Below are 57,671 nucleotides of genomic sequence, written 5' to 3' on the forward strand. Positions count from 1 at the left end.
TGATTCGTGACCCCGTGTCTTCATCTCGGACTTCTGACCATCTTAATTTATCTATATCGCTCCATCGTAAACCTGGAAGACAACTGAAAATAAAAGCGTTTTTTAACATAGGGTACTTACACTCTGCTTGTGTCAATCCCTGTAGTTCGGAATAGGTAAGGTACTCTCGCGTAGATTCACCTTGCTCAAAACCTTTAACTGACCGTAGTACATTTTCTCCTAAAAAGTTTTCGGTATAGGCTTCCCTTATGGCTGCTTTAAATTTATTGAAATAGGTATATTTAGAATTTTGGGATAGGGGAGTGTCACTCTTTGTTTTTGCCTTATTGTTTAACTATGTCTTAAAACCCTTTACGAATTCGATATCAATATTTTTCAATGTGTTTTTGAGCGGCATCCCAATTTCCATAATTGGCCTTGGTTTCAAAACGTTCCTCTTTTAGCCTTTTGTAATAATCCATAAAAGTAATCATACCCTTTTTATCATTTCTCAATTTGAATTTTCCTTGGTAGAATTCTGCTTTTCGAATAGAAAGGATTTTTTAGGCTAGTTCATAGGTTTCTTTGTTTTTTCTTTTTTCATCTGACGTACTCGGATCTTGTAAGGGATAGAGCTTCAAATATTCAAAATCACGGTCATATTTATTTATACCGTTTTTGTCAATGTAATGTCCTTTGTAGAATTCTAAAAAGAGACTAAGTTTTCCGTTTTTAATCTTTTTACTCTTGAGGCTTATTTTCATAACTGAGGTGAAATTTTTTCACCTCAAGGACTAAAATATCATCCGAGGTGAAAATTAGGTGAAATAAATGTATAAAAATAGGAGATTATGAGAAAGAGAAAATAAAGATACTTTTCAACAACTTATTGATTTACAGTCATATGAAACCAAATGAAACCAAATGAAACCAAATGAAACCAAATGAAACCAAATGAAACCAAATGAAACCATTTAAGACCAAAGGAAAAACTTATTTATTTTCCGATACAAAAATTGGCAAATATATTTCCTAGCAATTCATCATTGGTCACTTGCCCTGTAATTTCTCCTAAATGATATAAAGCTTCACGAACATCAATGGCCATAAGGTCGCTTGATAGATCTTCTTTCATGCCAAATTGTACTTTCTCTATTTCTTCCAAAGCTTTAAGCAAAGAATTGTAGTGCCGCGTATTAGTAACAATAGTTTCGTTGTTGCGTAAGGCACCTGTATTTACAAATTCCAAAAGGCTATTTTTTAATGCTTCAACTCCTTCGCCAGTTTTGGCAGAGAGGTAGTTAATGTTGTTCAAATACTGACCTATAAATTCTTTATCTGCTTCTGAAAGAGTGTCGGCTTTGTTTATTAGTAGAACTAATGGTTTTTGAGGGTTTTGATTCTTGATTTTTTCGTAATCAATTACAATATTTTTAAGTTTTTGGTCGTTTGCTAAAAGTTTTGAACCATCAACTAATAATAAGATAACTTGGGCTTGCTCTATTTTTTCAAATGTTCTTTTAATACCCATGCCTTCTATAACATCTTCTGTTTCACGTATTCCTGCAGTATCTATAAATCTAAAACCAATTCCTCCAATTGCTATTTCATCTTCAATGGTATCACGAGTGGTGCCAGCAATGTCTGATACTAAAGCTCGTTCTTCATTCAGAAATGCATTAAGTAGCGTAGATTTACCTACATTAGGTTCACCTACTATAGCAACCGGAATTCCGTTTTTTATCACATTTCCTACAGCGAACGAATCAATAAGGCTTTTCAAAACTTTTTGAATACGTGTAAGTAATTCTTTAAATTGTGTACGATCTGCAAATTCTACATCTTCTTCAGAAAAATCGAGTTCAAGTTCAATGAGAGAGGCAAAGTTGAGTAGTTCTGCTCGTAAGTTTTTAATTTCATTACTAAATCCGCCACGCATTTGTTGCACGGCAATCTGGTGGCTTGCTGCATTATCACTAGAAATAAGATCGGCAACGGCTTCGGCCTGACTTAAATCCATTTTACCGTTCAAAAACGCTCTTAAAGTGAACTCACCAGCATCTGCAGTTCTGCAACCATTTCTGAGAAATAATTGAATAATCTGCTGTTGAATATAAGGGGATCCATGACACGAAATTTCAATGATATCTTCACCTGTATACGAATGTGGATTTTTGAAGATAGAAATCAGTACTTGGTCTAAAACAGCAGAGCTATCTTTTATATAACCTAAATGTATGGTATGACTTTTTTGTTTCCCAAGTACTTTACCTGAAATAGATTCAAAATGTTGTGATGCAATTGAAATTGCATTTGGGCCAGAAAGTCTAATAATGGCAATAGCTCCAGAACCTGAAGGAGTTGCTAACGCTATTATCGTATCTGCTTTAATCATGTTGCAAAAATAATCATTTAATAACTGGTGTTATAGTCTTATTATGAATCCAAATTGATTGCAGTATTCAATTAAATGGTAATTTTATATGTTATAAATTTAAAAATAAGATGAAGAAAATTATTATGTTACTAGTGTTTGCTTTTGCTTATTCTTTTGGGTATACCCAAAACGATTCTAATGATTCAACTATGAGTACTTCTGTTGAATATCAAAAGGAAATGGAACAGGTAAAAAGGAAGGTAGAAAAATCTGATGAGAAAGCTAAGAAGGAAAAAAAAGAAGCGAAAGATTTAAAAAATAAAGAGAAGATAGAAAAGCAAGTTAATTCGACATCTAAGGCCATTGATAAACAAGAAAATCAAATAGAAAGATTGCAAAACCAACTTGAAAAAGGAAAATTAAAAGGTACTTTATCACCTGTAGATATTCAGAAAATGGATGATAAAATCGTTAAGATTCAAATGAAAGTTATGAAGGGGCAAGAGAAACTTAAAAAGCTTAAACGAAAAATGTAGTAGTACACAATTTGTAACAAATTTGACTTTTACGCGTCTTATTTATAGTATTCATCTAAAATCAATCAAAAATGGAACTAGTAAATAATAGTGTAACGTTACGTGAAGATCGTAATCTTTTAGTCATGACACATCTCTCACAATACTTAGATTTTATTACAGGGTTTGGCGGTTTGTTAGTGCCTTTGGTAATCTGGTTAACCACTAAAGATTCTGTTGTTGGTATGGAGGAGCATGGTAAGTCTGTCATTAACTTTCAATTAACTTTAATCTTATATTTAATAATAGGTATTCCTGGTATATTGTTTTTCGGACTTGGTATCTTGTTATTAATTTTAGCTGGAGTCTTATCGATAGTAATGCCAGTTGTAAATGCGGTAAAAGCAAGTAATGGTGAGTCACCAAGTTATTTTGGTACCATAAGATTTATCTCATAATAGTTCAAGAAGTAATATAAAAAAAGGTGCAGTTGAATATTCAACTGCACCTTTTTTTATTTCTTTAAATTTTATAATTAGTTATTTAGCATAACTGGCATTACCAACATAGTAACATATTCACCTTCATCTAAACCATCCGATGGTGTAAGAATACCAGCGCGATTTGGTAAGCTCATTTCTAAAGAAACTTCATCAGAATTCAAATTATTTAACATCTCGGTCAGGAACCTTGAGTTAAAGCCAATTTGCATATCATCACCTTGGTATGAACAAGTTAATCTTTCCTCAGCCTTATTAGAGTAGTCAATGTCTTCTGCAGATATATTTAATTCTGCGCCAGCTATTTTTAAACGAATTTGATGGGTTGTTTTATTAGAGAAAATAGAAACCCTTTTTACCGAACTTAAAAATTGATTTCTAGCAATCGTAAGTTTATTTGGGTTCTCTTTTGGTATTACCGCTTCGTAATTTGGATATTTACCATCAATTAATCTACAGATTAATTCTGTTTCTTCGAAACTGAATTTTGCATTACTATCATTATATTCAATCAATACATCAGATTCGCTACCCGCCAATATTCCTTTTAGTAAGGTTAATGGTTTTTTAGGCATAATAAATTCTGCTACTTGGGTTGCAGTTACATCAGTACGTTGATATTTTACCAATTTATGTGCGTCAGTAGCAACAAAAGTTAGATTTTCAGTAGAAAATTGAAAAAACACACCGCTCATTACAGGTCTTAAATCATCATTACCTGCTGCGAAAATTGTTTTGTTTATGGCAGTTGCCAATATGTCTCCTAGTAGGGTTGTTGAACTTGGGCTTGATAATTCTACCGCTTTTGGAAATTCAGCTCCATCAGCATATGCTAAAGCATATTTACCGTGATTAGAACTAATTTCTACAGTATTATTATCTTCAACCACAAAAGTAAGTGGTTGCTCAGGGAAAGTTTTCAACATTTCTAGAAGGAGTCTTGCAGGTACGGCAATAGTGCCTTCATTATCTGAGTCAACTTTAATAATTGAACTCATAGTTGTTTCTAGGTCAGAAGCAGAAACAGTTAGTTTGTCCTTTTTTAAATCAAACAAAAAATTATCTAAGATGGGTAACGTATTACTGTTGTTGATTACGCCTCCTAAAATTTGAAGTTGCTTTAGCAAATAGGTACTTGAAACAATAAATTTCATTCTTTAATTTTTATTGGTATTATTCCTAAAGTAATTTAAAACAGTAGGGTTAAACTCCTTAGTATTGTTGGTTTTATATACCAACAAAGATATTTTAATTGGTCTTTTTAAGGAAACAAACTTATTAACACTTTATATCACTTAAGGTTGAACTGTATCACTTGTTATTGCTAGAAAAAGCCTGTTAATTCAAGATATGTAAAATAGTTATTAACTTTTGAATTGGTCGAAGATTAGATTAAATAGATTCAATTGTGTTTTAATTCTTCCTTGAAATTTTATTCAAAATCTACTATTATTGTGTCTCTGTATTCAAGGCCTAATAGGGTAGAGGCGCCTCCAACGGTTGTAAGGTTGCTTTTGTAAATAGCTAATTCGATATAATCAGAAGAATTGAAAATTGCCAGTAAATCACCAGCGCTCTTTCTTTGGTTTTTATCAATGCTATAATCTATAAAATCATTGTAAGCTTTGTGAATTTTACTGATTTTATGATTTCGCACCAAAAGTTTATAGTCTCTGCCGTTACGATAGGCGTCGAATAGATTTTTGCGAATATTGGTAATTACGTTACCATAGTTGTCAATATAGATAACACTTCCAATAATTTTTTTTCCATCCTCAACAATTCTTGGAGAGAATTCTCTAAGGTCGTTTAATTCGGTAAAAGGTTTACCCACAATTTCAAGGGTTCCACCACGGGCAATATGGCAAGCAACTTGAATGAAAACATTTAGAACAGGAAATGAATTAGCGATAGAATCCGGTAAATTAATTTCAACTACTTTTTCTGGAGTCATTTCAGAAGTAATGAGACCAATGACACCGGTATTTGCACTTATAAAATAATGGCCATTGACCAAGGCAACGACATGTTTGTTGTCTGGAGTCTCTTCAGAGTCTACCCCAACAATATGAATAGTGCCTTTTGGAAAACTTTTATATGAATTTGAAAGGATATATGCACATTCTTGAATGTTAAATGGCATGATGTCATGTGAAATATCAACAATTTTAGCATCGGGTAGTTCACTATAAATCGAGCCCTTCAATACGGCTACGAAGTGATCTTTTAGTCCAAAATCTGTAGTTAGGGTGATGATTGCCATACAGCAATGTTGATATGTTTTTGGTTAGTCAAACTTAAAATTTGCTTAAATTTGATTAACAAAATTAAACAAAAAATCAGCGATTAGAAACTAATCTTCGCTATCTATAAATCTTATTAAAACTGACTGGTTGAACGAAATTATTCTAGAACTTACCGAAATAAGCCCAAGAGAGTTTTTTGGGCAGCAAAATGAACACATAGATTTATTGAAAAAGTATTTTCCGAAGCTTAAGATTGTTGCTCGAGGCAATAAAATTAAGGTTTTCGGTGATGAAGAACTTCTAGAAGAATTTGAAAAACGCTTTGATATGCTCACCCAGCATTTTGTTAAATATAATAAGTTGGATGAAAATAGTATAGAAAGAATTCTAACTAGTTCTGAGGATGATCAAATCAGATCTTCAAAGATTAGTGGGGAGACTCTGGTTCATGGTGTAAGTGGGCGCTTAATTAAAGCTCAAACCGCCAATCAAAGAAGATTGGTCGACGCCTCGAAAAAGAATGATATGGTTTTTGCCATTGGGCCGGCAGGTACAGGTAAAACCTATACAGGTGTTGCTATTGCGGTCAAAGCTTTAAAAGAAAAGCAGGTAAGAAAAATAATCTTAACTAGACCTGCTGTTGAAGCTGGTGAGAATTTAGGGTTTTTGCCTGGCGATTTAAAGGAAAAGCTTGATCCATATATGCAGCCATTGTATGATGCGCTTAGAGATATGATACCTGCAGAGAAATTGGTGCATTATATTGAAAATGGAACTATACAGATTGCCCCAATGGCTTTTATGCGTGGTAGAACACTAGATAATGCATTTGTGATTTTAGACGAAGCACAGAATACCACCCATGCACAAATGAAAATGTTTCTTACCCGAATGGGTAGAAATGCCAAATTTTTAATTACAGGAGATCCAGGACAAATAGATTTACCAAGAAGAACAATTTCAGGACTTAAAGAGGCCCTTTTGATTTTACAGAATGTAGAGGGTATAGAGGTAATTTATTTAGATGATAAAGATGTAATTCGTCATAAGCTTGTTAAGGAAGTTATTGCTGCTTATAAAACTATTGAACACCACAATTAAAATAACACATGTCAAATAATACTATTTACGAAACCAATTTCCATTTTCCATGTCAAAAGAAAGTCTACAAGGGCAAGGTAAGATCTGTATACACCCTTGAAAACGATTTGTTGGTAATGGTCGCAACTGATAGGTTGTCTGCATTTGATGTGGTAATGCCAAAAGGAATTCCTTATAAGGGGCAGATTTTAAATCAGATTGCGACCCAAATGATGATGGCAACTAAAGATATTGTGCCTAATTGGTTAAGAGCAACTCCTGACCCTAATGTGGCAGTGGGTGTAGCTTGTGAGCCTTTTAAAATTGAAATGGTTATACGAGGATACTTATCAGGTCACGCTGCCAGAGAATACAAAGCTGGTAAAAGAAAACTCTGTGGAGTTGATATGCCTGAAGGGATGAAGGAGAATGATAAATTCCCCACCCCGATTATAACCCCTGCTACAAAAGCTGAAATGGGTGATCATGATGAGGATATTTCGAAAGAAGATATTCTTAGCAAAGGGATAGTATCATCAGCTGATTATGCACTACTTGAAAAGTATACGTACGCTCTTTTTGAAAGAGGTACTGAAATTGCTGCAGAACGAGGATTGATATTAGTGGATACCAAATATGAATTTGGAAAGACTAAAGAGGGTGAAATAGTTTTAATTGATGAAATTCATACACCTGATTCTTCAAGATATTTTTATTCGGAAGGATACCAGGAAAGACAGGACAATAATGAACCTCAAAAGCAACTTTCTAAAGAATTTGTGCGTCAATGGTTGATTGCCAATAACTTTCAAGGTTTAGAGGGTCAAACTGTTCCTGAAATGACCGATGAATATATTGAATCAGTATCTGACCGATATATTGAGCTATATGAGCATATAACCGGAGAACCTTTTGTGAAGGCCGATACAACTCATATTCATGACCGTATTAATAGAAATGTTCTGAATTATCTAGAAAGTCTTTAGGCCTAATTAATTAGCATTTTAAGCGAGAAATTTTTCTTTTCCTTTAATCGAGAAATAATTTTTAAAAACGCCAATGCAGTTATGTATGCATCACCAAGTGCTGTGTGCCTATCCTTTTTTGAGATTGAAAATTTTTCAGCTAGCTCATCAAGGGTATAGTTTGTTTTTGGTTGTACCAAGTACGATTTTATTAGGGTTTTTCTGTAAATAACACCTGTGTCTATAACTGCATTTTTTAATTTAGGCAACCCATTTCGTCGCAAGGCGTTATTTAACATGCCTAAATCAAATCCTGCATGATGTGCCACGATTATTGAATTTTCAACATAATCTAAGAACTTTTCTAATGCTGAAATTTCACTTATACAAACCCGTCGGCCATGCTTTAAAAGTCCGTGCACATTTACACTGTCTTTATTAAACTTTTCCTGTTCTAGGTAGATTTCAAAAACCTCTTGTACCGAAATGGTCTCCTTTTTTATTTTTACTGCACCAATTGATAAGATACGGTCTTCATCAAAACTGAATCCTGTTGTTTCTGTGTCTAAAACAACAAAGGTTAATTCATCAAAATTTTTCGAAGTCGGTTTCTTAAATTGACTTTCGTAAATCTTCCAAAATTCTGGTAAGTTAGTATTTGATTTTTTGAATAGTCCCATTATCCCAAAATATTAGTAACCTTAAACCGTAACGTAATCAATTCTTGAATTTCTTTAATTACCTTGAATGTGCGTTTTAATTTCATTTTTTCCTGCTTGGTCAATTGCTCTAATTCAATAAACCTACCAGAATCATGGTGCAACAAACCTTGTCGTGTTCTAAATTTTAAAAGGGCTTTTGTTGCATAGGAGCAAGCTAAATACAGCTCGTTGTTATTGGGTTCTAATTCAGCCAATTTTTCATAGCGCTCCCAAGTATTGCTAATGCCTTTTACTGAATGTGATAAAATTAGAACTCTAGCAGCATCAATTAAGGGTCTCAGCGCCCTACTCTTAAGGTCGAAAAAGTCTTTATGTTGACCGTCTTGTTCCACCACAAATTGTCTAAAAAAACCTGTTGGGGAAGGACTTTGTAATGCACCATTGGCTAAGTGGACTAAAAATATAGGGTATTTTTCTACAGTTCTAAATATATGCTCCGACATATTATCTAACAAGCTACGTTCGCCAAATGCTAAACTATAGTCAAAAAAAATAGATGACATCAGTACTTCGTTCGGACCAGGATTACCGATCCAATACGATAATTTATTTTTCCACTCCTGTAAACTTAAGCACCATTTAGGGTTCGAAGCCATCATATCTGCAGGGCAGTACTCATAGCCTATTGTATTTAAACCCTTGGTGATTTTTTTAGAGAGATTTAGAAAGTACGTGGTTGTCTTCGGTAAATCTTCTTCAGGCACATCCTCGAAAACTAATGCATTATCTTGATCGGTGTGTAATAATTGTTCACTTCTACCTTGACTACCTAACGCAAGCCAGGCAAATTTAACTGGCGGCGGACTCTTCATTTTTGCTAATGAAATTTCAACAACTTGTTTAATGCATGTGTCATTAAGTTCAGAGATTATTTTAGCAATTAAGCCTAAGGGAATATTTTGTTCTAAATATCCATTTAAAAGTACCGTAACACTTTTTCTGAGCTGCTTTATCTTTTTAATTTTTTGCGTACGCTTTATCGCTTTGACCAAGACAGCAGGGTTGTCACCTAAGGAGACCATAACATCATGCTTAGATAAAATCCCGAGTGGTTTTGTATTGGTTGTGCCGTCTTCTGTAATGACCAAGTGGCTTATATTGCTTTTCATCATGGCCATTTGGGCTTGTGTAATTGTCAGCTTTTTAGGGTAGGTAATTACTGGCGTAGTCATTATAGATTTAACCGTAGCCGTTATGGGTTGTTTGCCTGATATTACCTTGTTTCGTAAATCTTTATCGGTAATGATTCCTACAGCTAAACCCTTACTGATTGCAAGAATGGAACCTATGTGCTTTTCAGTCATTAATTCGGCTGCCTTCTGTATTGTTGTTCTCGGGGAACAGGTAATTAGCTTTTTGGAATAACTTGCCAATTGTAAATCCGGAATTTTTATTTCCTTTTTTAAATCGTCTTCACCTTCAATGCCATAAAGTTGTCCTTTTTGATTTTTTGAATATGGATTTCTTGTATTCGAAGCAAAACTTTCCATAAGAAAAACAGAAACTTCTTCGTTCTGTTTAGCCATAGGTCTAAAAACATCAATAGGTATTCCATAAAGAATACTTTCTTCGTGGGCTCTAGCTTCTAATTTATAGTTTTCGTTTGCAATAAGCGGTCTAAGCCCGAATACATCCCCTTCGTCACAATAGTCAATAATAGTATTGGTGGTAGGATTATTAAGCGTTACAGCACCTTTATGAACCAAATAAAAGTATGAATGTGGATTTTCATCAACCGTAAAAATGATTTTATTCTTTTCTTTATACACAATAAGTACCTGTTCTGCCAGTAGATAAAGTGACTTGGTATCTAGAATATTAAAAGGTGGGAAATTTTTAATAAAATCAGCGACTCTTTCTGAAATTAGATTTTTCATAAATTAAAGTTAGTAGAATTAATTTTGTCTAGCAGCAAAAAAAAATCCATCCATTCAAATAAGAATTTGATATAAAATGTAGAACAATTATTAGCAATCACTAAGGAATACCCCTACTGCTAAACCCCCTTCTGATGTTTCTTTATATTTTGAACTCATATCTTTAGCAGTTTCCCACATGGTCTGTACTACTTTATCTAATGGTACTTTTGCGGTAGAAGGGTCTGAGCCTAAAGCAAGTTCTGCTGCGTTAATAGCTTTTATAGCTCCCATCGAGTTTCGTTCAATGCACGGTATTTGAACCAAGCCGCCAATTGGATCACAGGTAAGACCTAAATGATGTTCCATAGCTATTTCTGCTGCCATTAACACTTGTTCAGGGCTGCCTCCTAATAATTCAGTAAGTGCACCTGCGGCCATTGCCGAAGAAACTCCGATTTCTGCTTGACAACCACCCATTGCTGCAGATATAGTTGCTCCTTTTTTGAAAATGCTTCCAATTTCTCCTGCAACTAAAAGAAACTGTTTAATATGTTCGTAATTACCTGCGTGGTTTTCAATAATCATATAATACATTAATACAGATGGTATTACACCAGCGCTACCATTCGTAGGTGCTGTAACCACTCGACCTAGAGAAGCATTGACCTCATTTACGCTAAGTGCGAAGCAACTAACCCATTGTAATATCTGTCTAAATTTCACTTCAGTTTGGCGTAGGGTTTGCATCCATTCTTCAGGAGTAGTGTAGGGTAGGTCGCTTTTGAGTTTTTCATGCATCTCAAAGGCTCTTCGTTTAACATTTAAGCCACCAGGCAAAATTCCTTCTGTATGACATCCAATATACATACACTCTAACATGGTATCCCAAATTCGATGTAATTGTTGGTCAATTTCTTCATCGTTGCGCAACGAACGCTCGTTTTCTAGAACAAGTTCTGAAATTTTTAAACCTTCATTTTTGCAAAATTCAAGTAGTTCTGTCCCTTTTTGAACTGGAAATGGGAATTTGTTGAACATGTCAACCTTCAGTTTGGCATTTTTTCTCTCTTCGCTAATAACAAAGCCTCCACCAATTGAATAATATGTTTTAGATATTATCTTTCCCGAGGTTAGGGTTGCCACGAATTTTAATCCATTAGCATGAAAGGGTAGAAATTTTTTGTTGAATATTATATCTTGTTTTGGGTCGAATGGAATTTTTTGAATACCATTAAGTAGTAATACATTTTCCTTTTTAATACCTTCTATTAAAAGGTGAATATCTTCAATAGGTATAGTTTCGGGATCTTTGCCAAGTAAACCTAGCATTACAGCATAGTCAGTGGCATGGCCCTTTCCTGTTAATGACAGTGAGCCGTATAGATGAACTTCAACTTCTATAACTTTTTCAATATTGCCTCTTGAATCAAGACGGGCCAACCATCGTTCGGCTGCACGCCAAGGCCCAAGTGTATGGGAGCTAGACGGACCAACCCCAATTTTTAACATGTCAAAAACACTTATACTTTCTATTTCCAAAACGCACTTATTATATAGGCTAAGGTACAATGTTTCCTAAACCTTTTAGGTATACAAAAATGGCATAATTATTATTTGGTAAATTGTATTAATGACATCATGTCAGTTTTTCTTGCTTGGCATATTGTTTGTCCTTTAGTAAACGATTGTAAAATATAGCACTTAATTTAAAACATATAAAATGAGTAAGATTATAGGAATAGATTTGGGTACTACCAACTCCTGTGTATCCGTAATGGAAGGAAATGAAGCAGTAGTAATACCGAATGCAGAAGGAAAAAGAACAACACCATCTGTTATCGCTTTTGTGGAAGGTGGTGAAATTAAAGTTGGTGATCCGGCTAAAAGACAGGCAGTAACCAACCCTAACAAAACCATTTATTCTATTAAAAGGTTTATGGGTAATAAATTTTCAGAATCTAGTAAAGAAGCTGGAAGAGTACCTTATAAAGTTGTAAAAGGTGATAATGATACACCAAGAGTTGATATAGACGGACGTTTATATTCTCCACAAGAATTATCTGCTATGATTCTTCAAAAAATGAAGAAAACAGCAGAAGACTATTTGGGTCAAGAAGTAACACGTGCGGTAATTACTGTGCCTGCATACTTTAATGATGCGCAAAGACAAGCTACGAAAGAAGCTGGTGAAATTGCAGGTTTAACTGTAGAACGTATTATCAACGAACCAACAGCTGCATCTTTGGCTTACGGTATGGATAAAAAAGATGTAGACCAGAAAATAGTTGTTTTTGACTTTGGTGGTGGTACACATGATGTTTCTATATTAGAATTGGGTGATGGAGTATTTGAAGTACTAGCTACAGATGGTGATACTCACTTAGGTGGCGATGATGTAGATCAAAAAATTATTGATTGGTTAGCTGAGGAGTTCAAGTCTGAAGAAGATATGGACTTAAGAAAAGATTCTATGGCTTTGCAACGTTTACGTGAAGCAGCTGAAAAAGCTAAGATAGAGTTGTCTTCTTCTGCTCAAACAGAGATTAATTTACCTTATGTTACAGCAACAGCTTCAGGACCAAAGCACTTGGTTAGAACTTTGACAAGATCAAAATTCGAGCAATTGATTGCTGACTTAGTAAAAAGAACAATTGAGCCATGCGAAACTGCAATGAAAGCAGCAGGACTTTCTAAGAGCGATATCGATGAGATTATCTTAGTAGGTGGTTCTACTAGAATACCAGCAGTACAAGAAGCGGTTGAAAAATTCTTCGGTAAAAAACCTTCTAAAGGCGTAAACCCAGATGAGGTTGTTGCAATTGGTGCAGCTATTCAAGGGGGTGTTTTAACAGGTGATGTAAAAGATGTATTGTTATTAGATGTTACTCCACTTTCTTTAGGTATAGAAACTATGGGTAGTGTAATGACTAAATTGATTGAGTCTAATACAACGATACCAACTAAAAAGTCTCAAGTATTCTCGACTGCAGCTGATAATCAACCTTCTGTTGAAATTCACGTATTGCAAGGGGAAAGACCAATGGCAAATGATAACAAGACAATAGGTAGGTTCCATTTAGACGGTATTCCACCATCTAAAAGAGGTACACCTCAAATTGAAGTTACTTTTGATATCGATGCAAATGGTATTATCAAAGTATCTGCAACAGATAAGGCTACAAATAAAACTCAGGATATTCGTATTGAAGCTTCTTCAGGATTAACAGAAGAGGAAATCAAGAAGATGAAAGCAGAAGCAGAAGCCAATGCAGAGTCTGATAAAAAGGCCAAAGAAACTGCAGACAAGTTGAATGAAGCAGATGGAATGATTTTCCAAACTGAATCTCAATTAACTGAATTTGGAGATAAGTTATCTGATGATAAGAAGCAACCAATTCAAGATGCTTTGACAGAGTTGAAGGCTGCTTATGAAACTAAAGATATAGCATTAATTACACCTGCTTTAGCTAAGATCAACGAAGCTTGGAAAGTAGCGTCTGAAGAAATGTACAAAGCACAGGCTGATGCACAAGGTGGTGGTGCTCCTCAAGGAGAACCAACTGCTAGCGATGCAGGTTCAGAAGGTGATAACGTTGAAGACGTAGATTTCGAAGAAGTTAAGTAATATAACTTTAAGTTATTATAAGAAAGGGGACGGTTATTACCGTCCCCTTTTACTTTTGTACTTTATTTTTTTGTACCAATTATTAATAAAGTAATTTTGTAGTATGATGAATAGATATTTCCAAACTCTTATTCTTGTTTTATACACTTTCATGTGCACTGCACAAGGGCAAGAAATTCAAATTTTCACACTTGCAGATTTTGATTTAAAAGAGAATGTGAAATTTTGTTTGGTAAGTACCGATTATGGTAAAGAAGAATATGATTTCAATAAAAAAGGTTTTTTAACCAAAGCTGTAACTAGATACAATGACAACGATTACGACGTTGTTTATTACAAATATAAGGCTGGTGAATTAACTGAGAAGCGTTCAGAATCTTACCGTAATAATGAGTTTGACCCTAGTACGTCAATTGCTCATTTCTATCAAATAGATTCTACCGATAACATTAAAATACAAGAACGTATTTTTTCATATGACAAAGAATTCTTAGACGAATATGTTTACGAATATGATGAATCTGGGGATTTATCTAGTATTAGAAGAACGAACAATGACGGTACAGACGTAACTCAAGTAGAACATAAAAAGTTTAAAGGAGAATATACGGTAACGTATTTACTGAATGACGTTCCATTGAAAACTGTACGTACTTCAACCCAGAAATCTAAAAATAGGCCCGAACAAAAAATCGTTTTAACTAAAGAGTTTATTAAAGGGGAGGCTGATTATGCATTTGAGGAAGTTTTTAGTTTAGATGGTCATCTAATGGCGCAGCAAGAATTTGAGTATAATATAACTGCTAAAAAATTTGAACCAACAGTTAGAACAACATACACTTATGATGAAAATGGTATGTTGATTACCGAAGTTGCTAAATCGGGAGCAGAAACTGCTAAAAAGGAATATATATATCAATATGATAAAGAAGATAAGGGTAATTGGATAAAACAAATCGTAACACCTGATAATACATACACCACTAGAAAAATAACGTATTATGCTCCTGAAACAAAGATTGAAGAGTAGCTAGACGTAGTGCAATTTTCTCTCGAGCCATTCTTGGCGAAGTAGTCCATAACAACAGGTATTTCTCTTAAACCCATCGAGTAGGTATACATCTTTTCTTAAAATACCTTCTAAGGTGCATCCTAATTTTTCGACAGCTTTTCTTGATTTAATGTTTCGTTCGTCTACACGAAACTCAATTTTTTCAAAATCCATTTTTATAAAGGCATGTTCTAACATTAAAGACTTCATATGGTCATTTAATCCGCTGCCATGAAATTCTTTACCAATCCACGTAGAACCTATATGTAGAACTTTGTTTTTGAAATTTATGTTCATATACCTGGTACTACCGGCATATGCTTTTTTCTTTTTATCATAGATTATAAATGGAATACTGGTGCCATTATTAAACTGTTTTATGGCTGTTTCTACGTAATCTTTTAATGAAGCACGAGTTGAAATATTTGAAGGGGAATATTGAATCAAGTTATTTTGTGAAGCAATTGAAATAAGTTCTTCAAAATTATCAAGTGTTAGAGGCTGTAATAGCACTTTATCATTTTCTAAAATTAATGACTCATTCATTTTGCTAAGTTATTAATGATTTCTTTTTTGACTTCATGTCCGCCATTAAAATTTATGTAGCAAACGTTTTTACCAAATAATTCTACCAATTTATTCTTTTCTTCAAGGTGTCTTTCTGGAGTTAAATATTCATCACTGTTGCCTAATATGGATATGATTTCGGTGTTGATTAAATATTTGAAATCTTCTTTTTTAAGTTCAATAGGAATTCCGCCAGCATACAAAACCAATTTGTCGCACTGTAATTTTGAGTGTGTCAAGTACCGCATAGCAATTGAAACTCCTTGGGAAAATCCGAACATAATTAGTTCACAACGTTTAGGAATAACTTCATTGGCCAAAACAGCATCTAAATAATTGAAAAGATTAGTTATTTCTTGCTCCGTATTTTCCTTCGTCAACCAACTTGCACCAACATGCTTATATTCTCCATTTAAATAATATTTTGAGGGTGCTTGAGGAGCTATTATGTAATTCTCATTTTCAGGAAGTTCTTTAAAATATTTTAGAAAAAATCGGCTCAAAAAACCGATTCCGTGAAAAACTATCCAAACCCTTTTCGTGTCTTTATTCAAAACATTTAATGTTTCATAAGTATTAGACGATTTATAGGTAATATTTTTTATCTGATTATTCATATGATATCCAATTCTTTTGAGCTTTTCAGTTGGTAATGTAATGCTTAATTTTACAAAAAAAAGGAATGAACGACCACAAAGAAAAAATTCTGAAAATTTGTAACGAGACCTCTAAGAACACCTTAATGGAAACCTTAGATATTGAATACATAGATGTAGGTGAAGATTTTTTGTTGGCTAAAATGCCTGTTACGTCAAAAGTTCATCAACCTGACGGTGTACTTCATGGTGGAGCAACTGTAGCATTAGCTGAAAGTGTGGGTAGTGCAGCATCTTATATATTTTTAGATGGTAATAAATACTTTGTTAGAGGTATAGAAATTTCAGCAAACCATGTAAAAAGTATAAAGGAAGGCTTTGTTTATGCAAGGGCTATAATTTTGCATAAGGGAAGAACAACTCAGTTATGGGAAATTAAGATTACTAACGAAGCTGATCAGCTGATTTCGCTTTGTAAATTAACTACAATCGCTTTACCTAGAAGCTAGTATGGTTCAAGAACTTTTTGATAGAGCTTCTGCTAATTTAAATAATGAATTGCCTTTTGTTCTATATAGAAAACCAAATGAGGCGGTATTAAATGGAGTTTTTCAAAAGGATAATCAAATATATTCGGTGGTTGATTTCTCAGAAACCGGATTTGTTTTTGCTCCATTCGATTTAGGTTCTCAACCTATATTATTGAAAACTGATGAGATTATTAAAGCCCCTATAGAGTATAAGGGTATCTCGTTACCGATTGTCGATGAAATTTCTTTATTGAATGAATCAGAGAAGGCAGATTATATTAAGTTAATAACAAAAGCCTTAAAAGTAATTAAGGACGGAGAATTAGATAAGGTAGTTTTATCTAGAAAAATTGAAATTAATGATGAGGTTTCACCAATAAACCTGTTTAAAAACCTTTTAGATATTTATCCAAAAGCATTTTGTTATCTATGGTACCACCCAAAAGTAGGTACTTGGATAGGGGCAACACCTGAAATATTAGTAAAAAGTAGAGGAAGACAGTTTACTACAATGTCCTTAGCGGGAACGCAAAGTTCAAAAGAATTTTTAAAACCAAAATGGACTAAGAAGGAATTAAATGAACAACAGGTAGTTACCAATTACATACTTGAAACCCTAAAAGACAAGGTGGTTTCATTAAAAGCTTCTGACGTAGCCTCTGTTGAAGCAGGTCAACTTTGGCATTTACGAACAGAAATTAAAGGAGTATTTAAACCTGGTAAATTTGGTGAAGTATTAAGAGCATTACATCCAACACCAGCAGTATGTGGAACACCTTTGGCAAATGCTAAAAGATTCATTGCTGAAAATGAAAATTATGACCGGTCTTTTTATACTGGTTTTTTAGGAGAGTTGAACTTTTCTACTGAGTTGGCTAGAAATAAGAATAGGCGAAATCAAGAAAATAGTGCCTATAGAAGTGTAGTTAAAAATTCTGAACTTTTTGTGAATTTAAGGTGTATGCAAATAAGTAAAATCGCTATAAGCATTTATGTTGGTGGCGGTATTACTAATGATTCAATACCTGAAAGTGAATGGAATGAAACTGTATTGAAAAGCAATACCATGTTTCGTGTTCTGAATCATAAATTGCGTTAAGACATTTGGGTAATAAGCTGCTTAGGTTGTATTTTTGAAGTACATGAATTACTCTCTCATACCTACTGCACAAACTATCGTTCAGCATTGTCAGGAAAACGATATTAATACTATTGTAATTTCCCCTGGTTCTAGAAATGCGCCTCTAACAATTTCCTTTGCAGAGAATCCTTTTTTTTCTTGTTTTAGTATAGTCGATGAGCGCTGTGCAGCTTTTTTTGCATTGGGTATGGCGCAGCAATTACAGAAACCGGTAGTAGTTATCTGTACATCGGGTAGTGCACTTTTAAATTATTATCCTGCAGTAGCAGAGGCTTATTATAGTAATACTCCATTGATAGTTATTTCTGCGGATAGACCGATTTATAAAGTTGGCATAGGTGATGGGCAAACTATTAATCAGAAAAACGTATTTGAAAATCAAATAGGATATTCGGCTAATCTCAGGCAAGATGTGAGTCATGCTACCGATAAAATTCTGCATTACAAGAAAGAATGGATTAAGGGTGAAAATGTAGATAAGATTCAAAATGAAGTTCAAGCATATAACGATGCCGAATTAAATACAGCATTTAAAATAGCCTTTACTTATCAGAGCCCTGTTCATATAAATGTACCTTTTGAAGAGCCCTTGTATGAAACAACAAAAGACTCTACTATAATAGCCCAAATAGAATCGATTTCTAAGCAAGAAACGAATCAATCTTCATTACAAAGAGAAAAGGATATTTGGAATACATCAAAACGTAAAATAGTTTTGGTTGGGGTAAACAAACCACATAGTGTTGATGACAAAGTACTTCAGAGTTTAGCCAATGACCCTAGTGTGTTGGTTTTGACTGAAACTACTTCAAACTTAAACCATCCTAGTTTTTTCAATAGCATAGATTCAATAATTGCGCCTATTGAAATGAGTAATGAAAAGGATTCCTTATTTGAAAATTTGCAGCCAGAAGTATTAGTTACTTTTGGCGGACTTATTGTCTCAAAAAAAATAAAAGCTTTTCTAAGAACTTTTTCACCTAAACATCATTGGCATATTGGTGGCGTAAAAGCAAATGACACCTTTTTTTGTTTAGAAAAACATATTAAAGTCCCTGTCGATACATTTTTTCAAGAAATGTACTTAGATTCTAAAACTATTAAAAGTGACTATTTTAGTTTTTGGCATCAAGTAAAAACAGAATATGTTTTAAAAAGGTCTGCTTATTTAGCTAAAATACCTTTTTCAGATTTCTCAGTCTTTAGTCAACTAATGCTATCGATACCAAATAATTATCTTTTACAACTTGCTAATAGTTCTACAATAAGATATACGCAATTGTTCGACATGAACCCAACGCTAAGAGTGTATTGCAATAGAGGAACTAGTGGAATAGATGGCAGTACTTCGACAGCTATCGGTGCTTCTGTAGTTAGTGAAACTCCTACTTTGTTCATCACAGGAGATCTTAGTTTTTTCTATGATAGTAATGCCTTGTGGAATAATTCAATTAAAAATGATTTTAGAATCATTATAATCAATAATAAAGGCGGTGGTATATTTAGAATTCTACCTGGTAAGGAAAATACGGATGTTTTTAAAACCTATTTTGAGACGCGTCATAATTTAAGTGCTGAACACCTTTGCAAAATGTATGGTTTTGAATACAGGACTGCCAATTCATCAGAGGCTCTTGAAGAAGTATTAAGTGACTTTTATAGTACATCGGGTTGTCCCAGATTATTGGAGATTAATACCCCTACATTAATAAACGATAAAATTTTGATTGATTATTTTCGTTTTATATCTTAGAGGTGTATTAACCATTAATTATAACACATTTCAGATGAGTAAAAGAGACGATTTAATTGAAAAGTATGCTGCAGACATCAAAGATAAATTTGGTGAAAGTGCAGATATGGATTTACTTAAAAAAGTAACTGTTGGTTTAGGGCCTTCTATTTACAATATCGATGCTTCAAAAGTATCAGGTACTGATCAGAAAGAATTGGATACTGTTAAGAACAATTACCTGATCAAAAAATTAGGTCTTGCAGATGATTCTAAATTAGACGATGCTATTAAAACTGTAATGGACAAGTATGGTTCATCTAACAGAAATAAGTATAGAGCTGTAATCTATTATAAGCTTTGTCAACATTTCAAGAAAGCATCCGTTTATAATAAATAAACATTTTCGAGCTTATAATATAGACCGCTGCCGAATTGGTAACGGTCTTTTTTTTACCCTCATTTTCTAAATTTTAAATGTAATTTTGTAGCATGATAGAATTAGGACGTATAAACAATTTAGAAATTTTAAGAGATACCAGTGTTGGGCTATTTTTGGGCGATGACGAAGGCAATGACGTGTTATTACCTAATAAATATGTGCCTGCCAATTATGAAATTGGAGAGAGTATAAAGGTGTTTTGTTATTTAGATTATGATGAGCGACCTGTGGCAACTACCTTAGAGCCAGACATCATGTTAGGAGAGTTTAGATTATTGCAGGTAGCTGAAGTAAATGAATTTGGGGCGTTTATGCAATGGGGTCTTGAAAAACACCTATTAGTTCCATTTAGGGAACAACGTGACAAAATGAAAGAAGGCCAATGGTATGTGGTACATTGCTATTTAGATGAGCGTTCTGGTAGATTGGTCGCTTCGAATAAGATCGATAAGTTTTTAAGTAATGATAGTGTAGATCTTAAGGAATGGGAGCAAGTCCAATTAGTAGTTACGAGGCAAACCGATTTGGGATGGGAAGTTATTGTGAATGAAAGACATAAAGGCCTTGTATATTTTAATGAAGTTTTTAAGCCAATAAATATTGGTGATGTGATACCTGGTTGTATTAAAACAATAAGAAAGGACAACAAACTTGATATTTCTCTTCAACCGTTAGGAGCGAAAGTGCTGGAACCAGCTGCTAAAAAGATTTATGAAGTGCTAAAGAAAAATGGCGGATTTTTAGGACTGCATGATAAATCTGCACCTGAAGAAATTAGAGATGTTTTTCAAATGAGCAAGAAAACGTTCAAAAAAGGATTAGGGACATTATACAAAGAGAGAAAAATAAAAATTGAAACAGACGGAATCACTTTAATAGAAGAATAAGGCGGTAATGTCAGAAAATTCTTAAAATATTGATTTGCAGAATTATATCTCAATTTAAGAGGCGTATTTTTGGAGCCCTACTCAATTAATTCTATTTTTGTGTGAAATAAAAAAATATTAATATTTTTTAACTTACATTTAGATTTTAAGCATCATAATTATTTTTAAGTATGCCTTTTATAGAAGAGAGTGATTTATTAGAATTACATAAAGATGTAGATAAAGCCCAGATTATTAATGAGCGCCTTCTGGATCAGATAAAATATAAAAACAAGGAATTAAAAAAAAGTAAGATTCAGCGAAACATATTTGCTGGTATAACAACCCTATTTTTAATAGGTGGTTTAGCTTTTACTTCTTTTACGGCAGGTTTATCAAGTTCAGGTGGATTCAATAGAAAGGCATCAAATGATTTAGTCTTGACTTCTATTGATAGTGTAGATGCTATAAGAACCCGATTAGAAAGTTTAAAAGAACAGAATGAAGAACTAAGTCTTGTAAAAGAGTTTTACTTAGCCAAAGAGTTCTTACAGAAAGAGAAGATTTATTCCGTTCAGGTAAAGTCGTTCGTAGATAATAATGTAACCTTGGCTTCTGAAGCACTTACCAACACACTTTTTGTTAAAACAAATCCATTTTACTCATATTCTCTAGGTAATTTTGAGACCTTGCAAGAAGCACAGTCTTTTAGAAAGCAATTGGTAGATATCGGTTTTGGAGATGCTTTCGTCGCATCTTACCAAGATGGTAAAAGAATTCAAATAGAAGATCCTTATTAGTGACTAAAGTTAATGCATGGCTAAATGCAGCAAGGCTTAGAACTCTTCCTCTATCTATATCCGGTATACTTGTAGGTACAGCAATTGCGTCCTTTTATGGAGTAACAAATACACTAATTTTTATATTTGCGTTATGTACTACCGTAGGGCTTCAAATTACTTCTAATTTTGCCAATGATTATGGTGATGGTGTAAAAGGAACGGATAATGATTCAAGATTAGGCCCGAAAAGAGCTTTACAAAGCGGACTTCTAACCGCAAAAGAGTTAAAGCGGGGAATCTATATTAGCATTGGTATTAATAGCATTCTAATAGTAGTATTAATCATAATCTCCTTTGGATTAAAAGAAATTCTATTTCCAGTAATATTTCTAATTTTGGGAACCTTCGCTATTTGGGCAGCTATTAAATATACCGTAGGTAAATCAGCTTATGGGTATAATGGGCTGGGTGATATTTTCGTTTTTATTTTCTTCGGATTGGTTAGTGTTCTTGGTTCAATGTTTTTGTATCTGAAGGCTATATATTTTATTGCTTTTCTACCGGCTATAGCAATTGGGTTGTTAAGTGTTGGCGTTCTTAACCTGAATAATATGCGAGATATTAAATCAGATAAATCGGTAGGTAAAAATACTTTGGTCGTTAAATTAGGACTACAAAAAGCTAAGATGTATCATTACACCTTACTATCAATTTCATTTCTGTGCTTGTTTTATTACTTGTCCACAACAAATGGATCACTAATTCGTTATGTAAGTCTTATGGGGTTCGTGCCTGTTTTTATTCATATGCGTAAAGTGGCAGTGACGATCAATGAGGCAGAACTTGATCCAGAGCTAAAAAAATTGGCCTTAAGTACCTTTTTTACCGCTCTTGTGTTTTTTATTAGTTATTATTATTTTTTGTAATTTTGAGTGTAACCTTCTAAACCATTTTAGATCTTGGAACAACCCATTAAAATTCTTATTGTAGAGGACAACGTGATTATCGCTGATGACATGCAGTCTATGTTAGAGGAAATAGGATATGAAATTGTTGATAATGTTATTGTCTATGAACAGGCAGTTGAAGTGCTAAAAACACAACAAGTTGATTTAGTTCTTATCGATATTATTTTAGCGTCTGACAAGACCGGAATAGATTTAGGGAAGCACATAAGGGAGAATTACGATATTCCTTTCATTTTTGTTACTTCCAACTCGGATCGTGCAACTGTTGAAAATGCAAAAACGGTAAAGCCAAACGGTTATTTGGTTAAGCCATTTGAACAACAAGATTTATACACATCTATAGAAATTGCACTTTCAAATTTCATTTATGGTAAGCAAAATGTAGCTAAAGGTATTTCTAGCGAAGATGTAAATGAAGATGTACCAATGTCAAATTCAATTTTAAAGGATTCGATATTTGTCAAAAAACAACATTTATATTATAGAATTCAGTTTGGTGATATTCAATTTATAAAAGCGGATAACGTTTATTTAGAAGTGAACACAATCGATAAGAAGTTTTTGGTTCGTTCGCCTTTAAAAGACTATTTAGAGAAATTACCTCAGAACAAGTTTTATAGAGCCCATAAATCTTATATTGTGAATGTAGATCATATCGATGCTATCAATTCAAAAGATATAATGATTAATAATACCCTAATACCGATATCTAAAGATTTCAAAGAGTTCATAATTTCGGCTATGAATTCATAATTCAATGCTTCAAAAATTAAAAACACCTTTTTTAAGGTGTTTTTTTTGATTTAAAGCTAGATGAAAGGTGAATATTCATCGATAAAGTGAGTGGTATTTTCGATGTAATACACTGTTTAGGTTTTAGAAATGCATTCACAACAACTATTGGGGTTTACACAACAATTAATGCGAAGCCGTTTGGCTAATTTTTAAATTTGTTTAATTAGAAATTTATACTACTCTAGGTGATAGAGTGTTCTATGAATACGAAATAGAGTACGTTTTCTAATTGTTTTATAAAAAGTGCGTAGAACACGCTTTTTGAGTTTAAAGGTATTTGATAATCTTAACTTACCTAGCTCACAACAAAAGTTTAGTAGAATCAGTTTTTAGTTCTAAGTTTGATTCTGTTTTTAAATATGATATGAAAAAAATAGTTGTTTTGAGATTCATATGTGTTTTCTTCATAAGTGCATTTTCATGCCTTCTTGTTGCACAGGACAGTTTGCCATCTCAAGATGAAGATTATTATAAGCAGTTTCAAGATTTAGAGAACGGAGAACTTCGTTCTTTCTTCTTTTTCAATACTCCTAACCGATACAATCAGAACTCTCCTTACGATTGGTTAGATACTGTCAACGTTTATTTAAATAGTTCTGAGAAAACAAATGATTCTACCTCCATAAGAAATTATCAATTAATTCAGGCTCAAATTTATTATGATTTAGGCAACTACGAAAAGAGTTTGGCAATTTCTAGGTCTGTTTATGATTATATGGACACATTGGATAAAGATGTAAAAAAGACCATTTTAGAGTTGATGGATGGTAATTACGCAATGCTACAATTGTATGACAAGCAAATAGAGATTAGAAGGATTAAACGTGAATTAGGCTTTAATGAAAATGTTGCTTTCTATGATATTTATGCAAGTCTAGGTCAATATCGAAAGGCCATGCGTGATTATATGACTGAAGAAAAGAAAGAATTAAAGGATGACGATTATTATGGTCAGGCCATATATAACAATACTATTGGTGATTATTTAAGACTTGATAAATCGACACCAACTGCACTTAGTTATTTTAAAAAGGCTGAAGGCCTAATAAAGGTGTTTTTAAGTGATGTTACTAATCAGAGAACGGATAAGGAAATAGCTGATGGTAGAATTTTAAACGGAATTATAATAGGTAATATTGGTAAATGCCATGTTCAATTAAATGAATATGAAAAGGCCATTCCTTTTCTTGAGGAGAGTAGAGAACTTATTAAGAAGTACAATAAAAGTAAGTTTTCATCAGATTTAATAGAAAACACGTTAGCGCTAGCGGAGTGTTATCTAAAATTGGATAATTACAAAAAGGCGACCGATTATTTGAGTGATGATTTAAACCCGATAAAGACTGATAATATTCTAAAACGTAATAGGATTTATGCAGATTACTATTATAAAACTGGAGATTTCAAAAACTCTACCACGTATTTAAAGAAGAATATAAGAATAAGAGATTCTATAGATGCTCAAGCATCGAATATTAAAAATCAACAATTGACTTCTGTTGTTACTCAAGATTTGGAGAATTCCAGAAAAATGATGGAGAAACAGAAGGCTCAATTAGAAGAGTCTAGAAAAGATATTAAAGCTAGAGATGATAAGATTAGTTTGGTGTTTATATCGTTGATATTTACATTAATGGGATTCGCTGGTTTGGTCTATGCTTATTTAAAGAGTATAAAGAACCAGAGGCTTATTGCAGAGCAGAAGTTTATCATTGAAAACTCGTTGGTCGAAAAAGATTCTTTGCTAAAAGAGATACATCATAGGGTTAAGAATAATCTTCAGATGGTTTCTAGCCTATTAAGTCTTCAAACTAAAAATACACGTAGTAAAGCCGCAATAGAGGCGTTAGAGGAAGGTAAGAGTAGGGTGAAAGCAATGGCTTTAATTCATCAAAAATTGTATCAGAATGATGATTTGTCGGTTATTGAAATGCAAAGTTATATAGAGAGCTTAATTAATAGTATACAGTCTGTTTACAAAAAAGGTGGGCATAATATTACGATTACAATTGATGCCGAAGGCGTTGAATTAGATATTGATAGGGCAATACCTTTCGGATTAATATTAAATGAATTGGTTTCTAATTCCTTTAAATATGCATTTCCACAAGATGATGGTAATGGTAAAATTTATATTCATTTGCGTAAAATAGCTGGTCAAGAAGGATTTTTTGAATATACTGACAATGGCATTGGTTTACCTGAAGATTCAGAAGAACGGGCAAATTCTTCTATGGGAATTCGCCTAATGAATAGATTGGCAAATCAATTGCAAACTTCTTTGAATACAGATAGAACTGCTGATGGGGTACGTTTTTGGTTTAATTTTAAATAGTCTACCTAACTTTACTTTTAAGAACAATTTTATGTAATAATTTTGGAAAAAATCGTTTTATATAAATTCCATATTTTTCTTTTCCGCCAATATAGGTTTCGAATTTTTTCTTTTTAATAGCAGTAATAATTTTCTCAGCACATTGGTTTACTGGCATACCATTTTCGGTAGCATTATCTTCTTTCATTAAAGCACTGCCATCTCCTGTTAATGCATTTTTAGCTACGTTGGTTTGAATGAACCCGGGGCAAATTAATGAGACATCAATATTATCTTTTTCATGCTCCATTCGTAGGGCATCGAAGAAGCCATGTAGCGCATGTTTTGCTCCACAATATCCAGAACGATAGGGCGATGAAAATTTCCCCATTAAACTAGTGATAGTGACAAAATGGCCGCTTTTTTGAGTTATAAAAAAAGGTAGCAGATGTTTGGTTAATTTTATAGTACCCAGATAATTAACATCAATCATTTGTTGGTAAACTTCAAACTTGGTGTCGATTATCAATGAACGTTGACTTAGCCCACTATTATTGATTAAAATATCGATTTTGCCATATAAGGATATGGCATTTTTGGTAATACTTTCCAATGAGTCAAAATCAGTTAAATCTAATGGAAGAACCAGCGCATTTTCTGAAAATTTACAATTGTTTTTTACTTTTGTTAGGATGTCTTCTCGACGAGCTGAAAGTATTACTTTATCACCTTGTGCATTCAATTGGTAAGCTAATGCTTCACCAATACCTGATGATGCTCCCGTAATCCAAATCACTCTATTTCCCATACTTTCTAATCCGTTCATATTAAAGTGAAAATATAGCTAAATTTGAAGGATTATATGAAAGCAACTTTTAAAAAGTATCTACTCAATTTTAAAAATCCCAGTGGTACGTCTAGAGGAATTCTACGAACCAAAGAGACTTGGTTTTTGATTTTAGAGGATGAAGGAAAGTGGGGGATTGGCGAATGCGGACTTTTTAGAGGATTAAGTTATGATGATGTTCCTGAATATGAGGAGAAGTGTTCTTGGGTTGTAGAGCATATAGATTTAGGGGAATTGGAATTATTGAAGCATCTGACTAAATATCCTAGTATTCAATTCGGATTGGAGCAGGCATTTTTATCGATTCGTGCTCATCATCCTTTCGAGCTTTTTGAGTCTTCATTTTTAAATGAACACCAACCGATTTCAATTAATGGTTTGGTGTGGATGGGAGATAAGGATTTTATGCACCGTCAAATAGAGAATAAGCTTAAGGATGGCTTCACTTGTATTAAAATGAAAATTGGTGCTATTGATTTCGATACCGAAATTGATCTGTTAAAATCGATTCGTAAACGGTATTCAAAGAATGAAATTGAATTGCGGGTCGATGCTAATGGTGCTTTCTTACCCCAGGAAGCTTTGGAAAAATTAGAACGACTTTCAAAATTAGATTTGCATTCCATTGAACAACCCATAAAAGTTGGGCAACCGACAGAAATGTATAAGTTATGTCGAAATACACCTTTGCCAATTGCTCTTGATGAAGAATTAATTGGTGTAGTAGATGTAACGAAAAAGAAAGAATTATTACAAACTATACAACCGCAATATATTATCTTGAAACCAAGCTTAGTAGGTGGCTTTGAAGGAAGTATGCAGTGGATTAGTTTAGCAGAAACGAATGGAATAGGATGGTGGATTACCAGCGCACTTGAAAGTAACATAGGGTTGAATGCCATTGCACAATGGACCGCCACCTTAGGCAGTAAAATGCCTCAAGGTTTGGGCACTGGTTCCTTGTTTGTAAATAATATTGAAAGTCCATTAGAAGTGGCTAAGGGCGGCTTGTATTATGGCAAGTCAAAAAATTGGAAAAATAATTTAATTGAAAGTTTATGTATATAGAACAAGGGTATAAAGGAGATTTAGGTTTATGGAAATATTTGATTATCCCCGGATGTTTTATTGGTTTAATGATTGTTAATTATATAGCAATACTTTATTCACCGGTAAGTGTAGAAGATACGATGGCGCAAATGGTTAAGGCCTTAGGGTCTAATGTGGTACTGATAATAGTACTTGCCCCACTTGCTGCAGGACTTTTTATGGTACTTGGTTGGACCAAATTAGTTCATTCTCAATCTATAACTTCTTTGACCACCTCTCGAAAAAGAATAGATTGGAAAAGAGTGTTTTTTGCGTTCGGTATTTGGGGACTTGTTACTGTAGTCTTAACTTTTGTCAGTATTTACTTTTCACCAGAAGATTTTAAGTTTAATTTTAAGTTAATACCATTTCTATCATTAGCTGTGATTGGGCTTTTGTTGATTCCTTTGCAAACAAGTTTCGAAGAGTATTTATTTAGAGGATATATGATGCAAGGCCTAGGCATTTTTGCAAAGAATAGGTGGTTTCCTTTATTGGTAACTTCTGTATTATTTGGATTGATGCATTTGGGTAACCCCGAAGTTGAAAAACTAGGTTATGGTATAATGGTATATTATATAGGTACTGGTTTTTTCTTAGGTATTATAACTTTAATGGATGAAGGTCTTGAGTTAGCTCTGGGATTTCATGCTGCTAATAATTTATTTGGAGCTTTGTTAGTTACTGCAGATTGGCAAGCATTTAGTGTAGAATCTTTATATAGGGATGTTTCGCAACCCGTTCTTGGATGGGATGTCTTGGTGCCTATTTTTGTTGTGTTTCCAATTCTATTAATTATATTCTCAAAAAAATATGGTTGGACCAATTGGAAAGACAAGCTAGCGGGCAAAGTGTTAAGTAAAGAAGAGTTCTTAGCTACCCAAAAAGAAAAAATTGTATAAAGTCAAAATACATCCGAGCTTTTGTATTAATGGCAAAGGACTTTTAGTAGATGACCTTTTAGAATTCGGCTACAGCTATATTAAGGAAGGTGAGGAGTTTGAAAAATACATAGGGGAATTTGTTTTAGATTGGATAGATAATTCGTCAAAAGTTACTGTACATACTTCTGGGTCGACCGGTACTCCTAAAACGATTACACTTAAAAAAGAACAAATGATAAATAGCGCACTAGCAACAGGGCGCTATTTTAATATTTTCTCTGGAGATTCTGCATTACTTTGTTTACCTGCAACATATATTGCAGGTAAGATGATGCTGGTAAGGGCTATGGTGTTAGGGCTTGACCTTTATATTGTTCCACCAACTTCAACTCCATTAAATGGTATAGATAAAACATTTGAATTTGGTGCTATGGTGCCTCTTCAGGCTTTGAACTCCTTATCATCTTTACATCAAGTTAAAATCTTAATTATAGGTGGAGCTTCCATTTCGAGCGATTTAATAGATAAATTGAAAGCTATTGACAATAATAGTTTTGAAACTTATGGTATGACCGAGACGATAACCCATATAGCGGTTAAACCATTGAATAAGCTAAATAAGTCAAATGTTCCTTTTAAAACCTTACCAGATGTTGAAATATCAAAAGATGATAGGGATTGTTTAGTGATTAATTCCCCAAAAATAGCTGAGGAAATAGTAATAACCAATGATGTAGTTGAGCTAGTTTCTGACAATGAATTTAGATGGTTGGGTCGATACGATAACATGATAAATTCCGGTGGTATTAAATTAAACCCAGAACAAATAGAATCTAAACTTTCAGATATACTACATCAAAGTTTTTTTATTAGTTCCTTACCAGACCCAAAACTAGGCGAGCAAGTTGTGTTGATTTTAGAAGGTGAGGTTGATAAGGGAAATATAATGAAACACCTTATCGCCAGTAAGGTTTTGAACAAGTATGAGCTGCCCCGACTTATAAAAGCTATTCCGAAATTCTTACGGACAGATAGCGGTAAGATAAAAAGAAAAGAAACAATAGCCTTATTAAAATCATAGCTTCCCTAACCAAAACGTAAGCTTCCCTAATTCCTCATTTTTTTCATACTACTTCTTTTTTAGGTTTATCACTCAAACTTAAAACCGACAGTTATGAAAAATGCAACATTTCTATTTCTTCTTTTCAGTAGTTTCTTTTTATCCGCCCAACAAATGATGATAAACGGTACGGTTACAGATTCCGATGGTTTTCCATTACCAGGCGCTACTGTTTTAATAAAAGGTACTTCGAATGGCACGCAAACCGATTTTGATGGTAACTATTCTATCATGGCTTATAAAGGAGCCAAATTGGTATTTAATTACATTGGTTATAAAACCAAGGAAATTGAAATTCAAGATTTGGCAATTATCCATGTATCTCTAGAGGAAGATTATGAAGCTTTAGAGGAAATTGTTGTAATGGGTTATGGTATTGGCTCAAGTACATATGCAGTTGGATCAGTATCTAGGCTCAATAAAAGAGAATCTCAAAAAAACAATTTACAACTCAGTATTAGTAGACAGTTACAAGGCAAGGTGAGAGGTGTAGTTATAGATAAAAAAAATAACGAAACTAAAGTTGAACGGCCTCTATATATTGTTGATGGCATTCCTATTCAAAAGGAATATAACACCATTGTCGAGAGCTTGAATAACGATGATATTGCAGAAAAAAAAATATTAAAAGGAGGCAAAGCTAAAAATATATACGGCAATGTAGCTCAACACGGTTGTGTTGTCATTACGACGGTAAACGGTAATTATGTTGTTGAGAAAGATGAAAACTATGCTAGAATTACAGAAAATCAATTTAAAAAAGCCGAAATTAATCCTTTATCTACTTTTTCTATCGATGTAGATAAAGCGGCCTATAGCAATATTAGAAGGTTCATAAATAATGGGCAGGAAGTTCCAGTAGATGCGGTCAAAATAGAAGAAATGATAAACTATTTTGATTATGACTACCCTAAACCAACAAATGATCATCCCTTTTCTATAAATACGGATGTGGCTCAAACACCTTGGAATACTGACACCAAATTGGTCCGAATAGGTTTACAGGGTAAAGAATATTTAAATAAAGAACTACCAGCGTCTAATCTTACTTTTTTAATCGATGTTTCTGGGTCAATGTCAGACAGTAATAAATTGCCCTTATTGAAATCTGCCTTCAAACTTTTGGTAAATCAATTACGAGAGAAGGACAGGGTGTCGATTGTTGTATATGCGGGGGCTGCAGGTATTGTGTTAGAGCCGACCTCAGGTAACAATAAGTTGAAGATTATGAATGCGTTGAACAAACTAGAGGCGGGTGGTTCTACCGCAGGAGGGCAAGGTATTGAATTGGCCTATAAATTGGCCGAGAAACATTTTAAAAAGAATGGGAATAACAGAGTAATACTAGCAACCGATGGTGATTTTAATGTGGGATTATCAAATGATAAGGATATGGAAGATCTTATAACTGAAAAAAGGGAGTCTGGTGTTTTTCTTTCCGTCTTAGGCTTTGGAATGGGTAATTATAAGGATTCAAAATTGGAAACTTTGGCAGATAAAGGCAATGGCAACCATGGTTACATCGATACCATGCAAGAAGCACAGAAATTATTTGGGAAGGAATTCGGTGGTACTTTATTTACAATAGCCAAAGACGTTAAAATACAGATTGAATTTAATCCCAATAAAGTAAAGTCTTATAGGTTAATTGGATATGAAAATAGATTATTGGCAGATGAGGATTTTATAGATGATACCAAAGATGCAGGTGAATTGGGTAGCGCACATAAGGTAACTGCATTATATGAAATTATAGAAGTTGGTATAGATTCAGAATACGTAAAAGAGGTGGCAGATTTGAAATACACGAATAGTGAAGCAAAGGTTGTTTTTTCAGACGAATTATTTACAGTGAAATTTAGATATAAAAAACCTGATGGTTTTAAAAGTATCGAATTGGTTCATGTTCAAAAAAATATTAATAAAGAAATGTCCGTAGATTTTCAGTTTGTTTCTGCAGTTGCGTTATTTGGCCAACAATTAAGAAAATCAGCTTTTACAAATAAAACTTCCTTTAATGATGTTGTTGTATTGGCAGAAAAGGGAAGAGGAGAAGATGTTAATGGTTATAGAGCAGAATTTATACGATTGGTAAAAAGTGTGAATGAGAAATTAGTAACGGTTAGGCGCTAAATATATAAAGACATCAAATTCTAGTTTTTTTAAAGGAATAGACTATTTCAAATGTTGGTTATTTTGTATTTTCAAACAATATATAATTTAACACTTATGAATAAACTATTCCTTTTAGTATGCCTGATATTTATTGGCAAAACATATGCACAGCAAATTCTTTCAGAAAAAGAACGTGCAATTGTAATCGATGAAATCTTAGATGATCGATTTAATAATCTATTACCTCAATTGATGGATGCAGCTGGGTTAGATATGTGGGTGGTTATTTCAAGAGAGTATAATGAAGATCCAGTTATTAAGACAATGTTACCTGCTACTTGGCTAAATGCTAGAAGACGTACAATTCTGTTGTTTTATAGAAATAAAGAGAAAAACACCATAGAGAAACTTGCAGTTGCCCGTTATAATGTGGGTAAAAATATAGTATCAGCTTGGGATAAAGAACAAGAGCCGGATCAGTGGAAGCGTTTAATGCAATTGATAACAGAAAGAAATCCGAATAAAATAGGACTTAACTTTTCTAAAGATCACAACATTGCTGATGGCTTGGTAAAAACCGATTATGAGGAGTTCATAGAGAATCTTCCAAAAAAATACACATCTAAAGTAGTTTCTGCGCAGCAACTTGCTGTTCGATGGATTGAGACTAGATCAGAACGTGAAATGGTTATCTATGACCAACTAGTAGATATTACCCATGATATTATCGCAGAAGCTTTTTCTGAAAAAGTAATAACTCCGGGAGTTACAAGAACATCAGATGTTGTTTGGTGGATGCGCCAAAAGGTAACCGATTTAGGGTTAGATACTTGGTTTCACCCTACTGTTGATGTACAAAGAAGTGAAAAAGATAATGCGAGCAAATTTTATTCCTTTGCTGATAAACCAGATGATATGGTAATCCTTCCAGGTGACTTAGTGCATTGCGATTTCGGAATTACTTATTTACGTCTAAATACAGACTGCCAAGAATTAGCATATGTTTTAAAACCTGAGGAAACTTCAGCACCTGATTTTTTAATCGACGGGCTTAAGGACGGTAATAGGGTGCAAGATTTTTTAACGACAAATATGATAAAAGGCAAGAGCGGAAATGATATTTTGGCGAAGTCATTAAGTGAAGCTAAGGCAGCTGGTTTAAAACCTTCAATCTACACGCATCCTTTAGGTATGTATGGGCATTCTGCAGGTACCACAATTGGTATGTGGGATTCTCAAGGCGGTGTTATGCGCGATGATGGGGAAAACTATTTGTTAAACCCCAATACGGTATATGCTATAGAATTGAATACAACTGTCAATATTCCTGAATGGAACAGAGATATTCGTATTATGCTTGAAGAAGCTGGTTTTTATGGTGAAGATGGCTTTAGATATGTAAATGGTCGCCAAACAGAATTGTTGTTAATACCTAGGGTTAAAGGGCATCAGGGTAATTAGGTTTTTAATTAATACTTCTAAAGCTGTAAAGTGTTTCAGTACGAAAATAGTTATAGATCTTATGTTAAGATACGGTTGTTGTTACTATTTTACGATAGGGCTTATTGGTGGTTTTTAACGAAATCACACTTATAATTAACCAGAACAATATGAATGTAAATTGTTTTTTAAATAAAAACCTGCTCATAAGTATATGTGTGGGTTTTTTGCTTTTGTCAAATTGTGTCTTTTCTCAAATCAATTTTAAAGGTGTTGTTACTGATGCCGATACCGGTTTGTCTTTGCCTTTTGTTAATATTGGTTTTATCAACAAGGGACTCGGTACGGTTTCAGATGAATATGGTTCTTTTGCGTTTTTATTCGATTCAGCGAAATTATCTTCCTTGGATACATTAAGGGTTTCTTTTGTAGGGTATAAGGAATATAAGTTGCCATTTTCTAGTGTTATAGATCTGGACATGAAATCTAACAAAATAAAGTTAGAGCCAGAAGTTGTTAGTCTTAATGAAGTTGTTTTGACCAGTAGCAAAAGAAAGAGGAGAAACAAGACCGAGAAAATGGTTGGGTATTCTTTTGTAGGTCAATATAAGAATGGTTCTTGGGAAGGCGAAGGTGCCTTAGGTGGTGAGTTAGTGACAAAAATTAACGTAAACAAAAAAAATAGACAACTTAATGCCTTCTATTTTTATGTTCTAAAAAACACTTCAGATAGCCTCCTGCTGCGGGTTAACATTTATGACGGAACTACCGATTTTCCTGAAAAAAAGTTAACGAGCAAGAGTATAAAATATACCCTAAAAACCAAGATAGGTAAGGTCGGTATTGATTTGGCTCCCTTTGATATTGTTGTTGCGGATGATTTTAGCATTGGTATAGAATTATTAAAAGTATATGGCAATAAATTAAATTTAGTGGTTGCCGGAGACGATACTCCCGGGGTATCTTACCGTAGGTATGTAAGTCAAGGGGAGTGGAAAAGATACTCTCAAGATGCCTTGACCTATTTTGTGAGCACCACTTTGTTAGAGGAAGGGAATGATGAAGATGATGTATTGTTAGAAGAAAAATTAACAACAAATTATACCAATGAGCAATTGTTGCAAAGTATAGGTAGAAATATTGGGGTAGTTAGCGGTTTTGTGTTTAAAGAAGGTGAAAGAGTACAAGGTGTTCAAGTTCAAAATTTATTTTCAAAAGAGGTAACTACTACCAGTGAAGACGGTAGATATAGCATAAAAGCCAAAAGTGGTGACGAATTGAAATTCTCATTTGCCTCTTTACAAAGTGAACTTAGAACAGTTTTGGAAACTACATTCGCTATTAATGTAGCTTTAAAAGAACAAGTAACAGAGCTAGAGGAGGTTACGGTAACTAGTTTTGGAAAGAAAAAAAGAACCCAAGAAGAATTATATAGAGATTTTGATGACGATATTGAAATTATTAAAACATCTTTTGGTATTTATAGTAAGCAGACCTCAGGGTATTCTATGAGTATAATAGATGAGTCGGAATTTGGTAGTGGAGCGTCTTCTCTAGGAAATTTATTACGTGGTAAAATACCTGGGTTAAATATGTTGTCCACGGATAAACTTGATGGTTCAACGGCAATATATTTGAGACAAAACGCCACCAGTAACCCGATACCTGCAGCATTTGAGGTTGATGGACTTATCGTATCAGGTTTTCCGGAATTTCTAGACGTTTCACAAATAAAGCGTATAGCCGTTCTCTCGGGTTTGGCATCTGTGGCAAAATATGGTTCAATTGGTGCTGGCGGTGTAATCATCATTAATACAAAAGCAGCTAACTCTTCATCAAAAATTTCAGGTTCTTCCAGAAAAGGTATGGCATATACTCAAGAAATGGATGAGGTGGTGATAACAGAGGAGGAGGCTCGACGTAATTGGCCAGATTTTTTGCTAGAACTTTATGATAGCCAAAGTTTAATAAAAGCTCAAGATATTTATAATTCTTATGAATCAAAATATGGTACAAACCCTAATTTTAATATTGATGCCAGTACTTATTTTCTTGAATTCTGGGGCAACGAAGTTTTTACAGAAGAGTTGATATCTAAAAATCTAAATCGTTTCAGTAACAATGTTGAATATTTTAAGGCATTGGCATTTGTACTGGATAAAAATAAAAAATATGACCAATCTGTATATTTATATAAGCAAATACTACTATTGAAATCGAATTTTGTAGAATCTTATAGAGATTTGGCCAATGCCTATGTAAAGAATGGGCAGAGCGACCGAGGGGAAAATCTATATGCTAGATATTTCAATTTAATGAAAGAAGGTTTCTTTTCAAAACAACCTGAAGCACTTCAAAATGTAATAAACTCAGAAGTGAAAACTTTACTAGACATTTCAGAAAATGAATTGGATAACTCTTTGTCGAATTTCATTTCTGAAGATAATGTAAAGACAAGGATTTTATTGGAATGGAGCGATGATGCGGCAGAATTAAATTTTCAGTTCATCTCACCGGACAAAACTGTAAATAGTTGGTCAAACACTCAAGATGGCGAGTTAAAGGAGAGTCTAATTTCTAAAGGAGTTACCAGTAAAGATTTTTTCATTTATGACAACCAAGGTTCTTGGCAAATAAATGCAGATTATAAAGGGAATAAGTCCGGTTTGGCCACCTATTTAAAAGTGACTATTAGCACAGATTACGGTTCTGAAAAGCAAAAGGACAGCATAGAACTATTTCGAATGGATATCAAGAATGTGAATAGAAAACTTATTCAAGTGCCTTAAGGGATTTTCGCTTTCCAAAATTGAAGTAGCGGTATTTAAAAATTTGGCTGTCACTTTTAAGTATTTATTTAGGGGCAAATAATGACTTCAAAAGATTTAGTTCGGCGACCAATATTTTTTGCTTGTAATTAATATTTATTTTTTTATATTGTATTGGTTATTAAATTGTTATGAATATGAAAAATTTAGTTTTTACTTTATTCTGCTCTTTTTTAATAAATGTAGGTCTGGCACAAAACATAAAAGAAGTTTTTGGTACGATTTCAGATGATTTTGGTTTCTTGGAAAATGTAATCGTCTCGGTCAACGACCAAGATACGAGAACTGTTTCTGATGTTAAGGGCAATTATCGTATAGCTGTTGAAGAAGGTGATGTACTTCGTTTTGAACATTTGGGGAAGTTGCCATTGGAGATCAAGGTGGAAGATGTAACCCGAATCTTAAACATGACGATGTTTGATGATGCAGAAATGCTAGATGAAGTTACCGTAAATAATAAACGTTTGAAAACACAGGATGAAAGAGCCATGGAATATGCAACCAATCCAAATATTATAAAAAATGCTTATGGTTATTTGGATAAGGAAACTGCAGGATACTCAATGCGTATATTAGAAGAAAAAGATTTTGGTCCACATTATACAGATATTGGTACATTAATGAATGGAAAATTTGCAGGTGTCATGGCACATTGTAATATTTATACTGGGGAAGTTGAAGTAAGTGTTAGAGTAAATAATACCAGTTATGGAAATAATACTGCTATATACGATGTGGATGGTGTTATTATGTATAGTTTACCTTGTAGCTTGATCGATCCGTCAAACATTAAAAAAATCGCAGTAATAAGAGGTCAGGGAGGTTCAGGTTTGTATGGTAGTAATGTCATGGGAGGTGTAGTAGTCATAAATACCAAAACAGGTACATTCGCTTCGGTTCAAAAGGAAAATCTTCAAAGAGCCAAAGAGCGAAACCAAAAGAGTATATATACTGGTGATGCCATACCCATAGATGCACAGCAAGGTCTTCCAACGTATTTAGAGCGTTACCATCAGAGCCTTTCCGAAACGGAGGCGTTAAATATCTACGCCAATGAGCGAGACAAATATGCAGCGTCTTTTTATTTTGTTTTGGATTCCTATGCTTATTTCAAGGAAAAATGGAACAATGATGAATTTGCCGATTCCATCATTAAGAAAAATTATGGATTGTTCGAAAATAACCCCATAGCATTAAAATCACTTGCCTATATGTACCAGGCCCATATGGAATATGAAAAAGCCAAGGACATCTATAAAGAAGTATTCATACTGAGAACGGAGTACGCCCAATCGTATTACGATTTGGCTGAAAGCCATATCGAGAATAAGGAGTATGCCCGGGCGGCAACTATTTTTACCAGGTACGATTATTTAAAAGAGCAGGGATTACTAAACGATGAGAAGGGCGATTTCACCCAGTTTATGAATGTGGAGCTGAATAATCTTTTGGGATTGAAGGAGAACGATTTTTTATCCTTAAAGGAACAAAGCAAGCTGGTTTCCCATGAAAGTTTCAAGGGCACGCGAATTGTCTTTGAATGGGCCGAGAGCGAAGCAGAGTTTGAGTTGCAAATGGTAAATCCCGAAAACAGATTCTTTATCTGGAACCATAGTTTAAAGGACAATTGCGAGCAAATAAAGGACGAAAAATCAATAGGTTATGCCACCAAGGAGTATTTGATAGGCAATACTTACAGAGGGGATTGGCAGGTGAATATCAAATATTTTGGTAACAAAAGTTTGACGCCTACTTATTTGAAGGTAGCGATTTACCATGATTACGGTACCTTTTCGCAACGAAAGGAAACCAAGGTCTTTAAACTGGCTCTTAAAAACGTGAACCAACAATTGTTTACGGTCTCCAACATTAGTGGACTGGTTTCTAATTAAACCTGTAAAATCCCCATATTGAATTGTTTCTCAATAGGAGCATGATTCGCGGCCTCTATACCCAATGAAATCCATTTACGGGTATCTTTTGGGTCTATAATAGCATCGGTCCATAAGCGTGAAGCGGCATAATAAGGAGATACTTGGTTATCATATCGTTGCTTTATCTTATCGAACATTTCCTTTTCCTTTTTATCGGTAATGGTTTCACCTTTCTTTTTAAGAGAAGATTTTTCAATTTGCAAAAGCACTTTTGCGGCAGAATTACCACTCATTACTGCAAGTTCTGCACTTGGCCAAGCAACGATTAATCTTGGGTCGTAAGCCTTTCCACACATAGCATAATTTCCTGCACCATAACTATTACCGATTATGATAGTGAATTTTGGTACAACTGAGTTGCTAACTGCATTTACCATTTTGGCACCATCTTTTATAATACCACCATGTTCACTTTTACTGCCAACCATAAAGCCAGTAACATCCTGTAAAAATACTAACGGAATTTTCTTTTGGTTGCAATTCGCTATAAAGCGTGTTGCCTTATCGGCAGAATCTGAATATATGACACCACCGAACTGCATTTCACCTTTCGCAGTCTTTACTACTTTTCTTTGATTAGCTACAATTCCAACCGCCCAACCGTCTATACGTGCATATCCGGTTAAGATTGTTTGGCCGTACCCGGCCTTATATTCCTCAAATTCAGAATCATCTACCAATCGTTTAATGATTTCCATCATATCATATTGTTCCGACCTTGAACTTGGTAGAATTCCATAAATATCTTCGGGGTTTTCTTTCGGTTTAATACTTTTTTTGCGATTAAATCCCGCTTTAGGGAAATCGCCGATCTTGTCCATAATGTTCTTAATGGTGTCCAAAGCTGCAGCATCGTCTTTTGCTTTGTAATCGGTAACACCACTAATTTCACAGTGCGTAGTTGCCCCGCCTAAGGTTTCGTTATCAATACTTTCACCAATAGCAGCTTTTACTAAATAACTGCCTGCTAAAAATATACTTCCGGTTTTATCCACGATTAATGCTTCATCGCTCATAATGGGTAGATACGCTCCACCGGCAACACAGCTACCCATAACTGCAGATATTTGGGTAATACCCATGCTGCTCATTATGGCATTGTTTCTAAATATGCGTCCGAAATGTTCTTTGTCCGGAAAAATTTCATCCTGTAAAGGCAAATAAACTCCTGCACTATCCACTAAATAGATAATCGGTAATTTATTTTCAATGGCAATTTCTTGGGCTCTTAAATTTTTCTTTGCAGTAATAGGAAACCATGCTCCGGCTTTAACGGTGGCGTCATTAGCAACAACAATGCATTGCTTGCCTTGTACATAGCCTATTTTAATGATAACACCTCCAGAGGGGCACCCACCATGTTCTTCATACATACCGTCACCTACAAATGCGCCTATTTCTATTCGTTCTGTATTTGTATCCAAAAGGTAATCAATACGTTCTCTTGCGGTCATTTTACCTTGGTCATGCTGCTTAGCAATTTTTGCTTTACCACCACCTAAAGAAATCTCGGTAAGTTTGCGCCTAAGGTCTGATAATAATAACTTATTCCTATCTTCGTTTTGATTGAATTTCAAATCCATTCCTTCTATTTTCTTATCTACGGATAAAGATAAGAAGTTAATTTTGGTGTTCATGCAACAAAAACAAAAAGTATGATTAAGTGGGGTATAGTAGGGGCAGGTAACATTGCACATAGTTTTTCAAAAGATTTAGCCTTAGTAATTGGCGGTGAATTAACCGCAGTGGCGTCTAGAGATTTAGACAAGGCACGGTCTTTCGCTAATGAATATGGTGCGCCAAATGCATTCGGTAGTTATGAAGAATTGTTTACAAGTAATACTGTAGATGTGATTTATATAGCGACACCGCATACCACTCATGCAGAGTTAAGTATTGCTGCAATGAAGGCAGGTAAAAATGTGCTTTGTGAAAAACCAGTGGGAGTCAATAAGGGTGAGGTAGAAGCGATGATTAAAGTGGCTAAAGAAAACAATGTTTTTTTTATGGAAGCCTTATGGACGCGTTTTAACCCTACAATTAAAAAGGTGAAAGAACTTGTAGATAATGGTACTATCGGCGATATCGGTTATTTACATGCAGATTTTGCTTTTTATGCTTTAGATCGTGACGAAAATGGAAGACTTTTGAATCCTGCTCTTGCAGGAGGTTCATTGTTAGATATTGGTATTTATCCAATATTTTTATCCTATTTAATGTTAGGTAGACCTAAAGATATAAAGGCAACTGCAAATTTTTATAAGACGGGAGTTGAGGTACAGATAAGTATGATTTTTAATTATGAAAAGGCACAGGCAATTTTGTATAGTGGGTTAAATTCTAATTCAGAAATGAAAGCTGAAATAGCAGGTAGTAAAGGTTCAATTTTTGTTCATCCTAGATGGCATGAAACTTCAGGCTATACTTTGGAAATAAATGGAGATTCTAGTGTCGTTGAGGTTGGTAAAGTTGGTAAGGGTTATACCTATGAAATTGAAGAAGTGCATAAATGCTTAAATGCAGGGAAAACAGAAAGCGATTTATGGAGTCATCAAAATAGCAGGGATTTAATTGAGATAATGGACACCGTACGAAGTAAGACAGGAATTGTTTTTCCCTTTGAATAATAGCAGGCTTAAAATTGGACAAATGTTTTAAAATTTACGATATTTGAAGTTCGCTAAAATTTTTAATTCAATAGGAAATGAATAAGAACACAGTGCTCGCATGGGCCACTTTTATTATGATATTTGTAGGCCTTTCTTTAATTGCGCTTGGCGCTTTCAGATATTACGAGGTAGCAGGTTACGGATTTGCTGCTGTTGGTATCGGATTTTTAGCTATTGCCTGGGTATTTAACGCATTAAAAGGTAGGGTTTAACTTTACATTAAAAATGTCTTAAAATAGTTATTTCTACAAAAAAGGCTTTAATATTTTTTTACTTAATACATTATTATATGTCAGATGATAAGAAGGTGATCTTCTCCATGTCAGGAGTTACGAAAACCTATAAGAATGCTAATACACCTGTTTTAAAGAATATATACTTAAGTTTTTTTTACGGTGCCAAAATCGGAATCTTAGGATTGAACGGTTCCGGTAAATCAACTTTATTGAAAATTATTGCGGGGGTCGATAAAAATTTTCAAGGTGATGTAGTTTTTTCTCCAGGCTACAAAGTTGGCTATTTAGAGCAAGAGCCAGAATTAGATGAGAATAAAACGGTTTTAGAAATTGTAAAAGAAGGGGTAGCTGAAACTGTTGCTATTCTAGATGAGTACAATAAGATAAATGATATGTTCGGCCTGCCTGAAGTTTATGAGGATGCCGATAAAATGCAGAAGTTGATGGATCAACAAGCTGTATTGCAAGATAAAATTGATGCAGCAAATGCTTGGGAGTTAGATACCAAGTTAGAAATTGCCATGGATGCGCTTCGTACGCCAGAACCAGACAAGAAAATAGCAGTATTATCTGGTGGTGAAAGAAGAAGGGTTGCGTTATGTAGATTGTTATTACAAGAACCAGAAATTCTTTTATTAGATGAGCCAACAAACCACTTAGATGCAGAATCTGTACATTGGTTAGAACATCATTTAGCGCAATATAAAGGAACTGTTATTGCCGTTACACACGATAGATATTTCTTGGATAACGTAGCTGGATGGATTTTAGAATTAGATAGAGGAGAAGGTATACCTTGGAAAGGAAACTATTCTTCTTGGTTAGATCAGAAATCTAAACGTTTAGCCCAAGAAAACAAAACGGCTTCTAAAAGACAAAAAACATTAGAACGTGAGTTAGAATGGGTGCGTCAGGGTGCCAAAGGCAGACAAGCCAAGCAAAAAGCTAGACTTAATAATTATGATAAGTTAATGAGTCAAGACCAAAAGCAGCTTGATGAAAAACTTGAGATTTATATTCCAAACGGACCACGTTTAGGTACTAACGTAATAGAAGCAAGAGGTGTTAGTAAGGCATATGGTGACAAGTTGCTTTATGAAGATTTGAATTTTAAACTTCCACAAGCTGGGATAGTTGGTATAATAGGACCGAACGGTGCTGGTAAGACAACTATTTTCAAAATGATTATGGGAGAGGAAAAACCTGATAAAGGGGAATTTGAAATAGGTGAAACAGCTAAAATAGCTTATGTAGATCAAAGTCATTCAAATATTGATGTAGATAAAACGATATGGCAGAATTTTAGTGATGAGCAAGAACTCATTATGATGGGAGGTAGGCAAGTGAATTCTAGAGCTTATTTAAGTAGATTTAATTTCTCGGGGAGTGAGCAAAATAAAAAAGTAAGTATGTTGTCTGGTGGTGAACGTAACCGTTTACATTTGGCAATGACCTTAAAAGAAGAGGGTAACGTACTTTTATTGGATGAGCCTACTAACGATTTAGATGTAAATACATTAAGAGCATTAGAAGAAGGTTTAGAGAACTTTGCAGGTTGTGCGGTGGTGATTTCTCACGATAGATGGTTCTTAGATCGTGTTTGTACCCACATTCTTGCTTTTGAAGGGAATTCAGAAGTTTACTTCTTTGAAGGTTCGTTCTCAGAATATGAGGAAAATAAAAAGAAACGGCTTGGTGGAGATTTAATGCCAAAACGAATTAAGTATAAAAAACTTATTAGATAAATAAAAAGCCCGCAATTGCGGGCTTTTTATTTTAGGCTAATTTCTATTTAGTAATCTTCATTTGGGTACCAATCTAATTGAACTACTTCAATATCTTGATTACCAGCATCGACCAATTTTTTAAACATTTCAACATCACTTACATCTGGTCGACCTCTATAGTGATATGGAAATACTTGTTTAGGTTTAAAATCTAAAACTGCAGACGCAGCACTTTCAACAGTCATTGTGTAGGGTAGGTTCATACAAACAAATGCCTTATCAATATTTTTTAAAGAACGCATTTCAGGTATATCTTCTGTGTCACCAGAAAAATAGATGCGTTGCTTATCAATAGTTAATATATAGCCATTGCCACGACCTTTTACATGAAAATCTTTGGCTTCTTCCCTTAAATTGTACATAGGTATAGCTTCAATTAATATTCCATTAAGTTCTTTACTTGATCCATTGGATAGAATTTTTAGTTTGTCGGCAAACTCATTTGGCATTTCATCAGCTACGGCTTGCGGCACTACGAACGTAGCTTTAGAAATATCAATGGCTTCTAGTGTTTCTTTATTGAAATGGTCTCCATGAATATCAGTAATCAAAATTAAATCTGGTTTTTTCTGATTTTTAAACGCGGTAGACCCACCTGTTGGGTCAATGTAAATGGTAATATCATTCCATTCAATTACTGCTGTGGCGTGTTCAATGGGTGTGATTTTTATTTCATCACCCTTCATTTTTAAAATTTTACTAGCGTCGGCTGTTTCTTCAACATTATCAGAAGTTGAATCTATTTCTTTTTCTGATTTCTTTGCATCCTTACACGCAAACGAAAGGGAAAATGTCAATAACAATACGAATAATTTTTTCTTTTTCATCATCATTTTTTTAAAGTATTAATTCCATTTTAATATCCGATCTAAGATAGAAATTATTATTCTCTAATGGTACCTCTTTAAATCCTAATTTCTTATATATATGCAGCGCCGTATCAAGTTTAGTGCTTGAATACAATATAATTTTCTTCCAATTTTCATTTCTTGCGAAATCAATGGCAAAGACTAATAGTTCTTGTCCGATTTTAAGACCTTGGTGCGATTGGCTTACGGCCATTTTCCCTAGCTCAAAATTAAATTCGGATATTTTCAGGAGAGCAAAGCAGCCAATAGGCTCATTGTCCCATAACCCAATAAAAATATATCCGCCTTTTTCGATAATTGAAGATTCACAATTGTCTAATAGTTCTCTGTCTTTTTCTTCTACGATAAAATATTCTGTAATCCAAGCTAGGTTAAGCTCCTTAAAGTTTTGTGCATATGTAGACTGGAATGGAACTATAGTTAGCATAGTCAATTTTTAAACAATTACTGGTTCTAAGTTATACTATTCTGAATAGTGAAAAAGCCAGATTTAAATTAATTTAACATCAAAAAATCTAAACGTTAAAACTTAACGTATATACACTGAACAAACAGACACCTTATTAAAATTTACATTATGACTGAAACAAAAAATAACAATGGTTTAAAGGTTTTGACCGCACTTTTAGGGGTTGTGCTTTTAGGAACTATCATTTACACCGTTAGTCTTTATCAAGATAAAAAGAAGACTGAAGTTGTACTTACTAAAGAAAAAGAATTAGTAGTTGAAGATTTAAATAGCTTAAAATCAGAGTATGATAAAGCTATTTTAGAGAGTAATGCTACTAACGAAGAATTAGTAAGCGCAAGAGACAATATTGCAAAATACATTGATTCTGTAAAAACAATGAAAGCTGATATTGGAACTTTGTCAAGATATAGAAGACAAGTTGGTGTTCTAAAGGCTGAAAGAGAGCAATTATTAAGACAAGTTGATTCCTTAACTCGTTCTAACACTATGATAGCAATGCAACGTGATAGTACGTATGTTGAATTAGAGAAGCAAACTGTTTTTAATGATTCATTGGTAGTACAGAATACGAACTTAGCTCAAGTAGTTGAGAAGGGTTCGGCATTGAACTTATCTAAATTTAATGTTGATGCTGTTAAAGAACGTAACAGTGGTAAATTGGTTTCTACACAAAGAGCTAAAGCTACAGACAAATTTAAAATTTGTTTTACAGTTGCAGATAACGTAATAGCACAAGCTGGTGATAGACAATTTTATTTAGAAGTTTTAGATCCACAAGGAAATATTCTTGGAGGAAGTAATTCTAAAACTAATGAGAATGGTGCTTCTATTACTTATAGTAAAGAGACAAGTTTCTATTTTGAAAACAAATCTTTAGATGTGTGCGATTATATCAATAAGCCATCTGGTGATTTTAAAGATGGTAACTATATGGTAAACGTATATGATGACCAATTAAAGTTATTGGGTACTTCTAAATTCGAATTGAAATAGAAGATCTACTTTATAATTTTAAAATGGCGACCAATTTGGTCGCCATTTTTTATTTTATTGATCTTAGTTTAGTCTTTTAAACTACCAACCATATTTTCTGGTTTTACCCAGTCATCATAATCTTCAGCTGTAACATATCCTAAATTAACAGCTTCTTCTTTTAAGGTGGTACCATTCTTATGTGCAGTGTTTGCAATCTCTGCAGCTTTATAATAACCGATTTTAGTGTTTAATGCGGTTACTAGCATCAAAGAATTATTCAGAAGTTGTTTAATTACTTCGTGATTAGGCTCAATACCTGCAGCACAATTTTCTTCAAAACTTACACAAGCATCCCCAATTAATTGAGCGGATTGTAAAATGTTAGCCGCCATCATTGGCTTAAAAACATTTAGTTCATAATGACCTTGAGTACCACCAACACTAATAGCAACGTCATTACCCATTACTTGTGCACAAACCATTGTTAGGGCTTCACATTGTGTTGGGTTGACTTTACCGGGCATTATAGAGCTTCCTGGCTCGTTGGCAGGAATGATAATTTCTCCAATTCCTGAACGTGGACCAGAGGCCATCATTCTAATATCATTAGCTATTTTATTCAATGAGACAGCTAGTTGTTTTAAAGCACCATGGCTTTCTACAATAGCGTCATGAGCAGCTAGAGCTTCGAATTTATTTTCGGCGGTGATGAAAGGTAATCCAGTAAAATCTGCAATATATTTTGCAACAAGTACATCATAACCTTCTGGAGTGTTTAGTCCTGTACCAACAGCAGTTCCGCCAAGTGCAAGTTCACTAAGATGCTCTAGAGTGTTTCTAAGTGCTTTTAAACCGTGGTCTAATTGAGATACATAACCAGAGAATTCTTGACCTAAGGTTAAAGGAGTGGCATCCATAAGGTGTGTACGTCCTATTTTAACCACATTTTTAAATTCTTTGGTTTTCTTGTTTAAAGTATCTCTTAATTGAGTGACACCTGGTATAGTAACTTCTACAATCTTTTTATAAGCAGCGATATGCATACCAGTTGGGAATGTGTCGTTTGATGATTGTGATTTGTTGACATCATCATTAGGCTGAATAGTTTTTTCACCTTCACCTATTACTTTACCTGCAATTTCATGAGCTCTATTAGCGACAACTTCATTAACGTTCATGTTACTTTGTGTACCAGAACCTGTCTGCCAAATAACCAAAGGAAATTGGTCATCATGCTTACCTTCTAAAATTTCATCGCAAACCTGTGAAATTAAATCTCTTTTTTCTACTGCCAATACACCAAGTTCACAATTAGCATATGCCGCCGATTTTTTTAAATAGGCGAATCCGTATACGATATCTAAAGGCATTGATGCTGACGGACCAATTTTAAAATTATTTCTTGAGCGCTCGGTTTGTGCACCCCAATATTTATCTTGTGGTACCTCTACATTGCCCATAGTATCTTTCTCGATTCTAAACTTCATGATTTTATATTTTAATGAATCTTAAGTTAACTTATTTTAATAGGTTCAAAAATAAGGCTTACATTTATTTTTATTATGACAAGATTGTTGAGAATATTGAAATTAATTTTGCATAACGTTTGCAAAAAATAATTCGTTTATGGTATCTTTGCAATATATAAGTATAAGCATATGTTTGATTTTGACCAATATTTAGGATTTTTAGCATTCTTGACCATTTTGACAATAGGTTTTTGGCTAATGATGTTTTTGTTATTATTTGTTGTTCCATACTGGTTAGGAGGAAACATAATTGAATTGTTAAAAGAAAGACGCGACAAAAAGAAAGCCGCAAGAGAAGCATAAATAAAAAAAAGAAGCCAATTGGCTTCTTTTTTTATGTCTATTATATTTTAGGTTTAGAACTCTTCATCGTCTCCGCCGTAGTTATTTCCTCTTCTCTCATTTTTCTTTTTCTCATTGATTCTGTAAATGAAGGCCAAAGTAAATTGTCTTTGTCTCCATTGAAATTCACTATCTGATGTGAAATAAGAATCATCATTTAAACCGTCCATTGTATCTGTAAAAGATCTTCTTTTTCTTGAATTTAATAGGTCACTTACATTAAACGAAATCGTTCCGTTATCCTTAAAGACATCTTTGCTAAAAGCTAAGTCTAAGGAAAATATACCTTTACTCTCAGTTTGAGAGTTTTGAGATGGTCCTCTATAGAATCCGTTTGTTTGCCAATCAATTTTGCCTGGTAACGTCACTTTAGAACTGAATCTAGAGAACCAACTTGTGTTGGTAGCTCCGTAGTCTATACCGTTAAATAAACCTTCCGTTTGAAATTGAAAGAAGTTAAAACTACCATTCAATCGTAACCATTTTTCTGGGCTGTAAAGTAATCCGATTTCAGCTCCGATGCGCTGATTTGTTGAAAGATTGATTGGGAGTGTTCTAATGATATTGATTCCGTCAATTGTTGTTAGACCTGTATCTTCTTGGATACGCTCAAAAGAACTAGTCTCTTTTTGAAGGTACACAGATGACGTTAAGGTAAGTTCGTCCCAACGTTTTAAATAGCCTATGTCATAGGCATTAGCAAATGCAGGGTCTAAATCTGGATTACCTTGAAAAATATTGGTACGGCTAGATCTTGACGGGAATGGGTTTATGAAGTAGCCACGAGGTCTATTTATTCTTCTATTATATCCTAAACTGAAATTTTCTTTATCACTTAATTCATAAATCAAATTTAACGTTGGAAATAATCCCAAATAATTTTTGTCAAAATTTAAATCTATTTCAGTACCCAAAATTTCTTGCAGTTCGGTCAAATCAACTGAAGCATCTACATTTCCTTTTAATTGGGTGTTTTCTAGTCTAAGACCTAATAGATATGAGAATTTGCCATATTTATTGCCATACTGTGTATACAGAGCATTAACATTTTGATTATAGGTGAAAACATTGGTCAAACCCAAATTGGCTTCAAACTCGCCTGTTTGCAAATTCAATTGTTCTAGTCTAAAATCATTAGAATTTTCTTCGAAATTACCACGGTAACCTGCTTCGAATTGGGCTTCGCCAAGTGGTAAAACATAATCTGCTTGAATTAAAAATTCTTTTTGTAATTGTGTTTCATATATATTTTCCTTTGCAATTAAATCTGAATTAGGAAAAGTAGAGTTCTCGGCAATTGTTGTGGGTTGTATTTCTTTATCAAAAGAATATTGAAAATCGGTAGTTAACTTTTGTCCGTCTTCATTAATGTTGTTTATGTAATTAAGTGATAATTGGTAACTTTTATCATCTTGTTTTTCGACTTCCCTTCTTAGGGTTCTACTGTTAATAATTGTTTCAATAAATCTAGTTGTATTATTCTCTGTAATATCTTGCTCATCGCTAAAACGGCCGAATACACTACCGGTAATCGAAGATTTATCCGTTATAAAATATTCCATTCCTAGGTTGACATTATAGCCAATATCCCTTCTTTCAATATCTCTGTCTTCAATAATGCGATTAAAGTTATCAGGGTTGGTGTCAAAATAATTATTATCGAAATAGCCATTACCTGGGGTACCCCGGTAGAAATATCCAATAGTGTTAAAAATATTGAATTTATTTGTACGTAAATTTAAATTAGAGGTAATAGAGCTAGCGGTAGGATAACCAACAGTGGTATTAATGGTACCATTAAAACCTAACGTCTTTTCTTTCTTTAATACAATATTTAATATTCCAGCGGTTCCTTCGGCATCGTATCTTGCAGACGGACTTGTAATGACCTCAACTTTTTCGATAGCATCAGCAGGTAATTGCCTCAAGGCATCCGTAGATCCAAACCCTGCAAGTGCCGATGGTCTGCCATTTATTAAAATTCTAACATTGTCATTCCCTCTTAAGGCGATGGCACCATCTACATCAACGGTCACGGATGGAATATTGTTCAGGGCATCACTGATATTCGCACCGCTGGTGGTAAGGTCTTTACCAATATTATATATTTTTTTATCTAAGCGAACTTCTACTGTAGTCTTTTCGCCGACTACCTCAACAGCGTCTAATTGGGCAACATCTAAAGATAATTTTATGACGCCTAAGTTGGTGTTTTCAGAAAGTAATTGATTTGGTTTTTTGTAAGTTTTAAAAGAAATATATTCAATACTCACGTTGTATTTACCTGGGTTGGTTTCAACACTGTAGTTACCATCCATATCGGTAATGCCACCGGTTATCTTTTCAGGATTCTCTACACTTTGTAAAACTAGAGTGGCATATTCTAATGGTTCATTGGTTTCTTGATCTAAAACCTGCCCTGTTATAACAATCGTGCTCTTTTCCCGGTCTCCCCCCGGTCTTTGACTATATGTGTAATTAAAAGATAGTATTAGGAGTAGGAGTAATGGGAAAAGTTTTTTCATTTAATTAGTTTTTAGTTTTCTTTCGTTTTTCTTTTTTCTTTTTTTTCGACTTCTTAAGTGTCTTTGCAACACCTTCTTTTTGCATGGCTACAAATGCTTCATATTTTTCTAATGGTAAACCAGCTTTTAATTCTTCATCTTGCCTCTTTGTAATATTTTCATAAACCTCAAGCATTTTTTCGGGAGGCAATTTTAATATTTGAGCTTCAATACGTTCTTGCACGTACTTTTTTAGAACAGAACTTAAAACCGCTTGCTCAAAATCATTTAAACCAAGAGCTTCTGAAATTCTAGGCATTTCACCATCAACTAATTGCTCTGCTGTTTTCGGTTCTGGCTCTTTCTGAGTTTCCTGCGCTTGGGGTATAGAGCTTCTTTGACTACCATAACCGTAGTTTCCTCTTCCTCCATAGCCATATCCACCTCCGCCGTAACCGTACTGTGCGTAAATTTCAGAACTCCCTAATAGAACAGACAGTATGATGAAAAATCTAATACTACCGCATTTCATTACTTTTTTCATATGCTTTGATTGTAAAATTAAACTTTGGTTTAACTGTAATTGGTTAATTCTTTGTTAATATGTTTAATTTATTTTAATATAGATTAAACGTTTTTATTGATTATTGACTCTATATTCGTTGCCGGTCTGCCTATTACGGCACTTTTTCCGTTAATAATAATTGGTCTTTCAATCAGTTTTGGATATGCTATCATTGCTTCTATTATTTCCTCATCTGATAAAGGCATGTTTTTGAATTTTTCTTTCCAAATAGCTTCAGATTTTCTAACCAGATTTATTGGTTTTATATCTAAACAATTTATGATATTTTTAAGTTCATCTTTGGTTGGTATATCTTCCAAGTAATTTACAACTTCAAATTTCTTGCCAGAATTTTCTAAAAAAGCAAGACCCTCCCTAGATTTTCTACATCTTGAATTATGGTATATTTTAATCATAATAGTACATGGTGTAATTTAAATATATAACTTTTCCTACTTCTTAATTCGAGAAGTAGGAAAAGCTAATGCTATTCTTCTTCTTTTTGGCCCATCATCATTAGAAATGCTTTTAGAAACTGGTCTATATCTCCGTCCATAACATTATCAACGTTTCCTGTTTCTTCACCAGTTCTTACATCTTTTACAAGCTTATATGGATGCATTACATAGTTCCTAATTTGAGAACCCCATTCAATTTTCATCTTAGAAGATTCAATTTCTTGTCTTGCCTCCATTTTCTTGCGAAGTTCAATCTCATATAATTGAGATTTAAGCATTTTCATTGCCGTAGCTCTATTATCATGCTGACTTCTACTATCTGAACATGAAATTTGTATACCTGTGGGGTGGTGCGTCAATTGAACCTTGGTTTCGACCTTATTTACATTTTGGCCACCTGCACCGCTAGACCTTGCTGTAGTAATAGTAATATCAGCAGGATTTATATCAACTTCAATACTATCATCTACTAATGGATATACATATACAGATACAAAAGATGTATGTCTTTTTGCATTACTGTCAAATGGGGAAATTCGCACCAATCTGTGTACGCCATTTTCTCCTTTTAACCATCCAAAAGCAAATTCGCCATCAATTTCTAACGTAACTGTTTTAATACCTGCTACATCACCTTCTTGGTAATTTAGTTCCTTAATTTTATAACCATTTTTTTCTGCCCACATCATATACATGCGCATAAGCATTGCAGCCCAATCACAACTTTCTGTACCGCCAGCACCTGCGGTAATTTGTAATACTGCTGGCAGTTCATCACCTTCCTCAGAAAGCATATTCTTAAATTCCATCTTTTCAATGGTATTCAAAGCTTTCTCGTATTGTTGTTCGACTTCTTCTTCTGTAACTTCTCCCTCTTGTTGAAATTCTATTAATACTTCCAATTCGGAAACAAGCATTTCTGCCGCATTATAATCATCTACCCATTGCTTTTTCGATTGGATGAATTTCATATGCGCCTGTGCTTCCTGCGGATTGTTCCAAAAATCAGGTGACAAGGTTTTTTCTTGTTCGTTCTCTATTTCTATTAATTTGGCATCAATGTCAAAGATACCTCCTCAACGCACCAAGGCGATCTAAAAGACCTTTGTAGTGGTCTGTACTTATGTTCATATATTTAAATTTTGGTAAAAATAATACTCTTTTGAGTAAACTGGAAAGTTATTTTACTACTGTTGACTTTGCACTTTTACGCTGTATTTAGTTTTGTTTTGCCCTTGGGAATAAATGATACCTTTTAGAGGAGAACAATCTTTATAGTCTTTACCATGGCATACCTTTATATGGTTAGTGTTCGCCATGATATTATTGGTTGGGTCAAATCCTTTCCAGCCTACTAGAGGAATGTAGACTTCTGCCCATGCATGCATTTGCGAATCCCCAATGAGTCCATGTTCTTGATTTAAATACCCTGAAACATAGCGTGCAGGTATACCATTCTTTCTTGACATTGCGCAAAAAAGATGTGTAAAATCTTGACATACCCCTTGGCGCGTAGCAATAACATCTTTTAATTCTGTGTCTACTTGAGTGACACCTGCTTTAAACTGAATATGATTAAAAGTCCAATGATTTAAATTCTGTAAATTTTTAAATATGGAGTTTGAAGGGTCAAATATAAAAATAGAAGATGTTCCATCAGGTAATGTTGTTAGCGGTGTTCTTTTTAAAAAGGACTCAAAGTCTATTTTGAAATCAAATTCTTTTATTTTTTCATTCGCTAAGGTATCGTCTAAATCTAAGGGAAAATCAAAAGGATCAATATCATCCTTTCTAAAACTGAATTGTGCCTCAAAATTTATTTGCTTGAATTTGATTTTGGGATGAACTCGAATAGTTTTAAATCCAAAGCCATTTATAGAGTATTCATTATCAGCAAATAATGAATTGGAAAACTCAACATTGACATCATGTTGAGTATTATTTTCCATTGGTATGATCAAGAATTGCCAATAGGCATTATTTACCCAATTATCATAGGTATTTTCAGTCTTATAGGTGATTTTGTATTCATTTGACATAGTAGCCAAAGATACCTTAATTAAAGGTTTTAATAGTTAAAAAATTCTTCGTCAACTTTGTCGCTTATTTTTACCAGACTGTCCAGAATATTTTCAATAAAAGCTTTAATGTCCTCTTCTATTTCTTCTATATATTTAAATTCGTATTCGGCGCGTACCCTTCCAATTAAAAAGCCTGTAGATTCCTTATTATATCTCTTTTCAGGATTTAGTATGCGTACATGTTCATTTACCTGATTTAAAGAATTCATAACTGATCTTGGGCAATTTGGATTCAGAATTAAAAACTCTAAGGTAGAAATACTTGTAGGGGTTTTTTTGTAAAACCTACGCATCATATCATAAGATTCTGCGCATTTCAATAAGGTTGTCCATTCAAAACTTTTACTGAATTTATCTCCATAACTACCTTGTGATAATAATGCATCGTTATACTTGGAGTTGATCATCCGGGTTATCTGTGTTGCTCTTTCGATATTTATCCCCATCATTATAATAGCATATACTGAATCATGGAGCAAGGTCCCTCTTATTTTTCCTCGTAAAATTGCGGTCATTTCTGCAATATTACTTGTGAAATCATGAAGTCCGTTTTTAACAAAGACATCCTTAGGGTAATTAAGAACAAAATGATAAAACTTGTTTATAGCTTCGTATAATTCGGTCGATATTAAATCTCGTGCACTATTAGCGTTTTCCCTAGCAAGCTTTACGGTACTAATTATAGAAAACGGGTTGTTTGTATCTAATCCAATACTAAATAGAACTTCTTCTTCTATCAATATTTTCTCATCATCTTTTTCGGGATCCCCAAGCATAAATAACATCGATCTCAAAACGAACTGTCTATCTTGTGATTTTACGTTTGGCGCATCTAAAGATGAAAAATAATTCACGTTCAAATAACGTGCAATGTGTTCAGAACGTTCAATATAACGTCCCATCCAGAATAAATTATTGGCTACTCTTGCTAGCATATGATTTTTTATTGTTTTTTTAGTACCCAGGTATCTTTAGAACCACCCCCTTGTGAGGAATTTACAATTAAATTTCCTCTTTTCAACGCCACTCGAGTGAGCCCGCCTTTTAATACAAATTCTTTGTCTTTTCCTAGAATAGTGAACGTTCTTAAGTCTACATGTCGCTGTTCAAAAGATTCTGTTTCATCTATATATGTAGGATGAACACTAAGAGACATTATTGGTTGCGCTACATATTTTCTAGGACTTTCCTTGATTTCTAGTTTAACCTTTTCTATTTCTGCTTTGGTCAAGGTATTTCCAATTGAAATTCCGTAGCCGCCAGCCTCATCGACCGGTTTAATTACAAGCTCGTGAATGTGTTCTAAAACATACTTTAATTCATCTGGTCTGCTACAGTGATAGGTATGTACATTGTTTAATATAGGTTCTTCGTTTAGATAGTATTTTATAATCTGAGGCATGTAGGTATATACTGCCTTGTCATCTGCTACGCCAGTACCAGGTGCATTTGCCAATGTTACATTACCTTTTTTGTATGCAGCGAATAAACCTGGTACACCAAGTGCAGAATCTGGTCTAAACTCTAACGGGTCTATAAATTGATCGTCAATTCTTCTATAAATAACATCAACCTTTTCAGGACCTTTTATAGTCTTCATATACACAAAGTCGTTTTCTACGAAAAGATCACGGCCCTCTACCAATTCTACACCCATTGTTTTTGCTAGGTATGAATGCTCGTAAAAGGCAGAGTTAAACATACCAGGAGTAATAACTACAACGTTGGGAACATCTACACCTTTAGGTTTTACAGATTCTAGAAGTTCTAATAGATTTTCAGCATAATTAGTTACTGTATGGGTTTGGTAATGATTGAAAACGCCGAATAATGCTTTTTTGAGGGCAGTACGGTTACAGATTACATAGCTCACCCCAGACGGACATCTAATATTATCTTCTAAAACATAATACTTACCATCTTTATGTTTAATTACATCAGTGCCTGATATATGATTATATATTCCACCAGGAGGATTAACTCCGTTCATTTGATCCAAATAATTGGCAGAAGAGGTTATTAAATCTATGGGTACCACTTTATCTTTCAATATTTTTTTATCGTGATAAATATCCCATAGAAATAAGTTTAAAGCTTTACTTCTTTGAATAGAACCTCGTTCTATAATATCCCATTCATCGGGATCTATAATTCGCGGAAACAAATCAAAAGGAAAAATTTTCTCTTGAACATCGTTGTCGCCATAAACTTGAAAAGTAATTCCCTGATTGAAAAAAGAGGATTTTGCTTTCGAATTTAGGTTTACATAATCACTTATAGAATGTTCACCATAAATATCAAATAATTTTTGATATACCTCTTTAATTTTTCCTTCACCATCATATATTTCATCGTATAATTCTGGGTTTTTTTGATAAGAAGAAAAGATTTGATTTTCAATGTTGGCCATAGACATAGTTTTCTTAAAAGGTACATGATAAATTGTATATTATTACTATCATATTAATATTAATCTTTAATTTTTTCCCCTATTCCGTAATAATTCGATAGCTTTTTTAACAAAAATGATATTTATTATCTTGATTGTAAGTTGGTTTTATCATTACTTAGTTTTTATATACTTTTAGGAGAAATTAAAATAGAATGAAAAAATATTATGTGCTTCTAATAGGATTTGCTTTTTTATCCTTAACTAAGGTATCTGCTCAATTCAGTGAGAAGAAAAAAGACTTTGTAAAATACGAAGGACTTTATGACTTTTATTATGACGAAAGCCAAGATAAAATTTATCTAGAAGTTAATGATTTACATAAAGAATTTTTATATGTATACTCTTTAAGTAGTGGTATCGGAAGCAATGATATAGGTTTGGATCGCGGTCAATTGGGTAACGAACAAGTGGTTTTCTTTAAAAAAGCAGGCAATAAATTATTGCTTGTGCAACCGAATTTAAAATACAGGGCTATTACCAATAATGTTTTGGAACGTAAATCTGTAGAACAGGCATTTGCTAAATCGGTGTTATTTGGTTTTCCTATTGAAGAGGAGAAGAGTGGAGTTTATATTATCGATATTACTGATTTCTTAATGCAAGATGCCCATGGGGTTTCTGAGCAGTTAAAACGAGCCCAGCAAGGCTCATATAGTATAGATAAATCAAAAAGTGCATTTGCTTTAGATAGAACAAAAGCTTTTCCAAAAAATGTAGAGTTCGATGTTACGTTGACATTTAAAGGAGAACCTACAGGTAATTATATTAAAAGCGTTACGCCGAATGCGGGTTTAGTGACAGTGGCCGAACATCATTCATTTATAGAATTGCCAGATGATAATTTCGAAAAGAGAGAGTTTGATCCAAGAAGTGGTTCTTACCCATTTTCTTATTATGATTACGCTACACCAGTTGAGTCTCCGATTCTTAAACAATTTATTACAAGACATCGATTATCAAAGAAGAATCCTGATCAAGAAATTAGTGAAGCGGTAGAACCAATAATTTACTATTTGGATAATGGAACACCAGAACCTGTAAGATCTGCTCTTTTAGAAGGAGGTCGTTGGTGGAACCAAGCATTCGAGGCAATAGGGTATAAAGATGCTTTTCAATTGATTATGTTGCCAGATGATGCTGATCCTTTAGATGTACGTTACAATGTAATTCAATGGGTTCATCGATCTACAAGAGGGTGGAGCTATGGTAGTAGTATCACCGACCCTAGAACGGGTGAAATAATAAAAGGACATGTTAGTCTTGGTAGCTTACGTATTCGACAAGATTTTTTAATCGCGCAGGCCCTAATGAATAAACCATTCGCAGAACGTGATGATAATTATCAGCCAATGTTAGATATGGCGATTGCACGAATTCGTCAACTGTCTGCCCACGAAATAGGACATACGCTTGGGTTTGCTCATAACTATGCAGCAAGTACTACAGATAAATCATCGGTTATGGATTATCCTCATCCGCAGTTTTCATTAGTTAATGGAGAAATAGATTTTTCTAAAGCTTATGAAACAGGAATAGGTGATTGGGATAAGGTTACAGTTGCTTATTCATATCAAAATTTTTCTAAGGGTAATGAGAAGAGAGGTTTGAATGCTATTTTGGACAAGGCTAAAGCCGACGGACTTCGCTACATTACCGATCAAGATGCTCGACCTCAGGGTAGCGCTCATGTGTTGGCGCATTTGTGGGATAACGGAACCAATGTTAGTAAAGAATTAGATGCGATGTTGAAAGTTCGTAAAAAGGCTATTGAGAATTTTTCAGTGGATAATATTCAAGAGGGTACTCCGTATTCAGTTTTAGAAGATGTATTTGTGCCCCTTTATTTCTTTCATAGATATCAAACAGAAGGTGTATCAAAAATTATTGGTGGATTAGAATATAATTATGCAGTAAAAGGCGACGGACAACAAACTGTTACCATTGCAGATAAGGCTTTGCAGCAAGAAGCTTTAAAAGGCGTTTTAAAGACTTTAGACGCTTCTGAAATTGCGATACCAAAAGATAAATTGAGTTTGTTTCCTCCTCGTGCTTTTGGAACACCAAGAACACGAGAATCGATAAATGGAAAAACAGGTGTTTCTTTTGATGCCTTTTCGGCAGTAGAAACTGCATCTGATATGACTTTATCATTTTTATTACACCCAGAGCGAGCTTCTAGGCTAATTCAGCAAAAAGCAATTGATGGAAATAATTTGGGATTAGAAGAGGTTATCAATGAGTTGATTTCAGCTACAATTAATAAAAAGAATAAAGATGCCTATTTAAGTGAAGCCCAAACAACGATTAATTTTAGAGTACTGTTTCATATCATGAACTTGGCAGGTCATACAGAAGTACATCCTCAGGTTAATGCAATTGCATCACAGAAATTAAAAGAATTGAATTTTCAATTAGCTAAAGATTCAGGAAGCAATGCAATTCATGCTGAAATGATTAAGAGAATAAAAGAATTTAATGATCATCCAGAATTGTTCAAAGTGATACCTTCACCTAAAATTCCTGATGGTTCTCCTATAGGAATGGGTTGTTTTCACTAATACAAAAAACACAAGGTTACAATGCAAATAAATCTTATAAGTGATACCGTAACAAAACCGACACCTGGTATGTTAGATGCTATGATGGCAGCAGTTGTAGGTGATGATGTGTTTAAAGAAGACCCGACGGTAAATGCTTTAGAAGAAAAAGTAGCACATCTTTTTGGTATGGAATCTGCTTTATTTTTTCCAAGTGGTACTATGACAAACCAGACTGCTATAAAATTACATACACAGCCTGGTGAACAGCTTATTTGTGATAAAT

General features: G+C 34.0%; 52 protein-coding genes (2 of these 52 cut by a window edge). 29 read left to right on the forward strand and 23 right to left on the reverse strand.

Features of this window, described 5'->3' with window-relative positions; genetic code table 11:
- The 4 genes from BMY56_RS19085 to mnmE all read right to left on the reverse strand — a co-directional run.
- A protein-coding gene (locus BMY56_RS19085; protein WP_317040622.1) for a site-specific integrase crosses the window boundary here: on the reverse strand, positions 1 to 136 show its 5' end (the start). The gene continues 242 nt to the left of window position 1, outside the view; only the first 136 of its 378 coding nucleotides appear in the window; its start codon is at positions 134 to 136; the stop codon falls past the left edge of the window.
- A 229-nt stretch (positions 137 to 365) separates the two neighbouring features.
- A complete protein-coding gene (locus tag BMY56_RS19090; protein WP_317040623.1) occupies positions 366 to 494 on the reverse strand; it encodes a hypothetical protein in 129 nt (42 codons plus the stop codon).
- Positions 495 to 542: 48 nt separating this feature from the next.
- A complete protein-coding gene (locus BMY56_RS19095) occupies positions 543 to 743 on the reverse strand; it encodes a hypothetical protein (protein WP_317040624.1) in 201 nt (66 codons plus the stop codon).
- A gap of 233 nt (positions 744 to 976) precedes the next feature.
- Positions 977 to 2,374 carry a tRNA uridine-5-carboxymethylaminomethyl(34) synthesis GTPase MnmE gene (mnmE, locus tag BMY56_RS12255; RefSeq protein ID WP_091624613.1) on the reverse strand — a complete coding sequence of 466 codons (1,398 nt, stop codon included), beginning with the start codon at positions 2,372 to 2,374 and terminating at the stop codon, positions 977 to 979.
- A 110-nt stretch (positions 2,375 to 2,484) separates the two neighbouring features.
- Between mnmE and BMY56_RS12260 the strand changes: the two genes are divergently transcribed.
- Positions 2,485 to 2,892 carry a hypothetical protein gene (locus BMY56_RS12260; protein WP_091624615.1) on the forward strand — a complete coding sequence of 136 codons (408 nt, stop codon included), beginning with the start codon at positions 2,485 to 2,487 and terminating at the stop codon, positions 2,890 to 2,892.
- A 71-nt stretch (positions 2,893 to 2,963) separates the two neighbouring features.
- Positions 2,964 to 3,329, forward strand: coding sequence for a DUF4870 domain-containing protein (locus BMY56_RS12265; protein ID WP_091624618.1), 366 nt, complete (start codon positions 2,964 to 2,966; stop codon positions 3,327 to 3,329).
- Between the two features lie 77 nt (positions 3,330 to 3,406).
- On the opposite strand, the gene dnaN is transcribed toward BMY56_RS12265, so the two are convergent.
- A complete protein-coding gene (dnaN, locus tag BMY56_RS12270) occupies positions 3,407 to 4,525 on the reverse strand; it encodes a DNA polymerase III subunit beta (RefSeq protein WP_079512085.1) in 1,119 nt (372 codons plus the stop codon).
- Positions 4,526 to 4,803: 278 nt separating this feature from the next.
- Positions 4,804 to 5,634, reverse strand: a complete 831-nt coding sequence (locus BMY56_RS12275; protein ID WP_091624621.1) for an SAM hydrolase/SAM-dependent halogenase family protein — start codon at positions 5,632 to 5,634, stop codon at positions 4,804 to 4,806.
- A 130-nt stretch (positions 5,635 to 5,764) separates the two neighbouring features.
- Between BMY56_RS12275 and BMY56_RS12280 the strand changes: the two genes are divergently transcribed.
- Both BMY56_RS12280 and BMY56_RS12285 read left to right on the forward strand, forming a co-directional pair.
- Positions 5,765 to 6,718 carry a PhoH family protein gene (locus BMY56_RS12280; RefSeq protein ID WP_091624623.1) on the forward strand — a complete coding sequence of 318 codons (954 nt, stop codon included), beginning with the start codon at positions 5,765 to 5,767 and terminating at the stop codon, positions 6,716 to 6,718.
- An 8-nt stretch (positions 6,719 to 6,726) separates the two neighbouring features.
- Positions 6,727 to 7,683: a phosphoribosylaminoimidazolesuccinocarboxamide synthase gene (locus tag BMY56_RS12285; protein WP_091624625.1), complete on the forward strand. Its 957-nt coding sequence runs from the start codon at positions 6,727 to 6,729 to the stop codon at positions 7,681 to 7,683.
- Between the two features lie 2 nt (positions 7,684 to 7,685).
- On the opposite strand, the gene BMY56_RS12290 is transcribed toward BMY56_RS12285, so the two are convergent.
- The 3 genes from BMY56_RS12290 to BMY56_RS12300 all read right to left on the reverse strand — a co-directional run bounded on the left by BMY56_RS12290 (position 7,686) and on the right by BMY56_RS12300 (position 11,776).
- Positions 7,686 to 8,342, reverse strand: a complete 657-nt coding sequence (locus BMY56_RS12290; protein ID WP_091624628.1) for a 3'-5' exonuclease — start codon at positions 8,340 to 8,342, stop codon at positions 7,686 to 7,688.
- Positions 8,342 to 10,261, reverse strand: coding sequence for a DUF294 nucleotidyltransferase-like domain-containing protein (locus tag BMY56_RS12295; RefSeq protein ID WP_091624631.1), 1,920 nt, complete (start codon positions 10,259 to 10,261; stop codon positions 8,342 to 8,344). The genes BMY56_RS12290 and BMY56_RS12295 overlap by 1 nt, the downstream gene beginning before the upstream one ends.
- A 90-nt stretch (positions 10,262 to 10,351) precedes the next feature.
- On the reverse strand, positions 10,352 to 11,776 hold the full coding sequence (locus BMY56_RS12300) for an L-serine ammonia-lyase (RefSeq protein WP_177170971.1): 1,425 nt from the start codon (positions 11,774 to 11,776) through the stop codon (positions 10,352 to 10,354).
- Positions 11,777 to 11,963: 187 nt separating this feature from the next.
- Here BMY56_RS12300 and dnaK point away from each other — a divergent pair, with 187 nt between their 5' ends.
- Both dnaK and BMY56_RS12310 read left to right on the forward strand, forming a co-directional pair.
- Entirely contained in the window at positions 11,964 to 13,868 is a 1,905-nt protein-coding gene (gene dnaK / locus BMY56_RS12305) for a molecular chaperone DnaK (RefSeq protein WP_091624636.1), read from the forward strand.
- A 103-nt stretch (positions 13,869 to 13,971) separates the two neighbouring features.
- Positions 13,972 to 14,898: a hypothetical protein gene (locus BMY56_RS12310; protein WP_143057820.1), complete on the forward strand. Its 927-nt coding sequence runs from the start codon at positions 13,972 to 13,974 to the stop codon at positions 14,896 to 14,898.
- Here BMY56_RS12310 and BMY56_RS12315 read toward each other — a convergent pair whose 3' ends face one another.
- Both BMY56_RS12315 and BMY56_RS12320 read right to left on the reverse strand, forming a co-directional pair.
- Complete coding sequence (locus BMY56_RS12315) at positions 14,899 to 15,465, reverse strand: GNAT family N-acetyltransferase (protein ID WP_091624641.1); 567 nt, start codon at positions 15,463 to 15,465, stop codon at positions 14,899 to 14,901.
- Entirely contained in the window at positions 15,462 to 16,103 is a 642-nt protein-coding gene (locus tag BMY56_RS12320) for an alpha/beta hydrolase (protein WP_091624644.1), read from the reverse strand. The genes BMY56_RS12315 and BMY56_RS12320 overlap by 4 nt, the downstream gene beginning before the upstream one ends.
- Positions 16,104 to 16,168: 65 nt before the next feature.
- On the opposite strand from BMY56_RS12320, the gene BMY56_RS12325 reads away from it, so the two are divergent.
- The 9 genes from BMY56_RS12325 to BMY56_RS12365 all read left to right on the forward strand — a co-directional run bounded on the left by BMY56_RS12325 (position 16,169) and on the right by BMY56_RS12365 (position 25,673).
- Positions 16,169 to 16,591, forward strand: coding sequence for a PaaI family thioesterase (locus BMY56_RS12325; protein ID WP_091624647.1), 423 nt, complete (start codon positions 16,169 to 16,171; stop codon positions 16,589 to 16,591).
- A gap of 1 nt (position 16,592) precedes the next feature.
- Positions 16,593 to 17,711 (forward strand): chorismate-binding protein, encoded by a 1,119-nt coding sequence (locus BMY56_RS12330; protein WP_091624650.1) that lies wholly within the window; start codon positions 16,593 to 16,595, stop codon positions 17,709 to 17,711.
- A gap of 43 nt (positions 17,712 to 17,754) precedes the next feature.
- Positions 17,755 to 19,506, forward strand: coding sequence for a 2-succinyl-5-enolpyruvyl-6-hydroxy-3-cyclohexene-1-carboxylic-acid synthase (menD, locus tag BMY56_RS12335; RefSeq protein WP_091624654.1), 1,752 nt, complete (start codon positions 17,755 to 17,757; stop codon positions 19,504 to 19,506).
- Positions 19,507 to 19,540: 34 nt separating this feature from the next.
- The gene (locus BMY56_RS12340; protein ID WP_091625041.1) at positions 19,541 to 19,885 is read left to right on the forward strand and encodes a DUF2853 family protein; all 345 of its coding nucleotides are present in this window, start codon (positions 19,541 to 19,543) and stop codon (positions 19,883 to 19,885) included.
- Positions 19,886 to 19,977: 92 nt separating this feature from the next.
- Positions 19,978 to 20,814, forward strand: a complete 837-nt coding sequence (locus BMY56_RS12345; RefSeq protein ID WP_091624657.1) for a CvfB family protein — start codon at positions 19,978 to 19,980, stop codon at positions 20,812 to 20,814.
- Positions 20,815 to 20,984: 170 nt separating this feature from the next.
- On the forward strand, positions 20,985 to 21,593 hold the full coding sequence (locus tag BMY56_RS12350; protein WP_079512071.1) for an SPOR domain-containing protein: 609 nt from the start codon (positions 20,985 to 20,987) through the stop codon (positions 21,591 to 21,593).
- On the forward strand, positions 21,593 to 22,501 hold the full coding sequence (gene menA / locus BMY56_RS12355; protein WP_091624659.1) for a 1,4-dihydroxy-2-naphthoate octaprenyltransferase: 909 nt from the start codon (positions 21,593 to 21,595) through the stop codon (positions 22,499 to 22,501). The genes BMY56_RS12350 and menA overlap by 1 nt, the downstream gene beginning before the upstream one ends.
- A 33-nt stretch (positions 22,502 to 22,534) precedes the next feature.
- The gene (locus tag BMY56_RS12360) at positions 22,535 to 23,296 is read left to right on the forward strand and encodes a LytR/AlgR family response regulator transcription factor (protein ID WP_091624662.1); all 762 of its coding nucleotides are present in this window, start codon (positions 22,535 to 22,537) and stop codon (positions 23,294 to 23,296) included.
- A 406-nt stretch (positions 23,297 to 23,702) separates the two neighbouring features.
- The gene (locus tag BMY56_RS12365) at positions 23,703 to 25,673 is read left to right on the forward strand and encodes a tetratricopeptide repeat-containing sensor histidine kinase (protein ID WP_091625044.1); all 1,971 of its coding nucleotides are present in this window, start codon (positions 23,703 to 23,705) and stop codon (positions 25,671 to 25,673) included.
- Position 25,674: 1 nt separating this feature from the next.
- Here BMY56_RS12365 and BMY56_RS12370 read toward each other — a convergent pair whose 3' ends face one another.
- Positions 25,675 to 26,478, reverse strand: coding sequence for an SDR family oxidoreductase (locus BMY56_RS12370; protein ID WP_245737214.1), 804 nt, complete (start codon positions 26,476 to 26,478; stop codon positions 25,675 to 25,677).
- A gap of 36 nt (positions 26,479 to 26,514) precedes the next feature.
- Between BMY56_RS12370 and BMY56_RS12375 the strand changes: the two genes are divergently transcribed.
- From BMY56_RS12375 to BMY56_RS12405, 7 genes are all read left to right on the forward strand, one after another.
- Positions 26,515 to 27,567 (forward strand): o-succinylbenzoate synthase, encoded by a 1,053-nt coding sequence (locus tag BMY56_RS12375; RefSeq protein WP_091624665.1) that lies wholly within the window; start codon positions 26,515 to 26,517, stop codon positions 27,565 to 27,567.
- A complete protein-coding gene (locus BMY56_RS12380; protein ID WP_091624668.1) occupies positions 27,558 to 28,490 on the forward strand; it encodes a CPBP family intramembrane glutamic endopeptidase in 933 nt (310 codons plus the stop codon). Before BMY56_RS12375 ends, BMY56_RS12380 begins: the two co-directional genes overlap by 10 nt.
- Positions 28,483 to 29,553: an AMP-binding protein gene (locus tag BMY56_RS12385; protein ID WP_091624670.1), complete on the forward strand. Its 1,071-nt coding sequence runs from the start codon at positions 28,483 to 28,485 to the stop codon at positions 29,551 to 29,553. The genes BMY56_RS12380 and BMY56_RS12385 overlap by 8 nt, the downstream gene beginning before the upstream one ends.
- A gap of 93 nt (positions 29,554 to 29,646) precedes the next feature.
- Positions 29,647 to 31,725, forward strand: a complete 2,079-nt coding sequence (locus BMY56_RS12390; RefSeq protein WP_091624673.1) for a vWA domain-containing protein — start codon at positions 29,647 to 29,649, stop codon at positions 31,723 to 31,725.
- Between the two features lie 96 nt (positions 31,726 to 31,821).
- Positions 31,822 to 33,168 carry a M24 family metallopeptidase gene (locus BMY56_RS12395; RefSeq protein WP_091625051.1) on the forward strand — a complete coding sequence of 449 codons (1,347 nt, stop codon included), beginning with the start codon at positions 31,822 to 31,824 and terminating at the stop codon, positions 33,166 to 33,168.
- A 149-nt stretch (positions 33,169 to 33,317) separates the two neighbouring features.
- Positions 33,318 to 35,936 (forward strand): carboxypeptidase-like regulatory domain-containing protein, encoded by a 2,619-nt coding sequence (locus BMY56_RS12400; RefSeq protein WP_091624675.1) that lies wholly within the window; start codon positions 33,318 to 33,320, stop codon positions 35,934 to 35,936.
- Positions 35,937 to 36,112: 176 nt separating this feature from the next.
- Positions 36,113 to 37,867: a SusC/RagA family TonB-linked outer membrane protein gene (locus BMY56_RS12405; RefSeq protein ID WP_177170965.1), complete on the forward strand. Its 1,755-nt coding sequence runs from the start codon at positions 36,113 to 36,115 to the stop codon at positions 37,865 to 37,867.
- On the opposite strand, the gene BMY56_RS12410 is transcribed toward BMY56_RS12405, so the two are convergent.
- Entirely contained in the window at positions 37,864 to 39,492 is a 1,629-nt protein-coding gene (locus tag BMY56_RS12410) for an acyl-CoA carboxylase subunit beta (RefSeq protein WP_091625054.1), read from the reverse strand. The genes BMY56_RS12405 and BMY56_RS12410 overlap by 4 nt on opposite strands.
- Before the next feature lie 72 nt (positions 39,493 to 39,564).
- On the opposite strand from BMY56_RS12410, the gene BMY56_RS12415 reads away from it, so the two are divergent.
- From BMY56_RS12415 to ettA, 3 genes are all read left to right on the forward strand, one after another.
- Complete coding sequence (locus BMY56_RS12415; protein ID WP_091624680.1) at positions 39,565 to 40,536, forward strand: Gfo/Idh/MocA family protein; 972 nt, start codon at positions 39,565 to 39,567, stop codon at positions 40,534 to 40,536.
- A gap of 77 nt (positions 40,537 to 40,613) precedes the next feature.
- Positions 40,614 to 40,790, forward strand: a complete 177-nt coding sequence (locus tag BMY56_RS18655) for a CAL67264 family membrane protein (protein WP_091624683.1) — start codon at positions 40,614 to 40,616, stop codon at positions 40,788 to 40,790.
- Between the two features lie 77 nt (positions 40,791 to 40,867).
- Positions 40,868 to 42,559 carry an energy-dependent translational throttle protein EttA gene (gene ettA / locus BMY56_RS12425; RefSeq protein ID WP_091624685.1) on the forward strand — a complete coding sequence of 564 codons (1,692 nt, stop codon included), beginning with the start codon at positions 40,868 to 40,870 and terminating at the stop codon, positions 42,557 to 42,559.
- Between the two features lie 47 nt (positions 42,560 to 42,606).
- Here the strand turns inward: ettA and BMY56_RS12430 are convergent, their stop codons facing one another.
- Together BMY56_RS12430 and BMY56_RS12435 are read right to left on the reverse strand one after the other, a co-directional pair.
- Positions 42,607 to 43,428: an MBL fold metallo-hydrolase gene (locus BMY56_RS12430; protein WP_091625057.1), complete on the reverse strand. Its 822-nt coding sequence runs from the start codon at positions 43,426 to 43,428 to the stop codon at positions 42,607 to 42,609.
- A 10-nt stretch (positions 43,429 to 43,438) separates the two neighbouring features.
- Entirely contained in the window at positions 43,439 to 43,897 is a 459-nt protein-coding gene (locus BMY56_RS12435) for a GNAT family N-acetyltransferase (protein WP_091624689.1), read from the reverse strand.
- Between the two features lie 150 nt (positions 43,898 to 44,047).
- Between BMY56_RS12435 and BMY56_RS12440 the strand changes: the two genes are divergently transcribed.
- Positions 44,048 to 44,935, forward strand: coding sequence for a hypothetical protein (locus BMY56_RS12440; protein WP_091624692.1), 888 nt, complete (start codon positions 44,048 to 44,050; stop codon positions 44,933 to 44,935).
- A 68-nt stretch (positions 44,936 to 45,003) separates the two neighbouring features.
- Here the strand turns inward: BMY56_RS12440 and fumC are convergent, their stop codons facing one another.
- Positions 45,004 to 46,404 carry a class II fumarate hydratase gene (fumC, locus tag BMY56_RS12445; RefSeq protein ID WP_091624695.1) on the reverse strand — a complete coding sequence of 467 codons (1,401 nt, stop codon included), beginning with the start codon at positions 46,402 to 46,404 and terminating at the stop codon, positions 45,004 to 45,006.
- A gap of 171 nt (positions 46,405 to 46,575) precedes the next feature.
- Between fumC and BMY56_RS18660 the strand changes: the two genes are divergently transcribed.
- Complete coding sequence (locus BMY56_RS18660) at positions 46,576 to 46,749, forward strand: hypothetical protein (protein WP_091609002.1); 174 nt, start codon at positions 46,576 to 46,578, stop codon at positions 46,747 to 46,749.
- A gap of 53 nt (positions 46,750 to 46,802) precedes the next feature.
- Here the strand turns inward: BMY56_RS18660 and BMY56_RS12455 are convergent, their stop codons facing one another.
- The 7 genes from BMY56_RS12455 to BMY56_RS12485 form a co-directional block, all read right to left on the reverse strand.
- Positions 46,803 to 49,313, reverse strand: a complete 2,511-nt coding sequence (locus tag BMY56_RS12455) for a TonB-dependent receptor (protein ID WP_091624697.1) — start codon at positions 49,311 to 49,313, stop codon at positions 46,803 to 46,805.
- Positions 49,314 to 49,317: 4 nt separating this feature from the next.
- Positions 49,318 to 49,836, reverse strand: a complete 519-nt coding sequence (locus tag BMY56_RS12460; RefSeq protein ID WP_245737215.1) for a hypothetical protein — start codon at positions 49,834 to 49,836, stop codon at positions 49,318 to 49,320.
- A gap of 83 nt (positions 49,837 to 49,919) precedes the next feature.
- Entirely contained in the window at positions 49,920 to 50,273 is a 354-nt protein-coding gene (gene arsC / locus BMY56_RS12465) for an arsenate reductase (glutaredoxin) (RefSeq protein ID WP_091624701.1), read from the reverse strand.
- A gap of 71 nt (positions 50,274 to 50,344) precedes the next feature.
- Positions 50,345 to 51,446 (reverse strand): peptide chain release factor 2 gene (gene prfB / locus BMY56_RS12470; RefSeq protein ID WP_143057821.1). Its coding sequence is split into 2 segments (ribosomal slippage): positions 50,345 to 51,379 and positions 51,381 to 51,446, totalling 1,101 coding nucleotides; the frame shifts between segments, so codons are not numbered across the junction.
- Positions 51,447 to 51,502: 56 nt separating this feature from the next.
- Positions 51,503 to 52,354: a transglutaminase-like domain-containing protein gene (locus tag BMY56_RS12475; RefSeq protein ID WP_091624706.1), complete on the reverse strand. Its 852-nt coding sequence runs from the start codon at positions 52,352 to 52,354 to the stop codon at positions 51,503 to 51,505.
- A 29-nt stretch (positions 52,355 to 52,383) separates the two neighbouring features.
- Positions 52,384 to 53,331: an alpha-E domain-containing protein gene (locus tag BMY56_RS12480; protein ID WP_091624709.1), complete on the reverse strand. Its 948-nt coding sequence runs from the start codon at positions 53,329 to 53,331 to the stop codon at positions 52,384 to 52,386.
- 8 nt (positions 53,332 to 53,339) lie between these two features.
- Positions 53,340 to 54,806 carry a circularly permuted type 2 ATP-grasp protein gene (locus BMY56_RS12485; protein WP_091624712.1) on the reverse strand — a complete coding sequence of 489 codons (1,467 nt, stop codon included), beginning with the start codon at positions 54,804 to 54,806 and terminating at the stop codon, positions 53,340 to 53,342.
- Between the two features lie 194 nt (positions 54,807 to 55,000).
- Here BMY56_RS12485 and BMY56_RS12490 point away from each other — a divergent pair, with 194 nt between their 5' ends.
- A complete protein-coding gene (locus BMY56_RS12490) occupies positions 55,001 to 57,406 on the forward strand; it encodes a zinc-dependent metalloprotease (protein ID WP_091624714.1) in 2,406 nt (801 codons plus the stop codon).
- Positions 57,407 to 57,427: 21 nt separating this feature from the next.
- Positions 57,428 to 57,671 carry the 5' portion of a threonine aldolase family protein gene (locus tag BMY56_RS12495; RefSeq protein WP_091624717.1) on the forward strand. 779 nt of this gene lie beyond the right edge of the window, so 244 of the gene's 1,023 nt are visible here — the first part of the coding sequence; the start codon lies at positions 57,428 to 57,430; its stop codon lies beyond the right edge, outside the window.

Origin of the sequence: Maribacter orientalis, from assembly GCF_900109345.1 — a bacterium.
Lineage (GTDB): Bacteria > Bacteroidota > Bacteroidia > Flavobacteriales > Flavobacteriaceae > Maribacter > Maribacter orientalis.

What these genes read in the sequence shown, in the direction of transcription:
- BMY56_RS12375 (WP_091624665.1), top strand. Translation starts at nt 26,515, where the DNA reads ATGAAAGCAACTTTTAAAAAGTATCTACTCAATTTTAAAAATCCCAGT.
- BMY56_RS12320 (WP_091624644.1), bottom strand. Translation starts at nt 16,103, where the DNA reads ATGAATAATCAGATAAAAAATATTACCTATAAATCGTCTAATACTTAT.
- BMY56_RS12410 (WP_091625054.1), bottom strand. Translation starts at nt 39,492, where the DNA reads ATGGATTTGAAATTCAATCAAAACGAAGATAGGAATAAGTTATTATTA.
- BMY56_RS12440 (WP_091624692.1), top strand. Translation starts at nt 44,048, where the DNA reads ATGACTGAAACAAAAAATAACAATGGTTTAAAGGTTTTGACCGCACTT.
- BMY56_RS12350 (WP_079512071.1), top strand. Translation starts at nt 20,985, where the DNA reads ATGCCTTTTATAGAAGAGAGTGATTTATTAGAATTACATAAAGATGTA.
- BMY56_RS12430 (WP_091625057.1), bottom strand. Translation starts at nt 43,428, where the DNA reads ATGAAAAAGAAAAAATTATTCGTATTGTTATTGACATTTTCCCTTTCG.
- BMY56_RS12290 (WP_091624628.1), bottom strand. Translation starts at nt 8,342, where the DNA reads ATGGGACTATTCAAAAAATCAAATACTAACTTACCAGAATTTTGGAAG.
- ettA (WP_091624685.1), top strand. Translation starts at nt 40,868, where the DNA reads ATGTCAGATGATAAGAAGGTGATCTTCTCCATGTCAGGAGTTACGAAA.
- BMY56_RS12325 (WP_091624647.1), top strand. Translation starts at nt 16,169, where the DNA reads ATGAACGACCACAAAGAAAAAATTCTGAAAATTTGTAACGAGACCTCT.
- BMY56_RS12330 (WP_091624650.1), top strand. Translation starts at nt 16,593, where the DNA reads ATGGTTCAAGAACTTTTTGATAGAGCTTCTGCTAATTTAAATAATGAA.
- BMY56_RS12285 (WP_091624625.1), top strand. Translation starts at nt 6,727, where the DNA reads ATGTCAAATAATACTATTTACGAAACCAATTTCCATTTTCCATGTCAA.
- BMY56_RS18655 (WP_091624683.1), top strand. Translation starts at nt 40,614, where the DNA reads ATGAATAAGAACACAGTGCTCGCATGGGCCACTTTTATTATGATATTT.
- BMY56_RS12265 (WP_091624618.1), top strand. Translation starts at nt 2,964, where the DNA reads ATGGAACTAGTAAATAATAGTGTAACGTTACGTGAAGATCGTAATCTT.
- menD (WP_091624654.1), top strand. Translation starts at nt 17,755, where the DNA reads ATGAATTACTCTCTCATACCTACTGCACAAACTATCGTTCAGCATTGT.
- BMY56_RS12435 (WP_091624689.1), bottom strand. Translation starts at nt 43,897, where the DNA reads ATGCTAACTATAGTTCCATTCCAGTCTACATATGCACAAAACTTTAAG.
- BMY56_RS12310 (WP_143057820.1), top strand. Translation starts at nt 13,972, where the DNA reads ATGATGAATAGATATTTCCAAACTCTTATTCTTGTTTTATACACTTTC.
- BMY56_RS12380 (WP_091624668.1), top strand. Translation starts at nt 27,558, where the DNA reads ATGTATATAGAACAAGGGTATAAAGGAGATTTAGGTTTATGGAAATAT.
- BMY56_RS12365 (WP_091625044.1), top strand. Translation starts at nt 23,703, where the DNA reads ATGAAAAAAATAGTTGTTTTGAGATTCATATGTGTTTTCTTCATAAGT.
- BMY56_RS12415 (WP_091624680.1), top strand. Translation starts at nt 39,565, where the DNA reads ATGATTAAGTGGGGTATAGTAGGGGCAGGTAACATTGCACATAGTTTT.
- arsC (WP_091624701.1), bottom strand. Translation starts at nt 50,273, where the DNA reads ATGATTAAAATATACCATAATTCAAGATGTAGAAAATCTAGGGAGGGT.
- dnaK (WP_091624636.1), top strand. Translation starts at nt 11,964, where the DNA reads ATGAGTAAGATTATAGGAATAGATTTGGGTACTACCAACTCCTGTGTA.
- BMY56_RS12485 (WP_091624712.1), bottom strand. Translation starts at nt 54,806, where the DNA reads ATGGCCAACATTGAAAATCAAATCTTTTCTTCTTATCAAAAAAACCCA.
- dnaN (WP_079512085.1), bottom strand. Translation starts at nt 4,525, where the DNA reads ATGAAATTTATTGTTTCAAGTACCTATTTGCTAAAGCAACTTCAAATT.
- BMY56_RS12480 (WP_091624709.1), bottom strand. Translation starts at nt 53,331, where the DNA reads ATGCTAGCAAGAGTAGCCAATAATTTATTCTGGATGGGACGTTATATT.
- BMY56_RS12370 (WP_245737214.1), bottom strand. Translation starts at nt 26,478, where the DNA reads ATGAACGGATTAGAAAGTATGGGAAATAGAGTGATTTGGATTACGGGA.
- BMY56_RS12395 (WP_091625051.1), top strand. Translation starts at nt 31,822, where the DNA reads ATGAATAAACTATTCCTTTTAGTATGCCTGATATTTATTGGCAAAACA.
- BMY56_RS18660 (WP_091609002.1), top strand. Translation starts at nt 46,576, where the DNA reads ATGTTTGATTTTGACCAATATTTAGGATTTTTAGCATTCTTGACCATT.
- BMY56_RS12275 (WP_091624621.1), bottom strand. Translation starts at nt 5,634, where the DNA reads ATGGCAATCATCACCCTAACTACAGATTTTGGACTAAAAGATCACTTC.
- mnmE (WP_091624613.1), bottom strand. Translation starts at nt 2,374, where the DNA reads ATGATTAAAGCAGATACGATAATAGCGTTAGCAACTCCTTCAGGTTCT.
- BMY56_RS12460 (WP_245737215.1), bottom strand. Translation starts at nt 49,836, where the DNA reads ATGAAAAAAGTAATGAAATGCGGTAGTATTAGATTTTTCATCATACTG.
- BMY56_RS12405 (WP_177170965.1), top strand. Translation starts at nt 36,113, where the DNA reads ATGAAAAATTTAGTTTTTACTTTATTCTGCTCTTTTTTAATAAATGTA.
- BMY56_RS12455 (WP_091624697.1), bottom strand. Translation starts at nt 49,313, where the DNA reads ATGAAAAAACTTTTCCCATTACTCCTACTCCTAATACTATCTTTTAAT.
- BMY56_RS12390 (WP_091624673.1), top strand. Translation starts at nt 29,647, where the DNA reads ATGAAAAATGCAACATTTCTATTTCTTCTTTTCAGTAGTTTCTTTTTA.
- BMY56_RS12295 (WP_091624631.1), bottom strand. Translation starts at nt 10,261, where the DNA reads ATGAAAAATCTAATTTCAGAAAGAGTCGCTGATTTTATTAAAAATTTC.
- BMY56_RS12260 (WP_091624615.1), top strand. Translation starts at nt 2,485, where the DNA reads ATGAAGAAAATTATTATGTTACTAGTGTTTGCTTTTGCTTATTCTTTT.
- BMY56_RS12475 (WP_091624706.1), bottom strand. Translation starts at nt 52,354, where the DNA reads ATGTCAAATGAATACAAAATCACCTATAAGACTGAAAATACCTATGAT.
- BMY56_RS12400 (WP_091624675.1), top strand. Translation starts at nt 33,318, where the DNA reads ATGAATGTAAATTGTTTTTTAAATAAAAACCTGCTCATAAGTATATGT.
- BMY56_RS12345 (WP_091624657.1), top strand. Translation starts at nt 19,978, where the DNA reads ATGATAGAATTAGGACGTATAAACAATTTAGAAATTTTAAGAGATACC.
- BMY56_RS19095 (WP_317040624.1), bottom strand. Translation starts at nt 743, where the DNA reads ATGAAAATAAGCCTCAAGAGTAAAAAGATTAAAAACGGAAAACTTAGT.
- BMY56_RS12490 (WP_091624714.1), top strand. Translation starts at nt 55,001, where the DNA reads ATGAAAAAATATTATGTGCTTCTAATAGGATTTGCTTTTTTATCCTTA.
- BMY56_RS12315 (WP_091624641.1), bottom strand. Translation starts at nt 15,465, where the DNA reads ATGAATGAGTCATTAATTTTAGAAAATGATAAAGTGCTATTACAGCCT.
- BMY56_RS12340 (WP_091625041.1), top strand. Translation starts at nt 19,541, where the DNA reads ATGAGTAAAAGAGACGATTTAATTGAAAAGTATGCTGCAGACATCAAA.
- fumC (WP_091624695.1), bottom strand. Translation starts at nt 46,404, where the DNA reads ATGAAGTTTAGAATCGAGAAAGATACTATGGGCAATGTAGAGGTACCA.